Annotated in this window: 23 protein-coding genes and 1 pseudogene; 18 read left to right on the top strand and 6 right to left on the bottom strand. The window is 40.0% G+C overall.

Annotation, left to right across the window (positions count from 1 at the left end; genetic code table 11):
• Positions 1-423: LysR family transcriptional regulator (locus OKC24_RS16285; protein ID WP_265466003.1), on the bottom strand; the 423-nt coding region annotated here is incomplete at its 3' end.
• 102 nt (positions 424-525) lie between these two features.
• Between OKC24_RS16285 and trpB the strand changes: the two genes are divergently transcribed.
• Both trpB and trpA read left to right on the top strand, forming a co-directional pair.
• Positions 526-1737, top strand: a complete 1212-nt coding sequence (gene trpB / locus OKC24_RS16290; RefSeq protein ID WP_265466004.1) for a tryptophan synthase subunit beta — start codon at positions 526-528, stop codon at positions 1735-1737.
• Positions 1734-2519 carry a tryptophan synthase subunit alpha gene (gene trpA, locus OKC24_RS16295; RefSeq protein WP_265466005.1) on the top strand — a complete coding sequence of 262 codons (786 nt, stop codon included), beginning with the start codon at positions 1734-1736 and terminating at the stop codon, positions 2517-2519. Before trpB ends, trpA begins: the two co-directional genes overlap by 4 nt.
• A gap of 122 nt (positions 2520-2641) precedes the next feature.
• Here the strand turns inward: trpA and ribA are convergent, their stop codons facing one another.
• A complete protein-coding gene (gene ribA / locus OKC24_RS16300; RefSeq protein WP_265466006.1) occupies positions 2642-3244 on the bottom strand; it encodes a GTP cyclohydrolase II in 603 nt (200 codons plus the stop codon).
• A 550-nt stretch (positions 3245-3794) separates the two neighbouring features.
• Here ribA and OKC24_RS16305 point away from each other — a divergent pair.
• A complete protein-coding gene (locus tag OKC24_RS16305; protein ID WP_180052902.1) occupies positions 3795-4070 on the top strand; it encodes a hypothetical protein in 276 nt (91 codons plus the stop codon).
• A 38-nt stretch (positions 4071-4108) separates the two neighbouring features.
• Here OKC24_RS16305 and OKC24_RS16310 read toward each other — a convergent pair whose 3' ends face one another.
• The gene (locus OKC24_RS16310; RefSeq protein WP_265466007.1) at positions 4109-4291 is read right to left on the bottom strand and encodes a hypothetical protein; all 183 of its coding nucleotides are present in this window, start codon (positions 4289-4291) and stop codon (positions 4109-4111) included.
• 99 nt (positions 4292-4390) lie between these two features.
• Entirely contained in the window at positions 4391-5140 is a 750-nt protein-coding gene (locus OKC24_RS16315) for a metallophosphoesterase family protein (RefSeq protein WP_265466008.1), read from the bottom strand.
• Between the two features lie 592 nt (positions 5141-5732).
• Here OKC24_RS16315 and OKC24_RS16320 point away from each other — a divergent pair.
• The 15 genes and pseudogenes from OKC24_RS16320 to OKC24_RS16390 all read left to right on the top strand — a co-directional run bounded on the left by OKC24_RS16320 (position 5733) and on the right by OKC24_RS16390 (position 38090).
• Entirely contained in the window at positions 5733-7367 is a 1635-nt protein-coding gene (locus tag OKC24_RS16320) for an HNH endonuclease (protein WP_265466009.1), read from the top strand.
• A 78-nt stretch (positions 7368-7445) separates the two neighbouring features.
• Positions 7446-8030, top strand: a complete 585-nt coding sequence (locus tag OKC24_RS16325; protein ID WP_265466010.1) for a class I SAM-dependent DNA methyltransferase — start codon at positions 7446-7448, stop codon at positions 8028-8030.
• Positions 8023-8172 (top strand): annotated as a pseudogene (locus OKC24_RS16330) (HNH endonuclease); the annotation flags it as partial. The gene OKC24_RS16325 and the pseudogene OKC24_RS16330, both read left to right, overlap by 8 nt.
• 368 nt (positions 8173-8540) lie before the next feature.
• Entirely contained in the window at positions 8541-12116 is a 3576-nt protein-coding gene (locus OKC24_RS16335; protein WP_265466011.1) for a hypothetical protein, read from the top strand.
• Between the two features lie 5 nt (positions 12117-12121).
• On the top strand, positions 12122-16105 hold the full coding sequence (locus tag OKC24_RS16340) for a P-loop NTPase family protein (RefSeq protein WP_265466012.1): 3984 nt from the start codon (positions 12122-12124) through the stop codon (positions 16103-16105).
• Positions 16106-16140: 35 nt separating this feature from the next.
• Complete coding sequence (locus tag OKC24_RS16345) at positions 16141-17154, top strand: DUF8808 domain-containing protein (protein ID WP_438800945.1); 1014 nt, start codon at positions 16141-16143, stop codon at positions 17152-17154.
• A gap of 120 nt (positions 17155-17274) precedes the next feature.
• Positions 17275-18141, top strand: a complete 867-nt coding sequence (locus tag OKC24_RS16350) for a BrxR family helix-turn-helix transcriptional regulator (protein ID WP_265466013.1) — start codon at positions 17275-17277, stop codon at positions 18139-18141.
• A gap of 10 nt (positions 18142-18151) precedes the next feature.
• Entirely contained in the window at positions 18152-18763 is a 612-nt protein-coding gene (locus tag OKC24_RS16355; RefSeq protein WP_265466014.1) for a DUF1819 family protein, read from the top strand.
• Between the two features lie 16 nt (positions 18764-18779).
• Positions 18780-19355 carry a DUF1788 domain-containing protein gene (locus tag OKC24_RS16360; RefSeq protein WP_065184484.1) on the top strand — a complete coding sequence of 192 codons (576 nt, stop codon included), beginning with the start codon at positions 18780-18782 and terminating at the stop codon, positions 19353-19355.
• A gap of 41 nt (positions 19356-19396) precedes the next feature.
• Positions 19397-23077 (top strand): BREX system P-loop protein BrxC, encoded by a 3681-nt coding sequence (brxC, locus tag OKC24_RS16365; protein WP_265466015.1) that lies wholly within the window; start codon positions 19397-19399, stop codon positions 23075-23077.
• A gap of 46 nt (positions 23078-23123) precedes the next feature.
• Positions 23124-26663, top strand: coding sequence for a BREX-1 system adenine-specific DNA-methyltransferase PglX (gene pglX, locus OKC24_RS16370; protein ID WP_265466016.1), 3540 nt, complete (start codon positions 23124-23126; stop codon positions 26661-26663).
• On the top strand, positions 26663-28606 hold the full coding sequence (locus OKC24_RS16375) for a DUF262 domain-containing protein (RefSeq protein ID WP_265466017.1): 1944 nt from the start codon (positions 26663-26665) through the stop codon (positions 28604-28606). Before pglX ends, OKC24_RS16375 begins: the two co-directional genes overlap by 1 nt.
• Positions 28603-31227, top strand: coding sequence for a BREX-1 system phosphatase PglZ type A (gene pglZ, locus OKC24_RS16380; protein ID WP_265466018.1), 2625 nt, complete (start codon positions 28603-28605; stop codon positions 31225-31227). The genes OKC24_RS16375 and pglZ overlap by 4 nt, the downstream gene beginning before the upstream one ends.
• A gap of 29 nt (positions 31228-31256) precedes the next feature.
• Positions 31257-33296, top strand: coding sequence for a protease Lon-related BREX system protein BrxL (gene brxL / locus OKC24_RS16385; RefSeq protein ID WP_265466019.1), 2040 nt, complete (start codon positions 31257-31259; stop codon positions 33294-33296).
• 63 nt (positions 33297-33359) lie between these two features.
• Positions 33360-38090 carry a PDDEXK-like endonuclease domain-containing protein gene (locus OKC24_RS16390; protein WP_265466020.1) on the top strand — a complete coding sequence of 1577 codons (4731 nt, stop codon included), beginning with the start codon at positions 33360-33362 and terminating at the stop codon, positions 38088-38090.
• Positions 38091-38256: 166 nt separating this feature from the next.
• Here the strand turns inward: OKC24_RS16390 and OKC24_RS16395 are convergent, their stop codons facing one another.
• Both OKC24_RS16395 and OKC24_RS16400 read right to left on the bottom strand, forming a co-directional pair.
• Positions 38257-39156, bottom strand: a complete 900-nt coding sequence (locus tag OKC24_RS16395) for an EamA family transporter (RefSeq protein WP_265466021.1) — start codon at positions 39154-39156, stop codon at positions 38257-38259.
• A gap of 59 nt (positions 39157-39215) precedes the next feature.
• Entirely contained in the window at positions 39216-40655 is a 1440-nt protein-coding gene (locus OKC24_RS16400; RefSeq protein ID WP_265466022.1) for an amino acid permease, read from the bottom strand.
• Positions 40656-40727: the final 72 nt, after the last annotated feature.

Consider the following 40727-nt stretch of genomic DNA (forward strand, 5'->3'; position numbering starts at 1 on the left):
TTTCTCTTTTTCTAACAATTTTAAGTCATTACATGTCATTAATTTGATATGGATATTGGGGTAAATGACTTCGAGTTTTTCTAATCGGGAAATCAGCCAATTTGCCATAAAACTATGAGAAGCGCCTATTACCACTTCTACCTCTGATGTTTTATTGGTTAACTCAAAGATGCATTCTTCTAAACGATTAAAAAGATGCGTACAAACTCGAGATAATTCTTCTGCATCCGTTGTCTGAGAAATGGTAGAGGAATGCCGAATAAACAATTTTTTATCTAACCATTCTTCTAACTGCTTTATTTGGTGGCTAATCGCACTATGGGTGACACACAATTCTTCCGCAGCTAAGCTAAAACTTTTATTTCTGGCAACTGCTTCAAATGCTTTTAAAGCATTAAGGGGAGGTAATGTTCTACGTTTCATGTTGTAAAATTTTCTAACACCATAAACTCAAAATATATCAATTATCAGAAAAATGAAAATATTTTAAGATCAAACAAGTTTTGATAGTAAAAGAGATATGAGATGACAACCCCTTATACAGGTAATGGTCCTGATGACTTGGGATTTTTTGGTAAATTTGGCGGATGCTACATGCCAGAGAGCTTAATGCCAGCACTTCAAGAATTAGAGCAAGCCTTTAATACTGTTCGGCATAAACCTGAATTTTGGGCTGAATATCAACATATTTTAACGGACTTCGTTGGTCGTCCTAGTCCTCTTTTTTATGCAAAAAACCTAACAGCTTATACAGGAGGTGCTCGAATATATCTCAAGCGGGAAGATTTGAACCATACGGGTGCACATAAGATCAATAATTGTGTTGGGCAAATCTTATTAGCCAAATTTATGGGGAAAACCAGAATCATTGCTGAAACTGGTGCTGGACAACATGGTGTTGCAACAGCAACGGTTTGCGCACTGTTTAAGATGAAATGTACCATTTTTATGGGAGAAACAGATATTCAGCGCCAACAAATGAATGTCGAACGCATGAAATTACTCGGTGCTGAAGTCAGAAGTGTTCAAAAAGGCCGTGGGACTTTAAAAGATGCGATGAACGAAGCATTACGTGACTGGATTAGTCATGTTGATACAACCTATTATCTGTTGGGTACTGGTGCAGGTCCTCATCCTTATCCGAGTATGGTCAGAGAATTTCAAAAAATTATTGGTATAGAAGCCAGAAACCAAATACTCCTCAAAGAAAATAAATTGCCTGATGCCTTAGTTGCTTGTGTTGGTGGTGGATCAAATGCATTAGGGTTGATGCATCCCTTTCTAGAAGACCTGAATGTCAAAATGTTTGGCGTTGAGGCAGGTGGAAAAGGAACAAATAGCGGTGAACATGCCGCCTCTATTTGCAAAGGTCAAGTCGGGGTACTGCATGGCAATTTAACCTATTTATTACAAGATTTAGATGGGCAGATTTTAGAAGGGCATTCTATATCAGCTGGCTTAGATTATCCTGGTGTCGGTCCTGAGCATAGCCTTCTGTTTGAAACAGGACGTGTGACATACACGGCTATAACCGATCAAGAAGCTGTAAATGCATTTCAGCTTTTAAGCCAACAGGAGGGCATTATTCCTGCGCTTGAGAGTTCTCATGCAATTGCGTATGCGATTCAACTTGCTCAAGAAATGCTGCCAGAACAGATTATTATTGTCAATTTAAGCGGCAGAGGTGACAAAGACTTAAAAACGGTCAAAAAATATCTTGCAGGAGCTACAGCATGAACCGTCTAGATCAAAAATTAGAGCAATTAAAACTGGAAAATCGAAGCGGTCTGGTCTGTTATTTTACTGCTGGAGATCCTAATTTTGCAGAAAGTTGTCGTCTGTTGAGCCAATTAGGTCAAGCTGGGGCTGACATTATTGAAGTTGGCATTCCTTTTTCAGATCCAGTGGCAGATGGTGAGATCATTCAGGCAGCACATCTTAGGGCATTAAGTGCAGGTCAAACGGTAAAACAAACCATTGAGTTGGTAAAAGCAATCAGGCTACATGATGAAAAAACACCAATAATTTTCATGACTTATTTAAATCCGATTATGCAATATGGTTTCGACAAACTTGTCGCCGAAATGGAAAATCTTATAGACGGAATATTGATTTTAGATACTCCATATGGGTATCGAGAAAACTTTGAAGTGCAATTAAACGAAAAAAATATGCATTTAATTGCAATGACTGCCCCGACTACCCCAGTTGAAAGGTTAAAACAAATTTCAGTGCGCGCGACAGGTTTTTTATATCATGTTGCAGAAAATGGCTTAACAGGAGGAGACTTCAATCTGTCTAATCTTGAGAAAAAGATTGCTGAAATCCAGCCTATTTTTAAGATTCCTGTTGCAATTGGTTTTGGGATCAAAAATGAAAGTCATGTTAAAGCCTTAGCCAATAAAGTAGATCTGATTGTTATCGGTTCAGCGCTCGTCGATACTTTTTTTAATAAGGGGATGAATGCGACTTTAGAAAAGGTCAGAGTTTTTTCGCAAATACTTAAAGAAAATAAATAATATCCTGTTTCTTTAATCACAGTTTTTTAAGTTAATTTTACAAGAACCATATGTGATAAAACCGTCTCCCGTAAGGGAGATGGAACTTTGTATGTTGATTTTTTTCTGAAAGTGATCACTTTTTAAAAATCACTATTATCATATAGATGTGACATTCGTTTTTGCTTTGTTTCGAGATAATTTTTATTAAAGCTATTTAAACCAACTTTTAAAGGAATACGTTCAACAACATTAATTTCTAAATCAGATAAAGATTTAATTTTAAATGGATTATTCGTAATTAACTTGACGTCTTTTATTTGTAAATAATCAAGCATTATTGTACACATATCATACTTGCGAGCATCTGCTGGCAGGTTTAATAATAAATTGGCATCAAGGGTATCATGTCCTTGGTCTTGAAGTGCGTAGGCCCGAATTTTATTGGTTAGTCCTATGCCACGGCCTTCTTGGCGCAGGTATAAAATAACACCTTGACCTGCATCATGAATCATCTTCATAGTTGAGTGTAATTGTGGACCACAATCACATTTGAGTGAAGCAAAAGCGTCACCTGTTAAGCATTCCGAATGAATTCTGACAAGTACAGGTTGATTTGGAGCGGCATTCATCCCTTTAGCAAGAGCGATATGTTCTTCACCAGTACTTTGATCTTGAAATGCTATAATTTCAAAATCGCCAAATGCAGTAGGTAACTTTGATTTGGAAACAAATTCTATAGCCACGGAAGAATACACCTATATAAATTTATATTTGATACAATTTACTTAATCTATTTTAAAAGCATCGGCCGAATTTTTTGCAGTTATAAATTTCAGCGTTTTACTTCNCGGAAGAATACACCTATATAAATTTATATTTGATACAATTTACTTAATCTATTTTAAAAGCATCGGCCGAATTTTTTGCAGTTATAAATTTCAGCGTTTTACTTCCAATTAAAGAGTATGTATCTGATAGTGAATTTTATGTGAAATGTTATTTAGAGTATTTGATTGGTGTTCTACTTTGTTGTAAAAACACTCAAAAGCTGAAGCTTGCCTAAAACATCAATATTGAAGATAAGCTGGTTTTTTTCTAGTAAATTGAATTTATTTAATTTATTAAAGAAGTTGATAAAAGTAGGGTTGACTGATTTTAAATGCATTGATCAAATTTTATTTGATCGCTGTGATTTTAAGGGGGGGATTACCAGATAGCTAGATCATTACCCAATTTCAATTTATGTCGTAATTTGTTAATCTTAATTTCAGATAAAAATCAAGGGGACAATTGATGTCGAGAAAAATAATAATGACTACAAATGAAAGGCGTCTTCAAGCTCTAAATCAAATGCGTGCTAGTTACAGAGGTGAGCAACTTTTAAGGCAAGATAGAATTAAACTCATTCAACATGGTGCAGTTGTTCAATCGCACGAAATTTCTATCAATGACAGTGATCATACTCAGTGTGATGATTTAGCAATAGAAATTGATGAATGTGACATGTTAAAACAAACTGCTGAGACTATGTATGCGACTACAGGTGATACAATTTGGTTAAGTTTTTAATACCTTAAAGGTTATGATATTATTTTAATGAGAGAAGCTCAGAGTATCTTGAGGAAGTCCTCAGTTGATATTTCTTGTTCCACGTAAAAGACACCATTTTGATCTACTTTCATTTTTTTAATGGAAATACCTTGGAGTTTATTGATCTCGAGTAGATCTTTAAGTATTTGATCTGCAATTTTATTCCTTCTATCATCTTCTGAATCTAAATGAATTGACATGAATTTCTCCTGGTTCATGGCGTAGAATCTAAATCATCAGTCCTACAGGAAATTTGACATTAGAGTTGGATTGAATTGGTTTAATACGAGTATGACAATTTAAACTTCGATGATCAAATTTTCTCTAAACCCATTTTTTCCTTGCTCTTGTGGATAGCCTAAAGGATTGATCACTAATCTACATCCGTCGACTACAGCATCAACTGATGTATGCGTATGCCCTGAAATCCAAAGTTTAAAGCCTTTAACATCCAAGTCATTTATAAAATAAGGATTAAGGGCTGATGCAACAGGATGTTTACCCCAATACGGATCAAGACAGGCTAAATGAGGAGGGAAATGGGTAATGACGATTACATTGTCTAGCCCTTTAAACTGCATAATATTTTGATGATATCGTTGAAATAGTGCAATGTAGTCATCAGCTGTTATAGTTCGATTATCGCTACTTATCATGATTTGATCAAAATCATAAATAGATTGTTCAGCATCTTCTTTAAATTTTTGCAGTTCGTTAGTGGTTGTACGAGCTGAGTTGGAACGAAAGTTCGTAAACAATGTACCGCCAACAAATATTTTATCCTGTATCTTGATATGGTTGTCATCAAGCAGAGCATTTTGAGGATAATTTTCTCTTAAAAAGTCTACGACTAAATTGTAGTTTGAGCAGTAATAATCATGATTACCTAAAACAAAAATAAAGTTCTTATTCAGGTTTTTACATGTTTCTGCAAATTCAATAGCACCACTCAGGCGATTCGAAAAATCCCCAGCGTGAATAATCACATCAGCTTCATCTAGTATAGCATATTGAGAATTGTGGGTGTCTGATAAGATTTGCAGTTTCAATCTACTTCCTTTATTAAATCACGCTGCTCAAATATATAGAGTTTTATTCTAATCAGTTTACATCAACGAAATGTTGTATAAATTATAAGATACTCATCTGTATTTATAACCCTTAAAGAATATAGTTAATTTTTTGAATCAATTGATCAAATATTAATCATAAAATTTGACCAATTGAATTTATGCACATAAGATAAAGATGTTACAGCAAAATCTGTGACCAGGCGTGGAAACCTGAATTTACTACAGAAGCAGTAAACCGCTTTGGCGGTTTTTTGCGTTAACTATGTTTAGCCTATCGTAATGGTAGGCCAAGCAGGGCAGTCTATGACTGGCCGTCTTCTGTAGTACGGTATTTCCACCCCTGTTTGGCTTGCCTCCATCTCGTGGAAAAGATGGAAGATTGTTTGTAATTACTACAGGAACTAAACATGAACACTTTCTATAATATCCCTTATTTTCTCCAAGCCATTTCTTCTGTTCTGAAAGAATAAAATTTTCGAAATAAATTTTAGTCATATCTAATTAATTTTACTTTTATAAATTTCGTAATCTCACGAGATCTAGAGAAGTATTGCCTAGAGAAAATAAAATGGCCCGTACTAAGCTTTTAACCAATATTATTCAAAGAAAAATGATGTTGCTTGACGAAATGTCGCACTCAAATCAACACAACAACTTTGAGTTATCACTTTATGATTTCGCTCAACATGAAATTCTAGATAAATTATATAAGGCAGATAATCAACGTTCCACAGAATGTTGGAGTCCTACTGAAATTGAGGAGTTCATTCTAGATTGTTTGAATGATCGTAATGTCAATTTATGCATTCGCTATTGGGAAGATGCTGCTGGCAATATTTATATCATCGATGGTGGGCATAGGATTTCAATCATTTATGCTTGGATCAAAAGATACTTTATTGATGAGCAGGTAGTTGGAGCTCCAAAATTCACGCCGTCACAAAAACGAGATATTCGTCAGATTCGTCATCGATTAGGTGGATTAGCTGATTTTCAAGAGTTATGTAGTGATTCTGAGTTTCAACAAAAATTAAAATCAACCAAAATTAATTTTATTGAAGTAATTGGGACACCTGAGGAGGCTCGGAAAGCCTTTTGTTCAATCAATTCAGATACGAAACGATTAGATCCAGATGAAGAATATCATTTACAGAATAGGGGGAGTGATGCTTTTTATGTGATTTATGCGTGTTGTTACATAAACGATAATAAATCCAACTTAGCTGAACTGAATTACGAGCGGATAAATGAAGTAATCGCTTTAGGTGAGCAAATTCACGATCATCTTTTTAAGATGATACTTTTAGAGCCAGATTTAGCACACGGTAAAAAAATAGGCCTAGTCAATGAACTCCTAAATATGATGTTTGGTGATGCTTGTCAGAATACTATCAGTATAGACCAAGGTCAGCGTGTAGAAAATTTAATACTAAAGCTCAGAGTTGTGCTGTGTCGTATCGCTACACCAGAAATTAGCATTGGAATTCCAAGTTTAGGTTTACACCCGAAACTATATTTTTATAAAGATAATCGTTTTCAAGTTACATCCTTTTTGGCCTGGTTCTCTATAGTCTTTGAAATCGAAGAAGGCTGTTTTGAAATACAGAATAAGAAGTTAGATTTTATTGGTTTTACACGAGCACGCCGTAGTGTTGAAAGTTTAATTGAAAAAATTCCTGTGGCGATCAAAGAAACTGTAGGTAAGTTTGGTAGCGGAATCAGATCACATGAGCGATTGAAGAACGTGTATCAAGCCTTTATCTGTATTGGACTAAATATGGATTTAGATTTTGAAGATGAAGTTTGTTTGAACACCGTCATTCTTTCGATGAGTCAATCATTTGATTATATTAATTTTAACGATTTTTACCTTGAACGTTTTGGTGGCGATTATGATGAAAACATTGTTGATAATGTTGTGAGCTTTGTGAAATCAGTAAGACCATCAAAGAAGAAAAAACCTCTAAATTTTTCACTCGCTACCAAAAGAAATGTGTATCAACGTGAGGAAAAGAAAACATGGAGCTATTGCGAAGTATGTGATAGTGCTCTATACGTTAAATCGACTGAAGTAGATCATCGAGAATCAAAAGCAGCAGGTGGCTATGGCATTCTAGAAAATGGAGCAATTATTCATCCTATATGTAATCGTTTCAAGTCAGATCGTACTTTGGAAGAAGTAAGAGCAGATTTATTTGACTAAAAAGATAAGGGAGCAAATGCTCCCTTATCTTTTTGTTTTTTAGTAGACTGGGGTCAGTGTTTAGCCTAAGCAACCAATATGAAAACAATAGACTATTACAACCAATACGCAGATCAATTTTTACAAGCCACGTTGTATGTGGATATGGAAAGCCTATACCAACCATTTTTAGCTAAGTTGCCAGATTCTGCACGCATCCTGGATTTAGGCTGTGGCTCAGGGCGTGACACTTTGGCTTTTAAAAATAAAGGCTATCAAGTTGATGCGACGGACTATTCTGAAGTATTGGTCGAACGAGCGACCCAATTGACAGGAGTACCTGTTAAGCAGCAAAGTTTTTATGAGCTTGATATGCACGATGTTTATGATGGGGTATGGGCATGTGCATCTTTATTACATTGTGATCGTAACCGACTTCCTGATGTTTTAAAGCGCATTCATTCTGCATTACGCTGTGGCGGTATCTGCTATATGTCTTTTAAATACGGCACAACAGATCGAGAAAAAGATGGAAGGGCATTTACCGATTTAGATGAACATCAAGCCAAGTTATTGCTAGATCAGTTGGATGGGGTTGCGGTATTGAAACAGTGGATCACAGTAGATAAACGCCCTGATCGTAAGGAAGAGTGGCTGAACGTACTTTGGAAAAAACATGCCTGATTTTACTCCCACAGCACAACAGCAACTCAAATTCCTAAAAAATATTCAGCTGATTTTACAGTCAGGGAGTTTTAGTAGTACTTATAAATTTGCATTACTGATTAGTCTGAGCCGATCAGTTATTGAAAAAGGGCAGGACACAAGGTGATTGGTTGTGGCATTACAATCATGAAAGACCACACCAAGCTAACAAAGGAAGGCCGCCTTTAATGGCTGCTTAACCTCTACTTTTAACTTCGGTTATTTATGGGAGGGTTACTATGGTTTTTAATCTGTTTATGAAGTCATTTTACTGTACAAATTTCCAAGTGATATAGAAAATTATGGTTATCAATATGATTTAATTACCCCATACTATCAATATATGTGTGGTGATTTAAGAAATCTCTAAATAACTTATGTTTACATTCGTAATCAAAAAAAATATGATCAAAGTTCAGACAGAGGATTTTGATATTTAATAAATATAAAAATGCCTCTTAGTGCCAACTTTGTCATGGATAAAACTTAATGCAATTAAATAACAATGGTTCTAGTACTGAACTAAGTACACTCACACCTAAAATAATTCTTTCCCCTTTATTAAAAGCTATGGTGGGGACTCTTAAAATCCATCAACCAGATCATTTCTTCAATTATTATGGGCCTTCTCATAATTTGCATTTTGATGCCACCGCTTTTGTGTCTGCAGTATTTAAGCAGATCGGGACTAAAAACGATTCAAAGCCAATTTATAACATCATCAAAGATATTCAATTATTACCTGAAGATTCAAAACTCAGAATAAGCACTTTATTTGATAAGGAATCTGAAGCTAAAACTGCCCAGACCTATCGTGATTTAGACCAAGTGATGTCTGAAATTGTTCAGCAAGTACTTCAAAATGCTCCGACAGGTATGGCACTGAATTCTCTCAACCAATTCTTAGGCGATCTCAAATATTCTAATCCAGTGATTGCCAAAAAATCTCAATATCCTATGCAAGTCAAAGGGCAATCTAAAGTAGCTTCTTTGCAATATACAAACGACTTAAAAGCAAAAGATGGCGAATTGCGACTTTTCACTGTAACGGAAGAACTCAGCAAACCTAAATGGGTGAAAGAAGTTCGTGATGCTATTAAAGCCATCGTGAAACAGTCCTACTCAGCTGGCGAAAAGATGCCATTAGAGGTTGCTGAACGTATGGAGGAAATTCTTGATGCTGAATGTTCAGTTGAAAATAACGACATCCAAAATTTACTTCATTTTGTAGAAACTAAAGCACTACCACGAGCACGTATCCGAAATTGCTTCAAAATAATGGAGATCATAGCTGATCACATTGAGCAGAATGAACGAAATGAATTTAAACGTGAAGCTGCTGTTTCTTATATCCGTAAAGCAGTCGCTTTTTTTGAGATTTTCGGTGATCGAATTGCACCTTGGAATGATGAAACGACTGAAGCCATTAAAGACTATGGCATTGATTTTGGTGCTATCTACGGCGCTGTAGGTAAAGTTGATTTTAATGCATTACTAGCTTATGCGTCTGCAACAGACGCATTACCAATTTGGGTAAAACCAAAAATTGAAATAAATGATAGTCGTCATGAGGATAAGGAAGGGCTCTCTCTAAAACGTGAAGTCACTTATGCCTTTCGGGTGAATGGTGAGTTTGTTAAAGAGGAAAAGGTAAGTTCCTTTAACTCTAAGTTGCGGATCAATTATAAGACAGGCAAAGGGTATCGTTCGGACACGGATACCATGCTTACTGCTTATGAAGCTCGTCTGCATACTATCAATAAAGCATTGCTGCTGAAGGATATTGTGGATGATAAAGGTCAGCCGATTTCTGAAGATCGCTTAAGCAAAGAGTGCTCAGATCGTGTTGCTCAAGTAGAGATGTTCCAGCTCATTATGATGTACTTCGTCCTGTCAGGACCGAAGGTGGAAATCTCTAGTTTTGAAAGTGTATTTAACAAGCTGGTTGAAAAGTTTAAAAACCCTCAACAACTCAGATACAACCTTGCTCGTATTTTGGATGAAAAGCTCAATAGCGAAGAAACTCATGAGCGAATGAAAGCGATCACGGACACGATCACTAACGCCCTAAAAGCAAATTTGGATTCTATTATCAGTGATATGGAAAAGGATAGCAGCCTTAAAACAGTACTCTACATCCTACCAAGCATTGTGAATCTGGATGTTTTCAAGAGTTCAATTGGTGAAGATTCCGAACAGTTTTTCAGTATCTTTAAGGGTAAAGAAACGAATTTCTATAGCTATATCTCGATTGTTGATGCCAGTCGTAAGAAACTGGCAAAAATGAGCGCTGAAGAAAAAATTCGTAAAAGTGCATACGTTGGTAAAGCCTTAAGCCAGATTGAGTTTGATTCCACGCTGACAATTCGAACATTGGTACCGTTTGCGAATCCAAATACAGACCTGGACCAATTTGATGTCGCTCGTAATCTGAATATTCCATGTTTACCAGTATTGATGGTGCCGACCAACAAGAAGGTAAGCGACAATGGGCTGCCACATTTTTATCATCCTGATAGCTTGAGTTACGACAACTTGTTATCTAAATACAAGGTCATGATTCATTATTCATCTAAGCTATTTCGATTGAGTGACTTAAAAGGCGGCCATGCTCAATTATGTTTGGATGAAAAAGAAAATGCTTTGATCATCAGTACGTCGTGTTTTTCGATTGCGATTCATCTATTCCTTAAACATCTGGTTAAAGAAGTAAAAAATCAACTGGGTATTGCAGAGCGCTTATATGTACCAGTAATGCGAATTGACTCAGTTGATGAACATGAGAATGAAGAAAAAGCCCAATTCCAAAGGAAATCTAAAAAGCTCCAGAAAGGTGGGTTTAATCCTGAGTGTAAACGAGCGTATGCCACCACTTATACCCTTGAGAAGTTGCTGAACAATGACGATGCCATTGTGAAGGTGCAGGGCCTGAAGTATCAACCAGATCCTATGCCTTATGGTAATCAAAATGGTGAGCGAGTTTGTGCCCCGGTGAATCTCATTATGGATAAAACTGTGACTTACCGTATTCAGGCTGCAATTGAAGCACTGTCAGGATATTCAGAAATCATCATCCCATTTGAGGGCACTAAGGACAAAATTGCCTGTATTAGCTATAACTCTCGACCTGAGAATGATGTGGAATTTAAGTATCAGCATCAGAAGGATTTGCTACTGCTTAAACCAGATTATGGCTACATCTGCTACGTCTATACACTTGAGCGTATCAACGATAAACAGGGTCGCTTATCACTACAGAAGGTCAGTCATGCCCCAGTTGCTGAAGACAATCTGAGAACAAGTAAGGCGATGCACCGTATCATCGAAAAACTGCAGTCAGATGGTTTTGAGGATGTTGTATTGCTTTCACACCATTTTGCACAGCGTAAGATCGGTAAGACTGAAACCAGCAACTTGATTCATGAAAGTGAAAGCGCTTTGGATCAACTTGATCAGTTGTTCCCGGATATGAATTTCTATCCATTCCAGTCTGATACGATCCCAGCACTGAGCTTAAAAACCAGTGATAACAGTCGTGTCTATGAGGTACCGCACCATCAGTACCATACGGCGATCATCAATAAAAAAGAATATAAACAATCTTTGTCTGTATATAGCTTTGCTACTAAACGTACTGTGGGTGTTCGTACTCAGAATGGTATTTGTTCGTATTTCTATATGCTAACCAGTCAGGAGCATTCGATTCATAACGATAAGCGAATCAGATTGCACAGTAAAATTATTGATGTGAATGATTCCAATGAAATGAAATCAATTCGCTCAGTATTGCGTGGTCTGCATTACTTTGAGTCTGAACGTCCTACAGCTGGCAAAAACTTCACTCCGGTACTTGAGCCTTCCCATATTCGTGGCACCACTGGCATTCAAGAGCTTGGTGAAGTCATTGTGTCGAGTCGTCTAAATAAAGGCGAAGTCGTCATGAGTCTGCCAGCCTTAATCGGCAAGCTCGAAGAATACGTTATTCTGAAGAATGAAGACTTGATTGAGCCAACCGAGCCGACTCCGGAGGGAGCTGAAGAAATTTTAGCGACTGATGTGGAGTAAGCGCCGTGGTGAACAATGAAGCCAAAGTTTGGGGCGAGGTTTATGAGATCGCTGTTAAACGTGGTTCGATTATGGCTTTGCTTGATGCAAAGCTATTATCAGCCAGCCATCCTGTAGTAGCAGAATGGAATAGTAAACAGATTGCTGATGTCTTTCAGGAAATGAAGGAAGCGCTATATAGCGATGTCATTAATGCCGCTATCCATGAAAATATCGAAAGCTATTTTCAGCAACTGATAAAAACTGGATTCGGGCATGGTTATACCAATACTCGTGAGTTTCTAAGAAAGATCAAGCCAAAAGGTATCGCAAGGGCCAAAACGGCGAATGCAAGACCAAATTGGAGCTTATCTGGCATCTGGTGTCCATTGATAATGCCAAATGATATAACCCAGACCACTGTAGATGACTACACAACTGAGGAAGAACATATTGCTATTAAAGCCTTCAAGGATAAGGCGTTGGAAACATGGAATCAGCAATTCAGTCTTACTCACGCTAAAATGTTTGGTAAGGGTATGTTTGGTCGTGCTGATTTCTTGGCGGTAATCAAAGTCAAATCCAACTATCATGTGTTGGTTCAGGAATATTCATTATTTTACGTTTTAGGTGAACCAGAACAATTCAACGCCAAGGATTCTTGTACCTATTTGCAAGAGTACAAGCGTTACATCAAACATTCTGAATCCCAAAGTGTTTTCTCATACGTGAATGCAGAAGCTCAAGAGATCCCATTTAAGTTCTCAAAAAAACTACGTGAATACTTGCGAGCCTATGTCCGTAAGGAAAAAGTCCTATTTAAAATGGCGCAAGGCTGCTCGTATGCAACCACTTTTGTTGATTCTTTTAAATGGAAGTTTGAACAAGATGACATGCCAAATATTCGTCTGAGTGTGATGGCGATTACCAGCCGGGGAAGTGAATACATTTCTGCTGAATTTGCGGATAAAGATAAATCCCCAGAGCTGGAAATTATGTATCAGCTGGGCAAGGAGTATCAGGATAACGTTCTGAGTCTGGACGATATGGATGAACGTACGAAACTGCAAGTTGAGATTCTGAATTATCTGGTGAATGAACCTGTCAAAAAAATCTCGGAAATCGTGTCCAAAAATATTAGCGATATTTCCTACGGTCAGGATCTTACTTTCACTATTACCGAAAGGCTTAAGGATTTTGTGAATCCTAACCAGCCACTGGCTTTAGAGTGGGTTTTTGACTTGATAGATCGGCAAGTCGATGACGAAGACCATAACCAAAAACTTAAAGAAATGGTGCTGGCTGAGTTTAAAACAATTTGTAAGGGAAAAATTGAGAATAAAACTTCATTCACCTTACGTGATTTGCATAAATGCGCCGTAGTACTGGCACTGAAGGAAAGTAAACAAGGTCGGGTGAATTTCATCTGTTTGACTGGTACGCCGGGGATTGGGAAAACATCGAGCGTTAAGACTTTGCTGGCAGATTTGGAAGGCTTTTTTTTCTTTTATACCAGTCCACGAGTGTTGATTAACGATGATGTGGTGGGTGATCTATCTAAAATCTCAGCCACGATTACCAGTAACAGTGATGTGGTGACACAGGCACAGCAAATCTATTCGAAGATTCACAATAAGGATTGTAAGGTGAATGCTCGTGGTGCCGCTATTGTGGGTGGTGTTGAAAATCTGAAGATAGATCATGGCTCAAGTGTTCTATTGTTCAAACAAGATGAATACCGGAAGCTCAAAGACCTGGAACAGAATGCAAATGCCAATAGACGCTATGCCAATACCTCAGAATCTAAAATTACGGCAACCAATAAGAAGTTTGCCAGAGTGTTTGATTCATTAGGGGAAGCGACCCAGCAATTGCTTGGGTTCCATCCAGAGCTCAATAAGCTGACGATGACTGTAGCAAGTCAGGCATTCATGCCATATAACACCACCCCAGCTGGACCACGAAACCCAAGGGAAACCCAAAATAAAACTGTGGCAGCTTCCAGTTTGGATGGGTTGGAAAAAATGTTCCAATACAAAATCGATAAGAAGCCGACAGAGGCCAAAATCGAACGTAGAGAGTTTGCCAAAAAGTTCCCTAACATTGTGGTGATGTTTGATGAAATTACAGGGGATTCAGGCACACGTACTTTTATCAATGAGATGCTGAAATTCCTTTCCAAAAACTTCATTGAACCGTTTCAAGGTAATTCACCATTTACGGTGACTGTGATTCTTGCTGATGCATCCCTCAGTAATGTGAATGCAATCCAGAATTACATGAAGAAACAGGATCAGTTACCAGCAAAAATGTTCATCTCTCCATCTTTGGGTAATTTCCCATTCAAGATGCAGACTGCAGATCTGGATGATGGTAACTGTGTTCGTTCTAGTATCCATATCATGGCGAACTGTTACCCGGCAAGTGATCTTAAAATCCAATATATGCTCAATCAATACGCCGTAGTCCCTGAAACAGATGATTTCGGCTTGGATAAGAACCTGACTCATCTATTTCGCCAGAAAGCTGGGGAAAGGACTCAACAGACTGCTATCGAGCTTATTCAAAAGAATCTTGAAGATGGTAAAAAGCAAGTTATCTACTTTGCTCAGGATAAAAATGCACTGGCTGCACTCAGAGATGCATTAGTCGATGAAGGAGTGGTTGAACGTTCTAAGATTGGCATTTTTGATAGCCAATTAATAGGATACCACCGTTCAGAGTTGCTGGATCGTAAAGAGACATTGCAAGTCGTACTGATTACTTCGACTGCGGCTAGGGGTATTTCGTTCCCGAACTGTGATTCAATCATTGCTGCCATGCCTCGTTTCGCAATTGAAGCCTCTTTAATGGAAATCGCCCAGCTTGTTTACCGGGGACGTGGTGGATATTTGGATAAAGAGAAAAATGAGTGGGTCAACGGCGATGAACGTGATCGACTGCTGACGATTCTGGTAGAAGATTTCTACTTGGTATCTAATGATGAAACTCAGACAGAGCTTGAATATAAAGTTAAGAGCTCATTGGATATGCTCTCTATTTTCATGCTGATCCGTGGGACTTTATATACTCGTATCACTGGGGATGCTGGCTTTAAGAAAACTCAGATTGCCATGATTCCAATTGGTGAGGTAAAGGATAGAGCCAGTGATAAACCGGGTCTGGCATCTTTAATCAGGGATTTCATGAAGGACGTGAATAGTGTTCTGTATAAAATTGCTGCAACTGAAGGTGAGCTGGTTGGAAGGCTTAAGGCAGTGGTAGAGAAGGCCCAAACGGTTTACTCAGCAAATAAGCTCAGTTCCACCTATAGCACTAAGACCAACAAATACCGAAGTTTTTACACACCTACATTAACGCCTGAGTTAAAAGAACTTCAGTTCTACGAGAAATGGTGCCGGGACCATCATTCGCTTAAGTCCAGATTACTCACTATTAGCGATCAAGAAGATGCTTTGACCATTCCTGAAAATATCTATATCTGTGGGCCTATGATCATGGAAGATCGCTCAAACTTCGGTAACAAGGAGTCGTTTGATATTGCCAATGACAATCTCTCACAAGATTCTTTAAGGAAGTTCCTAAATGAGTTAATCGCCCTGCAGAGGGGATACCCTCAGTTGAATGCTTATAAGAACATTCAAAAGCATATCAGGGAGATCACCAATATGATTTCTTCTGTTCTTGAATCAGAAACGGATAGCTATACAAAGGAAGTTGAGCAACAGGGAATGATGCGTAAGCTCTGGGTGACGTACCCGGTAGCGGCAAACGAGCTGGTTAAACTTCAAGACAAAAGCTTTGATAAAGACTGGTTTGATGCATTGAGCTTTGAGCTGAGAGTGAGGAATGCAGAGTTTCCGGTAATGGCAGAATATCGGGATCATCCATTTCGTGGTACTCAGCAATTATCAGGACATCCAGTGTTTGAAAGGTTGTTCGAGCAGACAAATTTCATGCTTTGTCGTGAATTAAACTTGGTGAATACTTTGACTATGTTTAATGAATGATCCAAATTATATTATCTATTTAGTAGAGGATTAATGTGCATATACCTACGGCACAAGAACAACTTAAATTTCTAAAAAATATTCAGCTGATTTTACAGTCAGGTAGTTTTAGTAGCACTTATAAATTAGCATTGCTAATTAGCCTAAGCCGATTAGCAATTGAAAAAGGTGAAGATTCAGGTGAGAGTCTATTACTCGAATATACGGATATCGCTGAGAAGTTTATCGAGCTGTATTGGAAGCAAGCGGTACCCTATACCTTTAATGATGAAGGGCAGCTGATTTTAAATCAGAATAATGGTAAGCAAGCAGCGATTGTAAATCGAATCATTCAGCTTCGTCAGAGTTACTCATCCCTTGGACTGTTAAGACGAGATTCATTGGTGTGGTTGAAGCTTGCTAAAGATGTCGCTCGCACTGTAAAAGACATGCCAGTCCGCTACTTGCAAAACATCAATGGTCAAAATTTTGAGTTTTTATATCAGCTTGATCAGTGTGGAAAGCAACTCATTCTTTTACCCCAAGTGATGTACTGCCTACGTCAATTCAGTGAGATCATTGAAGAGCTTTGCCAGAAACGTTGGATTGACTATATCCGTAAGAACAGCAGCAATGCACCTATTTTGAATCAGTTGCCGAATCTTGAACAATTCATGTTTGAGCCGAGTAGAAACCAGTTGAATGCGGTGGCAAATGTATTGGTCGAGCTGCAAGACTGTAAATGCTTCTACTGTAGTAAACCGATGCGAAATGGCAATTACGCCGTTGATCATTTCATTCCATGGTCTATGTATCCATCAGATACAGGGCATAACTTCGTATTGGCAGATTCAAGCTGTAATTCTAAGAAAAGTAATCTACTCGCATCTGATGAGTTTTTGCAGAAATGGCAGGAGCGAAATGAAGAGCAGAATTTGATTATTGTGGATCGGATATCAGTGCTCGGTTTTTTAACAGATAAAGAGCGGTCACATAAAGTGGCGGAGTGGGCATATGCTCAAGGGAAAGAAAATAATTATTTGATGTGGATGGGTGCAAATAGCAAATAAATCATGGCTCCCCTGAGATTAGACTAAAAATCCAATTGCTTTAAAAATACCGTAAAAAATGTTTACTGTACATTTGCTATGGGGTAATCTTAAAACTGCTATTTATTGACTGATTGGTATATGACGACAGATAAGCATGAAGTCCTTCTCAGAATGAGAGCCATTGAACTCCTTGCATACTGGGAAGGTCGTTTGGTTACCAATCGTTTGATGAGCTGGTTTGGACTTAGTCGACAGCAGGCTTCTGCGGATATCAAGCGTTACAATACGCTGTACAACCCCGATGCCTTGATTCATGACCCCTCCGTCAAGGGTTATGTGCCTAAGGCCAGCTTCCAGCCTGTACTGACTACAGCGCATATCAATGAATATCTCAATATGCTGTCAGGTTTGGTTAGTGAATCGCATGCGCTGATTGCGACGCCAGAACCGAATCTTGCAGCAGTTCAATTACCTGATCGCAGTGTACGTCCTGAAGTGATTCGAGAAGTTTTGCGTGCCTGTCGCAACCAAAGTACTTTAAAAATCATCTATGCCTCCATGCAGAATCCGCAGTGGCATGAGCGCATGATTTCCCCACATACCCTGGTGTATACCGGTTTTCGCTGGCATGTCCGTGCCTATTGCCATCAGAGCAAGCAGTTTAAGGACTTTTTACTCTCCAGAATTGATCGCACACCTGTTGTGGTGGCGATTGAGTCAGTAGATCTAGCTCAAGATCAGCAATGGCATGAAGAAATTGTATTGACGCTGATCCCTAATCCAAAATTGAATGAAGCTCAAAAAGCGCTGGTCGAAAAAGACTTCGGCATGCCTGATGGCAGATTACAGATTCCGGTGAAAAAAGCCCTGGCTCACTATACCTTGCAGCGATATCAGGCCGCGATCACGCTGGCTGAGGCGGAAGATGCCTTGAAATATCCCTTGGTACTACAACGCTCAGATATCGAAAAGCTGTCGTCTTATCTGTTTGATCAGGCCTCATAGGAGATTGGCCATGTTAGAACAATTTCATTATGACAGTGACCTGATTGGCGGTTCCCTGATGGTGCGTGAAAGCCGGCTGATCGCGGATCTGTTATTACGAGAAGCGACTCCAGAAATATGGCATCAGGCAATTCAGATTGACAATATTCTGCAAAAAAGAACGCCTGCTTCAGCTCAACGCAATGCCACCGCTATTCGTAAGCGTCTGGAGCGCTTAGAGCCTGATTTCTGGAAAGCACTACGTGATGGGGACGATGAGCTGGCGACCCAGGTGGCTTTTTGTGGGGCTTTAGAACGCAATCTTTTATTGGTTGAGTTTATGGAGACAGTGCTTCGAGAAGCCTATATCTCCCAGGCGCAACACTTGGACAGTTATATCTGGTCAGATTTTCTGGATGAACGCTCACAACGCGATCCGGATATCTGCGAATGGAAAGAGTCCAGCAAGAAAAAAATGGGGCAAGTGGTATTCCGTATGCTGGCAGAAGTCGGTTACTTAAAAAGTACCCGTAAGCTGGAATTGCAGCGTGTGATCGTCAGAGCAGAGCTTCGTAGCCTGTTGGAAGAACATTATAAACAACGTATTAAAAGATCTATGGAAGTGTCGGTATGGACGCGGTAGTTGTAGAGGGGCAGCAATGAGTCAAGCAATACATGAGCGTCTGAATCAGATTCCAGAGCGAATACTTTCAACCGAGTTTCTCACCGGTCAAGGATTGGGCAATGAAATTGGCTTCTGGATTTTTGATTATGCACCTGAAGATGAGTTGAAAGTGCGCGAATATCTGCATTTTCTAGACGGGATGCTGGAGAAAAAACACAGTCAGCTGAAGGTGGTGAATATCAACCTGCTGCAAGCCGTGGTGGATTATCTGGCTGAGCGTAACTTCATCGATAAAGCCATTCAAATGCAAAAAGCCAAAGGCGATGAGGCGCTGCTCAAAGCGCTGAAAGGCCCACTGCATATGGATAAGTTCGCGCCCTATCTGGTGAGTAAATATGCTACCAATGCGCAAGATATTGTGTTGATGACTGGGGTTGGGTCGGTTTGGCCACTGTTACGTGCCCATCACTTATTGAACAGTTTGCATTCGTTACTGGGGCATAAGCCAGTGGTGCTGTTTTACCCAGGTTATTACGACGGTCAAGCGATGAGTTTATTTGGAAAAATTCCAAGCAATAATTACTACAGAGCATTCAGATTAGTGCCTTAAACACGGCAAATAGAAATAAGAATTCGGGGGAATTGATTGAGATGAACATTAAAGAACTTTTTTACAAGCCATTAGATCGTGCGATTAACGGGGTCGTAAAAGCAGACCAGAATGACAATACCACGGTTTATCAGGAACTCGATGAGTATGTGGTCACCAATGAACTGGAAAAGCATTTTCGGGACTTTTTCCAGTCTTATGGCACAGACCTGAGCGATCCTTCGATTGCCAACCGTGTCGGCGTATGGATTTCAGGCTTCTTTGGTTCAGGTAAATCACATTTCCTGAAAACCTTGTCGTATATTCTGGCCAATAAAGTGGCACGTGATGAGGAGGGTAACGAGCGTAGCGCCGCAGAATTCTTTGATGAAACTAAAATCCGCGATGCGTTTATCCGTGCGGATATTGGCAAGGCGGTCAGCCATCATGCAGATGTCATCCTATTTAACATCGACAGTAAAGCTAGCTCCAATGATGATGGCAATCCGATCCTGAATGTGTTTTTACGTGTGTTTAACGAGTATCAGGGTTTTAGCGCGGATCATCCACATATTGCCCATATGGAACGTCACCTGAGCCAGAAAGGTGTATATGAGCGCTTTAAACAGGCGTTTGAGGAATCCAGCGGCATGTCCTGGCTAGAGGAGCGTGACGGCTATCAGTTCTATCAGGATGATGTCGAAACCGCGATTTCCCAAGCCCTCAACTTATCTGCTGAAGCTGCGCATAAATGGTTTGAGGATTCTGAGCAGACCTTTAGTGTTTCGGTCGAAAACTTCTGTCAGTGGGTGAAAGAATACCTGGACAGCAAAGGACCCCAGCAACGCATGTTGTTCTTGGTCGATGAAGTGGGGCAGTTTATTGGCAGTGATACCCGCTTGATGCTGACTTTACAGACCATTACTGAAAACCTAGGTACGATCTGTAAAGGCCGCGCTTGGATTATCGTCACCTCACAGGCAGACATCGATGCTGTTTTAGGTGAGATGTCTTCTTCCAAAGCCAATGACTTCTCTAAGATTGCTGGACGTTTTAAAACCCGTTTATCACTGTCCAGTTCCAATACCGATGAAGTCATCCAGAAACGTTTACTGCGCAAGACGCCGGAAGCAGAAGCATTGCTCAGATCGGTGTTTGAGCAAAAGGGCGATATCTTAAAAAATCAGATTACCTTTGACCGTTCAGGCCCAACCCTCAAGAACTATGAGGGGCCAGACAGCTTTATTCATAACTATCCTTTTGCGCCGTACCATTTCCAGCTGGTGCAAAAAGTATTTGAAGAAATCCGTAAAGTCGGTGCGACCGGTGCACACCTGGCCTATGGTGAACGATCCATGCTAGATGCGTTCCAGATGGCGGCCAATGCGATTGCCACAGATGAAGTCGGGGCACTGGTTCCTTTCCACCGCTTCTATACTTCAGTTGAAGGCTTCCTAGATACAGCGGTTAAACGTACCATCGACCAGGCAGGGCAGAATCAAACCCTGGATGGTTTTGATGTGCAGATGCTACGCACGCTTTTCATGATCCGCTATGTCGATATCATCAAAGGTACCTTGGATAACTTGGTGACTTTGTCGATTGAGAAAATTGATGAAGATAAGCTGGCATTGCGCAAGCGGATTGAAGAGAGCCTGCAGCGTCTGGAAAAAGAGAGCCTGATTACGAGGAATGGCGATGAGTTCCTGTTCCTGACCAATGAAGAGCGGGACATTACCCGCAAAATTAAAGCCACTGACTTAGCAGCTTCAGAAGAAAATAAAGAGTTAGCCAATCTGATCTTTAAAGATTTACTGCGCGATCAGAACAAATACCGCCATCAAGCCAACAAGATGGACTATCAGATTGGTCGTTTTCTGGATGGTCATAGCCTGGATGGCAAGTATGAGAGCGATTTGAAAGTTGAAATCATTTCTCCGCTGGATACGGAATACAACCTCTACACTGAAGCTTACTGTATTGGTAAAAGTACTCAGGCCGAAGGACAAGTGCTGTTTAAACTGGCAGATGATAAACAGTTCTTTAATGAACTGCGCACCTGGCTGAAAACCAATAAATTCATTCGCTTAAATGATGATGGCACTCAGTCCGATATCAGCCGTATTCTGGCAGACCGCGGCCGTGAGAACCAGGAGCGTAAAAAACGCCTGCGTGCCCGGGTCGAAGAAATGCTGCTGGACGCGGAAAGTTATGCCTTGGGTCAACACCTACAACTTTCATCTTCAAGTACAACCACCAAGCTGGATGAGGCTTGTCGTTATTTGCTGGAAAATACCTATACCAAACTGAGCTATCTGCAAGTCTATCAGCAGGATGCCTGGCGTGAACTGAACGCCGTCTTGACTGTGGATGATATGGCGCAGCTCGGATTGTCTCTGGATGGCGGGCAGAGCAATCCCAAAGCCCTACAGGAAGTGGAGCAGTACATTGCACTACGCGCCACTGGTACAGAGCGTATTCTAGTCTCAGATGTGATAGATCGTTTTGCCAAACGTCCTTATGGCTGGCCGGATGCCGAGATTTTACTGCTGGTGGGGCAGTTGGCGGCAATGGGGCGGATTTCACTGCAGCTAAATGGCGGCAGCTTACAGTTAAAAGAGGCCTTTGAGCCTTTACAAAACAGCCGCCGTCGCCGTGATGTGTCGATCATTAAAAAACGCCAGACTGATGATCAGGTATTGAAACAGGCACGCCAACTCACCCAAGACCTATTCTCGGCGATGGGACCAGCGACAGAAAAAGAGCTGTTTGAATTCTATTTGCAGCATTTTAAGACTTGGTTAGCCAACTTTAAGTCGTATAAGAGTAAAACTGATGTCGGGCAGTTCCCGGGCAAGAAAGTGATTGAAAAGTTGATTCTGACTTTGGAGCGTCTGCTGGCCAATAGCGACAGCTTCGATTTCTTTAAGGTCGTGGTTGAGAACAAGGACGACTATCTGGATCTGGAAGAAGACTATCGTGATATTAATGAATTCTTTAGTAATCAGATGCCAAGCTGGCAACAACTGCAGCAGGCCTTACGTCATTTTGAGAAAAACAAACAGGCGCTAGGCAGTGATGAGGTGGCAAAAAAAGCCCTCTCCGAATTACATCGTATTTCGACTCTTGAATCGCCCTACAGCTTGTTAAATAAAGTGGCTGATTTGGTTCGTACGGTGGAAAGCGTGAATGAACGCTTGCTGACTGAAAAACGTAGTCAGGCGTTTGAGCAGCTGGATGACAAGATCAAACAGTTAGAAGCCGAGATTAAGAACAGTGGCATTGCCACCGCAGAGCTGAGTAACAAGCTGCTACGCCCACTACAACTGCTGAAAGCAGATATTGAAGTGGAAACTAGCCTGTCTACTATATATATGCTGCAAACCCAAACCGCCGTCGAGCGTTTTGATGAAGCCTTGTATGAGCTGGAGCGCGAAGTTCAGGCGGCAATCCAGCGTCAGGCCAAAGCGGCACAACTGGCTCAGAGCAAAGCAGAGAGTGTAACCAACACTGCAACCACCTCCAGCCCAGCTACATCAGCACCTGCTGCGAGTCCGGTACAGCCTGTGACAGCCGTAGTGCCACCGAAACCAGTGGTAGAAGTTGATGTTGCTAGCATTTACAGCAAAACCTCAAGTAGTGTCTATCTGGAAACAGAAGAATCAGTGGATCAGTTTGTAGACGCACTCAAAGCTGAATTGAAAAAAATTGTGAGTGATAAAAAGCGTGTGCGTATCCGCTAACTCGGGTTAGGGATATCGGCATCAGTCATTAATTAAAGGTTTAAAGATGAATACCAGTAATATTAAAAAATACGCACCGCAAGCACGTAACGATTTTATCGCAGCGATGCGCAAGCAGGCCGCCAAATACGGCATCACCGCAGACAGCATTTTACCGGCAGAACAGAAAGGGGACTTGCTGCTGATTGGCGATCAGGTCTTTCCGCTATCAGTCATGAAACCACGTGACAAGCTGATCAAACGCATTCAAACCAGCAGTTTTGAGCAGACGATTGATTATATCGCTTACAGTTGGTTTAACCGTCTCTGTGCGATTCGCTATATGGAATGCAAAGGCTTACTCGATCATGGTCGCCGTGTACTGAGTAGTGCAGATGGTAGTGCAGGCTTGCCGCAGATTTTGGAAGAATGTTTGGATATTGACCTACCAGGTTTAGATGCCAGCCGTGTGGCTGAACTCAAGCTGGATGGCAATAAAGATGAAGAACTCTATCGTGAATTGTTACTGGCGCAGTGTCATGCGTTGAATCAGGTCATGCCACTCCTGTTCGAACAGGTTTCTGATGAGTCAGAACTGTTATTACCTGACAATTTAACCAAAACTGATTCGTTGATTCGTGACCTAGTGAGCAGCATTCCTGAAGAAGACTGGTCGGATGTACAGATTATTGGCTGGCTGTATCAGTTCTATATTTCTGAAAAGAAAGATCAGGTGATTGGTAAAGTCGTCAAGAGTGAGGACATTCCTGCCGCGACACAGTTATTCACCCCAAACTGGATTGTAAAATACCTGGTACAGAACAGTGTCGGTCGTTTATGGATGATGGCACAGCCTGATAGTACGCTGGCCAGTGAATGGGAATACTATATTCAGCCAGCGGAACAGACCGATGAAGTCAATGCCCAGCTAAAACAGCTGATTGATGTGCGCATCAGTGAAGATGGCGATACCTTAAACCCTGAAAGCATTACGGTACTCGATCCTGCCTGTGGTTCGGGGCATATTCTGGTGGAAGCTTATGATTGCCTCAAAGCGATTTACTTAGAACGTGGTTACCGCAGTCGTGATATTCCACGGTTGATTCTAGAAAATAATCTATACGGGATTGATATTGATACTCGTGCTGCGCAGCTCTCTAGCTTTGCATTGTTAATGAAAGCGCGTGAGGATGACCGCCGTTTATTTAGCAATCCACCGAAGCTGAATATTATTGCGTTGCAAGACAGCCAACCTGAACGTTTAGACGCATTGAGCCAGGATTTGGCAAACACTGGTATTGCGCAGGCGGATTTAAAAGAATTGCTAGAATTATTTGAACATGCCTCGACCTTTGGTTCTTTAATTCAGGTACCACCAACATTCTCTCAAAAGCTACCTGAATTAGAAAGTAAGCTCAATACAGCTTTAGAATCAGGGGATATTTTTTCGCAGCAGTCAGCACAAGAACTGTTACCTTTAGTCCAGCAAGCTAAATTACTCGCTAAACAATATGATGCTGTAATTGCTAACCCGCCATATATGGGTGGTAAGGGGATGAATCCAGCACTTAAAGATTTTGCGAAGAAAAAATTCCCTGACAGTAAGTCAGATCTGTTTGCCATGTTTATTGAGCGTGGCTTTGTATGGTGTAAGAACAGCGGCTTTAACAGTATGGTCACGATGCAAAGCTGGATGTTCTTATCGTCTTATGAAGCGATGCGTGAAAAATTACTTTCTGATAACTCTCTGATTAGTTTAATTCAATTGCCTTATGATGGAAAAGGCCCAACGGCTATGGGAATTAATTTTGGTGTCTCTTTAGCTATTCTTCAAAAACATAAAATTAATGGATTAGTAGGTAGTTTTGATTGCTTTAGATATTTCGAACTGACTGAAGATGGAGTTCCAAAGAAATTTCCTAGTTTAAATGAACGTAATGTAAAAACAAAACCTGATGACTTTAGGAAAATTCCGGGTAGCCCTGTAGCTTATTGGATAAGTGAATCTGTTCGAAATTGCTTTACAAAGTTTCCTAAACTTTCTGAATATATTGAAACAAGAATTGGATTAATAACTGGTGATAATAATGCATATATTAGAGATTGGTATGAGCTTGAAATTGATGGAATCGGATTTAGTTTAACAAGGAGTGAAGCGAAAAATAGTGGTTTCAAGTGGTTTCCACAATCTAAAGGAGGAGAATTCAGACGCTGGTATGGAAATAATCAAACTGTTTTAAATTGGTATAATGATGGGGAAGAGTTACAAACTCGAAAGCACTCATCTGGTAGTAGAATTCTCGCTCATAATTTTAATTTAGACAAAATATTTAAACCAGCTATTTCTTGGACAAAAATTTCTTCAGGAGAGTTTTCTGCACGCTATCAGCCTGAAGGTTTCTTATTTAATGATGCTTCTGCAAATGCATTTGTTGAGAACGAGACTCATAGATTAAATACTTTGGGATTTTTAGGAACGAAGTTACCCTCTTTGTTTTTAAAATCACTTAATCCGACTTTAAATTTTTTACCTGGTAATATTTCATCGTTACCTATTTCTCCAGAAGCTATCAACTCTCATATTATTTATGAAAAAATTTCACGTTTAAGAGAAATTAGTGAAAAAGATTGGGATTCTTATGAAATATCATGGGATTTCACTCAAAATCCAATCATTCGTACTCAACAACTCACTCTAGAACAAGCCTTCAATATATGGCAACAGCAAAATGCTGATGCTGTGGCTGAAATGAAACGACTTGAGGAAGAAAACAATAAGCTGTTTATTGAGGCTTATGGTTTACAGGATGAACTCACGCCAGAGGTTCCTGATGCGCAAATTACTTTAACCCGTGCCGACCGTGAAAAAGACAGCCAGCGTTTAGTGTCTTATGCACTGGGTTGCATGATGGGACGTTATAGTCTGGATGAACCAGGTCTGATCTATGCCCATGCAGGCAATCAAGACTTTGATGCCAGCCGTTATCAAAAATTCCCAGCCGATGCGGATGGCATTATTCCACTGACTGAAATGCACTGGTTTGAAGACGATGCTACCCATCGTATTGGTGAGTTCTTAACTGCTGTTTGGGGTAAAGAAACTCTAGATGTCAATATGCAGTGGTTGGCAGAAAGCTTGGACAAAAAAGCCAGTGAAACCGCGGAAGATACCATTCGCCGTTACTTAGCCAGCAGGTTCTATAAAGACCACATGCAGACCTATAAAAAGCGTCCAATCTACTGGTTATTCAGTAGTGGTAAACAAGGCGCTTTCCAGGCGTTGGTGTACTTGCACCGCTATAACGAAAGTACTTTGGCACGTATGCGTACTGAATACGTCATGCCGCTGATTTCTAAAATGGCTGCGTATGCCAACTCTCTGGAAACAGCCAAAGAAAACAGCGACTCCGCGGCTGAAATCAAACGCATCGAAAAAAAGCTGCAGGAATTGCATAAGCAACAAGCTGAACTCAGTACCTTTGAAGAAAAACTGCGTCACTATGCCGATCAGCGTATTAGCTTAGATCTGGATGATGGGGTGAAAGTGAACTACGGCAAGTTTGGGGAATTGTTGGCTGAAGTCAAAGCGATTACGGGGGAAAAATAATGAATGCTTTAAAAACATTAAGCAGTATTTTTGAGCATAGAATTATTCGAATTCCTGATTATCAACGCGGATATGCTTGGCAAGAACATCAACTGAATGACTTTTGGGAGGACTTAATTCATTTAAGTCCTGAACGCGTTCATTATACAGGTGTACTTACCTTAGAGCCCGTTGCAGATGAGTATTGGAAACGTTGGGAAAGTGATCTTTGGATTATTGATGGTAAAGGGTATAAGCCATTTTATATTGTAGATGGGCAACAACGCCTAACGACTTCAGTTATCTTAATTCAAGCCATACTAGAGTCAGTTCCAGAAGGCTCTGAATTAAACTTCCAGACTGTAGCTGAAATTCGACAGCAATATATCCTGCATATCGCACCAACTGGATTGCGTAAATCTTATCTTTTTGGATATGAAAAAGATAATCCAAGTGATGAATTTCTAAGAACAGGAGTGTTCTTAGAGAAATCCGCAACGAATAATGATGAGCAGACCTTCTATACCCGAAATCTTGCAAAAGCAAAGCAATTTTTTAAGGATAAATTAGAAACTTTACAGTTAGATGAGATTGCTGAAATTTATAAAAAATTGACGCAAAAGTTTAAGTTTAATCTTTATGAGATTGATGCAGAAATAGATGTATTTGTTACATTTGAAACGATGAACAACCGTGGTAAACCACTATCTAATCTAGAATTGTTAAAAAATAGGTTAATTTATCTATCCACACTTTTCCCAGAGCATAGTGGTAGGTCAGAATTACGAAATAATATTAATGCGACTTGGAAAACAATTTATAAGTATTTAGGTCGTAATCCAGATAAATTGCTGAGTGATGAGGAGTTTTTAAGAAATCACTGGGTAATGTACTTTAAATTTAGTCGACAAACTGGTGATGATTATCGAGACTATTTGTTGGATGAAAAATTTACTGTTCAAAATGTAACACATCCTAAAAATGACAATGATCAGTTAAGCGTAGGGGAAATCAATGATTATGTCATGAGCTTACAACAAGCTGTTAGGCCTTGGTTCTACATGCATAACCCATCTTATCCTTTAAAAGACTATAACGATGACAGTAATAAAAAGTTAGTCGATAGATTGGTTCGTCTTGGTTATAAATCATTTAAACCACTTATTCTGGCTGCATTTTGTCGTGGTAATAATTTCGATGAAACCAATACGCTACTTAAAGCGATAGAGCGATATATTTTCACAATTTTCACCTTAAGTCGCCGTAGAGGACATACCGGTGATTCGAACTTCCTGAGTAAATCGAAAGATTATCTTAATCATAAAATTTCAACGGAAGGCATTGTCAACGACTTAAACAATTGGGTAGAACGTCATTTTTCAGCAAACAAATTTTTGGAATATATTGCTGAAAACTATGAGTTAGAAAAAGCAGGTTTCTATCGTTGGGATGGGGTTCGATACTTTTTATTCGAGTATGAACAAGCGCTGAAAGCTAAAGGAAAGCAATCGACAAGTAAATTAGATTGGAAAGAATTTACTTCGCGTATGAAGGATCATGTCACATTAGAGCATATCTACCCACAAACAGATACTGATCCATATTGGATGAATAAATTTGGCTATTTAGATAGCCAACAAAAAACATTATTGGTCCATTCACTAGGCAATTTGTTGCCTTTATCCCGTTCAAAAAACTCATCGTTGCAAAATGATGCATTTGAATTGAAAAAAAATAATGGACGTGGTGTGGGATATTACAATGGTTCTATCTCTGAAAATGAAGTCAATACTCAAGATGATTGGACACCAAAAGAAATTCATGATCGCGGTATTAGTCTTTTAGCATTTATGGAAAAGCGTTGGAATATTATTTTAGGTGACGATGCATTTAAATCAAAATTGCTACATATTAACCAAATTTCACTTGCTCCAGCAGTAGAGGATGTAGAGGTGGTTGAATGAATTTAAGCCAAATAACACAAGGCTTAGAACAGGCTTTCTATACTGAAAATCACCGAATTGTTTTTTGGTACGATGCTGAACAGTCATTTACTGAAGAAATCAAAGCCCTAGAGCTAAATGATGTCCAGATTCTGAATATGGCAGAAGAGTCGAGTCTGGAGATCAAGCTTAAACTGGAACTTGAGGATCAGCAAGGTAAATACTTGCTGTATTTCCCAAGTGCTGAGCCTGAAACCGAAAAAGACTGGTTACTGGACATCAAGCTCTATTCACGCAGCTTCTATGCCGATCGTTTCTCGATTATTTTCAATGAGCTGGGTTTACAGCAGCAAAGTTTAAGAGAGCATCTGGCTAAACGTGAAGAATTCCTCAAAGCCAAAGCCCGTCTGAGTACATTGAAACGCTATATCCAGCCTGATGCAGATGAACAGGATCTGGATATGGCCATGATTGCAGCTGTGGTCAAGGCCGACAGTGCCGAGCTGATGCATATCGTTCTGGCGCTAGCAGATGAAATGGTACAGCAGAATCTGGCTCTGGAAGTGAATCCCGACTCCTTTGCTGAACTGGAAAAGTTCCAACTGGTGCCAGCTTTGGTCACCGTATTACAGGCGGAAATTGGTTATCCAGCATCGGTTGAAGAATTGAATGGGGAAGCACCATTCAAGCTCGGTACGTTCTTTATCCGTTTGATGACTACAGGTTTCTGTGAAAGCCTGGGCGATATACCGCTATGGGCTCAAGAACTGGTGATGTCATCAGTCAGCTCCCGTGCAACAGCCAGAGCCTTTTTGTCACGCTGGAGAGACAGCTCCAAATACTACCCAACCTTCGATACACTTTCCCAGACCGTGGCCAATGCACTGCGGATCCAAGAAAAGGTCGGGGCTTTTGATCTGGAGCAGCTGCTCGATGTCATGACCTTTGAAGTGATTGAACAAAAGATCATTGTTGATTTGGCCAGTCATATTCCTGCAGCAGCCAAAGCTGAACTGGAACATTTCAGAACGATTATTTCTACCCGTCTGGATGGCTATTGGGCGTCCAAACATAAGGACGATGCAACCCGCCGTAAATACCGTACCGTCTATACAGCGTTGCAGGCAGCGATTGAGCTGTTCAGTCTGCGACTGCAGTTTGATTCTGGGTTCTATTTCGACTCCAGCGAAGCCTTGTATAAAGCCTACGAGCAGGAGTTGTATCGCTTTGATATGGCCTATCGCCACTACAGTGCTGCTTCTCAACGCGCTCATGTCGATATCCTGAAAAAACTCGATGAAGAAGTCGAAAATTGCTATTCCTACTGGTTTATTGACCACTTGGCACGAAACTGGGGCGAGCGTGTAGAAGCTGAGCAACGCTTGAATGTCTGGAAAGTGGCAGATATCCCAAATCAGCAGAACTTCTACGATACCCACGTCAGACCCTTACTCAATTCTGCAACGAAACGCCGTATTGTGGTAATTATCAGTGATGCTTTCCGTTATGAAGCTGCGGTAGAGTTGCGTGATCGTATCAATGAAAAGCGTTATTCTGAAGCGACCTTGTCTTCACAGCTGGGTGTTGTCCCAAGTTACACCACACTTGGCATGGCCTCGTTGTTGCCGCATCAGACTTTGGAATACAAAGAGGCCGCAGGGGATGATGTTTTAGTAGATGGGCAATCTAGCAAAGGGACTGCAGCACGATCCAAAATTCTGGCGGCCTATAATGGTCTGGCAGTCACCGCTGAAATGGTAAAAGGCTGGTCACGTGATGAAGGTCGTGAAGCACTCAAAGACCATGAGCTGATTTACGTTTATCACAACGTGATTGATGCACGCGGTGACAGCGCCTCGACAGAATCAGAAACCTTTATGGCGGTGGAACATGCTATTGAAGAGCTGACTGAACTCAGCCGTAAAATTTTAATGCACTTCAATATTTCCACCCTGTTGATTACAGCCGACCATGGCTTCTTGTTCCAGCAAAGTAAACTGGAATCTGCGGATCGTTCAAGCTTGATTGAAAAACCGACCAATACATTGAAGAGCAAAAAACGCTATGTGATTGGGCATGGTTTACCAGAGAGCAAGGAAGCATGGAAAGGCTCAACCCAAGCTACGGCAGGCACATTATCTGCGACTGATTTCTGGATTCCAAAAGGGGCGAACCGTTTCCATTTTGTAGGAGGCTCACGTTTTGTGCATGGCGGCATCATGCCTCAGGAAATTGTGGTGCCGGTACTGACTGTAAAACAGCTACGTGGTGAAAAGGCTGGACAGCGGACCAAGCGTAAAGTTGAGGTCATTTCTACCAAATCCACGCTGAAGATGGTCAATAACATCCAGAAGTTTGATTTGATGCAAACTGAAGCTGTCAGTGAGCTGATCATGCCAGTGACTTTATCCATTGCCATTTATGATGGGGATCTCAAAGTTTCCAGTGAAGAAACTTTGACTTTTGATAGCACTACCGATTCTGTTGCCGATCGGGTCAAACAGGTCAGACTGTCATTGTCTGGCACTGATTTTGACCGTAAGAAAGATTACTTCCTGGTACTGAAGGACAAAGACCTGAATATCGAGATGCAACGCTATAAGGTCACCATTGATCTAGCATTTACCGATGACTTCTTCTGATAACGAATTAACGATAGAGCGTAGCCTACATGGAATCTGCTAACGATAAAGAACTGGATCAGCTGCTGAATGAACACTTTGCTGGGCGGGTGGTACGTAAGGATCTGACTAAACTGATCAAAGAAGGGGCCAATGTCCCGGTCTATGTACTCGAATACCTGCTAGGGATGTACTGTGCCTCGGATGATCCAGAGATCATTGAACAGGGACTACGTAACGTAAAGACGGTTCTGGCAGAGAACTATGTACGACCTGATGAAGCTGAGAAGGTGAAATCCCTGGTTCGTGAACGAGGCAGTTATAAGGTCATTGATCGGGTGACCGTAAAGCTGAATGAGCGTAAGGACAAATACGAAGCATCATTTAGTAATCTGGGCATCAAAGATGCCGAAATCTCGGCAGGCATCGTCAAAGAGTATGAAAAACTACTTGTTGGTGGTATCTGGGTCATTGCTACGCTCAGTTATTATTTTGAAGAAGGACAGACTAGTTCTCCATTTGGGGTGAGCTTACTCAAGCCGATTCAAATGCCGAATATGAATATGGATGAACTCTTCAGTGGCAGAGCAGCATTAAGCACTGATCAGTGGCGGGAGAGTTTAGTCCGTTCGATCGGCATGGAACCGGCTTCGCTAAAAGAGGACGTGCAATGGCACCTATTAGGGCGTATGGTTCCGTTCGTTGAAAATAACTATAACGTCTGTGAACTGGGACCACGCGGTACCGGGAAAAGCCATATTTACAAAGAGTGTTCACCGAATAGTATTTTAGTCTCTGGTGGGCAAACGACTGTGGCGAACCTGTTCTATAACATGAGCAGCCGCCGTATTGGTCTGGTTGGACTGTGGGATGTGGTGGCCTTTGATGAAGTTGCCGGTATTTCCTTTAAGGACAAAGATGGCGTACAGATCATGAAAGACTACATGGCCTCAGGATCTTTTGCCCGTGGTCGTGAACAGATGGAAGCCTCAGCTTCGATGGTTTTTGTGGGTAATATCAACCAAAGCGTGGAATCTCTGGTTAAAACCAGCCATCTCTTGGCGCCGTTCCCTGAAGCCATGATTGATTCGGCATTCTTCGATCGTTTTCATGCTTACATCCCTGGCTGGGAAATTCCCAAGATGCGCCCGGAGTTCTTCACCAACCGTTATGGCCTGATTGTTGATTATCTGGCTGAATTCTTCCGGGAAATGCGCAAGCGTAGCTTTGCGGATGCCATTGAGAAGTACTTCAAACTCGGAAATAACCTGAATCAGCGCGATGTGATTGCCGTTCGCAAGACGGTTTCTGGATTGATGAAGTTGCTCTACCCACACGGTCAGTTTAATAAAGAAGATGTACGCCAGTGTCTGGAATATGCGCTACAGGTACGCCGTCGTGTCAAAGAGCAGCTGAAGAAAATTGGTGGCATGGAATTCTATGATGTGCATTTCAGCTATATCGATAATGATAGCTTAGAAGAACATTTTGTATCTGTAAAAGAGCAGGGTGGTGGCGGACTGATTCCCGAAGGTCCAGCCAAGCCAGGTTTCTTATATACCATCGGGCTAAGTAATAAAGGCATGCCAGGGTTATACCGCTTAGAACTTCAAGTGACCAAAGGTTCAGGAAAATTGGCGACATCAGGCTTATGGAATTCAAGTAGTGCCAAGGAGCAGGTCAAGATCGCATTTGACTACTTCAAGGCCAATGCATCCAGAATATCGGGTGGCAGTAAGGTGCTGGAACATGACTTCCACTTACATGTGGTTGAATTACAGAATACCGGGCAGCTCAGCCATCTTGCCTTACCAAGTTTAGTGGCTTTCGCTTCTGGCCTGTTAGGACGATCGGTACAAAGTCAGATGGTGGTACTGGGTGATATGAGCTTGGGTGGCTCTGTGACTCCGGTGGAAAGTATTGCCGAATGTCTGCAAGTTGCTTTTGATGCTGGTGCCAAGAAGGTTGCTTTGCCAATGAGTAGTGCGGCAGATATCCCTACGATTCCTGTGGAACTGTTTACCAAGTTCCAGACCAGTTTCTATGCAGATCCGGTGGATGCTGTGTTTAAGGGGCTAGGGGTGGATTGAGTTGATTCTGTATAAATCAGTTAAAGAGAAAAGCTTTTGAAATGATTAGGAAATATGAATCACATGAAGGATTTAATAACAGCTATTTTGGTTAAACAGCCCAAACTTACTGCTAGAGAAATTGCCAAAACTCTTGGTATTGAAAAGAAAGAAGTGAATGCTTTTTTATATCAAAATCAAGATATATTTTCACAAGATGAAGCATTTTGCTGGTCTTTAGCTATAATCCCGTCAGTTAAAAAATTAGAAAGACCAATGATGAACTCTGAACTTGAATTAAATGATATTGTTAAAAATAAACTGATTCAATTGTTGGATTATGTATCTCATCAAGCTGAGGATACTCAAAAAATTCAATATGAAATGAGTGGTAATAGATTTTATTCTCATGATCTAGAAAAACTTCGTGGCTTAAAAATTCTGAATGATGACGATTGGTGGTTTCAAATTGAACGATTACAGCTTCAATCGATGCCGAAACCATCTGAAATACTCTCTTCCTATATTCATGTTGATGCCGAAAAAGAACCCACTGTTAATTTTTCTAGTTTAAATAAGATTGTATTTTTCAAAGAAGTTCATCAATTCCGCTTGCCCTACAGTAGCGTGGCATGTGATTTGATTACTAAAATTGACATACTTCAGAACCTATTCAAAGAATTCGAAAGTTATCAAAATATTTGGAAAGATTGGAAACAAAATAACGATGAGATTAAAAAATCTATTGTTGTTTACGATAAGTTATTCTCATGGAATACAGCGATTAATTTAGGTGGAACAGGTGATGGTGAAGAAATTGTTGCAGGCTTTGGCTTAGTTGACTGGGTACTTCCAACGACTCAAAAATCTTACTCATATCCTCTTATTACTATCCCGTTAGAAATGGAGATAGAAAAAAATGGATTAATACGTGTAGGTGCCAAAGATACACGTGCCAATATAGAAATGGATGCCATCTTATTAGAGGATGATCTGCCTACTTCAGGACAAGTAAAATTAACCTTAAAAGAAAACTTAAATAATGGTCGCTCATTACGCCTATTTGAAGGGGAAACTTACTCTGATCTAGTTGATGCCTTCGTCGCGAATATTTTTTCAAAAGGAGCAATTATTGAGGCAGAAAATAGGGCTATACCATCTAAAAGTCTAACGGTGACATTAACATCAGTATTGTTTAGTCGTCCTAAAAGGAATTCTATTTTAAGTGATGACATTGAGTTATTAAAAACTAAACTTAATGACCCTTCAGTGGCTATACCTGAACAACCTTTATCGTTAGTGACAGAATTAAAAAGCGATATTAATCAAAAAGAGACTTATAGTTTTAGGGGGCGTTCTGGTACTGAAGGATTCGGATCAAAAGTTGAAGAGCTTTATTTCCCGCTGCCTTATAACAAAGAACAAATTACTATTGTCCAGAATCTGCTAACCAGCAGTGGTGTAGTGGTGCAGGGTCCACCAGGTACAGGTAAAACACATAGTATTGCCAATATTATTTGCCACTATTTGGCGAATGGTAAAAAAGTACTGGTAACTGCACAGCAGTCACATGTCCTTAAAACAGTACATGAAAAGATTCCTGATGAATTAAAGCCTTTAGTAGTCAGTCGCATTGGTTCAAGCAAAGAAAGTAAAAATCAGCTTGAATCTTCAATCGATTTGATTGTGCAAAAAATTACCCAGATGAATGTTGCAGAAGTTCGAAAAACGATCGAATTTCTAAAACAACAAATAGATCATAACCATCATGAAATGGCTTTGATTGATCGAGAAATATATAACTTTGCAGAAAAGCATTATCAGAATATTGAGGTAGATGGTAATAAAAAATTACCTATGGATATCGTGAAAACGGTATTAGAAAGTAGGGTATCTTACGAATGGTTTACCGACCAATTAACTTTGGAGGAAAAAGACCAGTTTCCTTTTTCCCAGATTGAGTTGATTCAATTGAGAGACTCAAGAAAGAAAATCGGTACAGATTTACCATACATAAATTATGGTCCTCTGCCAGCTCCTGAAAAGCTGTTAGATTCGGCGAGTCTGAAGAAATTAAGTGAGTTCTTAAAAGAAAAAGATGAGATTGAGGAATTCTTAAAGCAAAATGACCAACATAATTTCAAGGAAACTATTTCTGAATCAGAAATTAATGAGCTAAGAGATTGGTTAAAGATTTATCTAGAAGATCTAAACCTTGTTCTTGATCATGCAGAACCATGGTTATTGAGCTATTTCAAAAAAATAGATTCAGAAGATAAGGCTATGGAGCTCGATATCTATACCAACCTTATTCAAGAAGTTCAGCCTTTATTGGAATACAGAAAAACGCTATTAATTGATCCCATAGAACTGCATTTTGAGATACAACCAAATTCAAAAGAGTATCAAGCTGTTCAACGTGCTGTTGATACAGGTAAACCATTTAATTGGTATCATTTTGGTACTGCTGAATTACAAGACTTATTTAAGTCAATTAAAGTTTCTGGAAAATATCCTGATACATCAGATGAATGGAAAAGAGTTAAAGAATATATTGATAGAAGGCAGACTCTTAATGTTTTTATGAGTAAATGGAATAGTATTGCAACACAATTAGATATTCCTTTAATTCAGTTAAATAATCGTAGTATTGATGAAATATTAAAAGAGTTCACGCAGCTCATCATTAGAACCCAAAAATGCCTAGATTTGAAAAATAAGTATTTGGATGTATTTAGTGCCAATTATCTAAAAGTTTTTAAGAGAGCTAAATCTTTTGATTTCTACGGATTACCTAAAAATATTGATGACTTGATTCAATTGTTAGGGCAGAAGTTAAAAATATTTAATTTAGAAGTCTATCAACAACAACTGGCTGATCAAATCCTTTATTTATCAGAGTTTGGTAATAAGATATCAAATCAGTTACAAAAAATTGTATCTCAGATTGATTCCAATTCATTACATGAAAGTGAACTTGGAGAGTATGCTGATCTATTAAAAAAATTATCACATTTAAAAGATCTAACTGAGGATTTTGAAAGAGTTAAATCCGCCAGTATTAGATTGAGTAAAACAAATGCTTTGATTGTTAGTAAAGACATTCTTGAAATTCCGTACGCTGAAGAAATTGAGGATCCTGTATTACGTAATACATTGCTAGAGGCTTGGGAATGGAAACGTCTTGAGATTTTTGTAATGGCCATTAGTAATACAGGTCAAATTGAAAATTTGTATGAGCGCCGTCGTATTCACGAGAAGAATCTATCACAAAATTATGCTCAATTGGCAGCAAACAAGACATGGCTGGCATTAAAGGAAAATGCCTCAGATAAAATTTTAGTTGCATTACAGCGTTATAAAATTGCTGTACAACACTATGGAAAAGGGACAGGTAAGAATGCTCCACGTTATAGAAAAGATGCTCAAGTAGCCCTTAAAGAGGCAACAGCAGCTATTCCTTGCTGGGTCATGTCACATCTTCAGGTATCTGAATCTATGCCTGCTGAATTAGGCCTCTTTGACTTAGTGATTGTGGATGAGGCATCACAATCATCAATTGACGTATTACCTGTTTTAATGCGTGCTAAAAAATTATTAGTAGTGGGGGATAATAAACAAGTTTCTCCGAGTAATGTCGGTCTAGCAAGTGCTCAAATTGATGTATTAAGAAATCGTTATCTACATGGCCAGCCACATGCTGCATATTTAACACCAGATATGTCTTTATACGACATGGCTTCTTCTATCTATGAGTCAAGTGTGATGCTTCTAGAGCATTTCCGCTGTCATCCTGCGATCATTAGTTACAGTAATAAAAACTTTTATGGTAACCGTATTAAGCCAATGCGATTATCGAAGAAATCTGAGCAGTTAAGTCCAGCTTTAGTCGCAATTTATACACCGCAGGGGTATAGAGAATCTAAAAATAGCAAACATATTAATCGAATAGAAGCGAAAGCAATTATTGAGGAAGTGAAACTTCTTCTTAAAGATGAACGATACACGAATAGATCAATCGGTGTGATCTCATTGTTGGGACCGGCGCAGGCTGAGTTCATTCAATCAGAAGCTTTGAATGAATTTGGTGCAGGTACTCTTACCCAAGTTCAATTTGCTTGTGGGGATGCTTCAGCATTTCAGGGTGCAGAAAGAGATATTATTTTCTTATCTATGGTAGCAGATCCTCAGAATTGTCATGCTTTGAGTCGATCCGATCACGAACAGAGATTCAACGTGGCTGCAAGCCGTGCTCGTGAACGGATGTATCTCGTCCATTCCGTGAGTCGTGATCATATATCTCCAAAAGATCTAAGGCTGAATTTACTCAATCATTTTTATGATTTGCAAGAAGATCAAAAAGCATCATTTGAAGCAAAATTAGACTTGTGTGAATCGGAGTTTGAAAAATCTGTATTTACGACACTTCATGAAATGGGTTACACAGTTACTCCACAGATTAAGGTTGGAAGCTATCGAATCGATTTAGTCGTTGAGTCAGATGGTGATCAGCGTTTGGCTGTTGAATGTGATGGTGATAGCTATCATGGGCCAGAACAATGGCATGATGACATGACTCGTCAACGTGCTTTAGAACGCGCAGGATGGACATTCTGGAGATGCTTTGCATCGAGTTGGTCCATTGAACGTGAAAATATGATTATGTCATTAAAGGAAAAACTTGATGCAATGGGTATAAAACCTACACATGGAATGAGTAGCTTAATTCAAGATGTAGAACACAAAGTGTGGGTAGATGACGAATCTGAAATGAGTGCGGAAAGTGACATCGACAAAGATTTGTTAATTGTTTAATTGTACTAGCTTGTATTTAAATGGATTCGCTAGCGGACACTTACGTAACTAAAGATTACAGTAGTAATCTTTAGTTCATATATTTTTATACATTCATTTTTAAAGCCTAAGGAAGTTACCATACTTTTTTATATGCTTAACTTCCTAAGCCCCTTATTTAATTATTTTATGTCGTTCGGACAAGTTTACGTGAAGTGATGTATGATTGAATTTTTTGCCCTAATAAATGCACCATCAAACCCAGCATAACAATACAAGAACCCAGCCACTGCAAAGTATTTAATTGTTCATCTAAAAATAAAAAGGCAAAAATCATACTTATAACAGGTACCCAAAGTGACAATGGACTAATTTTAGCAACAGGATAACGTGTCAGTAGGTAGATCCATAAGCCATATCCGATAATTGTGGCGAAATAGGCGAGAAATGCGGCGGCGCCGAATCCTTTCCAAGTCAGTACATGCCAATCCGCAACCACACCTTGCCAGCCAATATTCTGTACCGCTAAAAGTAAAAACCATAAAGGGGTAAGAATATTGCCCCATACGACTAAACCAATTGGGTGAACAGGCCCCATTTTTTTGACTACGATATTACCGCAGGCCCATGAAATTGCTGAGCATAATACCAATGCCAAACCCATTAATGGAACATGACTATGTTGTTGACCAAAGGCAATTAGCATTAAGCCCATAAAGGCAATCGCGATAGCCAGCCACTGGTTCCAAAAGGCTTGTTCACGTAAAAAAAATGCTGCAATCATGACAGTAAAAAAGGCTTGGGATTGCACAACTAAAGCGACTAAACCTGTAGGCATTCCTGTCGCAATTGCACTGAACATAAAAGCAAATTGAGAAAAGTTACTAATAAAGCCATAGAGTAATAACCATTTCCACCCGACACTTGGAATACGGATGATAAATAGGGCAGGTAATAAAACCAGTAGATAGCGTAAACATCCGAGGAGCATAGGGTGTATCTCACTGACCCCAACTTTCATAAAATAAAAGTTAATACCCCAGATGAACACGACTGCGAAGGCAGCAAGTTTATCTTTTAAAAGCATATGTAATTTCCTAAAGACGTAGATGACCTGTACTTGGTACAGGTCATTGTGTTTGAGGATTAAATTTTGGTTTGTTTGGCAGGGATGAGCGTATTCAGTTGTGTACTTTGATGACGTAATTTAATCAGCTCTATGTAATCACGAATAATGAAGATACAGAACAGGATGCCTGCACTTGCGATACCGAACCAGAACGCTTTTTGAAGACTAGGAATAAAAGCCATGGCAGCAAAGATGGAAAGCATGCCGATGATTGCAAAATAACTGAGGTATGGGAAACACCACATACGAACTTTTAAACGTTCAGGTGCTACACGCTCTAAGTGGCGACGCAAACGGATTTGCGAGAATGCAATCACGATATAGACAAATAAGGCTACAGTTCCATAAGATTCGACCAAGAAAGGGAAAACATCATCTGGTGAGAAGTATGAAGCTAGAATTGATAGATAACCAAACAATGTGCTGAATAGGATGGCACGAATTGGAACACCATTTTTTGAAAGTTTAGTTAAGCTACGAGGTGCATCACCATTTTGGGTTAACGCAAACAACATACGGCTCGCAGCATAAACACCAGAATTTAAACAACTAAGTACTGCTACGAGAATTACGACATTCATAATGTCTGCAACAAACGGAATATTAAGAACTTTTAATGCACTTACATAAGGCGTCGCAATTTCTGGACTATTCCAAGGGACGATACAGACCACCAATAAAATAGAGCAAACATAGAAAATCAGGACACGAGAAATCACGGATTGAGTGGCTTTAGCAACCGATTTTTCAGGATCTTTAGTTTCAGCAGCGGCAATCGTAACGATCTCAGCACCAAAGTAAAATCCAGTTGCGGCAACAGCACCCGATAAGACTGGTCCCCAACCATTTGGCATAAAACCACCATGATTTAACAATTCACCAAATCCAGCAGCTTGATGGTTTGGCCAAAGTCCGAACAGATATAAAGTGCAAAGGAAAATGAAAAGACCAATCGCAGCAACTTTAATAGATGAGAACCAAAACTCGAATTCACCAAAGGATTTGACTGAGAATAAGTTCGTTGCTGTTAATAGGGCGAGTAAAACCAGACTGACGATCCATTGTGGTGTATCAGGTAACCAATAAGCAAAGAGTTTAGCACCGACAATCGCTTCTAATGCAATCACGATGACCCAGAAATACCAATACATCCATCCCGTCATGAAGCCTGCGAGTCGAGATAAATAAGGCGAATCTTGGAAAGCATGGCGTGCATATGCATAGAAGGAGCCTGATACAGGAGAGGCGGTTGCAAGTTCACCAAGCATTCGCATCACTAAAATAATCAACACACCCGTAATCAGAAAGGATAAAATTGCGGCTGGACCTGCAGCTTGAATCACTACAGAACTACCTACAAATAGTCCCATTCCAATAACACCGCCGAGTGCCATCATTTGGACATGACGAGGTTTTAAAGCACTTTTTAAACTTTGATTTGAATCTGAATCATACATGATGGATTCCCTCTTATATTTTTATAACAGAGATGGATCCGGAAATTTGAACAACTCCTATAAGTGATACTC

The organism is Acinetobacter entericus, from assembly GCF_026168575.1.
In the GTDB taxonomy this organism is placed as follows: Bacteria; Pseudomonadota; Gammaproteobacteria; order Pseudomonadales; family Moraxellaceae; genus Acinetobacter; species Acinetobacter bouvetii.

Excerpts from the sequence above, each read along its gene's own strand:
- OKC24_RS16305 (WP_180052902.1), top strand. The coding sequence starts at position 3,795 with ATGTCGAGAAAAATAATAATGACTACAAATGAAAGGCGTCTTCAAGCT.
- OKC24_RS16360 (WP_065184484.1), top strand. The coding sequence starts at position 18,780 with ATGAGTCAAGCAATACATGAGCGTCTGAATCAGATTCCAGAGCGAATA.
- trpA (WP_265466005.1), top strand. The coding sequence starts at position 1,734 with ATGAACCGTCTAGATCAAAAATTAGAGCAATTAAAACTGGAAAATCGA.
- brxC (WP_265466015.1), top strand. The coding sequence starts at position 19,397 with ATGAACATTAAAGAACTTTTTTACAAGCCATTAGATCGTGCGATTAAC.
- pglZ (WP_265466018.1), top strand. The coding sequence starts at position 28,603 with ATGAATTTAAGCCAAATAACACAAGGCTTAGAACAGGCTTTCTATACT.
- OKC24_RS16350 (WP_265466013.1), top strand. The coding sequence starts at position 17,275 with ATGACGACAGATAAGCATGAAGTCCTTCTCAGAATGAGAGCCATTGAA.
- OKC24_RS16400 (WP_265466022.1), bottom strand. The coding sequence starts at position 40,655 with ATGTATGATTCAGATTCAAATCAAAGTTTAAAAAGTGCTTTAAAACCT.
- OKC24_RS16390 (WP_265466020.1), top strand. The coding sequence starts at position 33,360 with ATGAAGGATTTAATAACAGCTATTTTGGTTAAACAGCCCAAACTTACT.
- OKC24_RS16320 (WP_265466009.1), top strand. The coding sequence starts at position 5,733 with ATGGCCCGTACTAAGCTTTTAACCAATATTATTCAAAGAAAAATGATG.
- OKC24_RS16335 (WP_265466011.1), top strand. The coding sequence starts at position 8,541 with ATGCAATTAAATAACAATGGTTCTAGTACTGAACTAAGTACACTCACA.
- brxL (WP_265466019.1), top strand. The coding sequence starts at position 31,257 with ATGGAATCTGCTAACGATAAAGAACTGGATCAGCTGCTGAATGAACAC.
- OKC24_RS16375 (WP_265466017.1), top strand. The coding sequence starts at position 26,663 with ATGAATGCTTTAAAAACATTAAGCAGTATTTTTGAGCATAGAATTATT.
- pglX (WP_265466016.1), top strand. The coding sequence starts at position 23,124 with ATGAATACCAGTAATATTAAAAAATACGCACCGCAAGCACGTAACGAT.
- OKC24_RS16310 (WP_265466007.1), bottom strand. The coding sequence starts at position 4,291 with ATGTCAATTCATTTAGATTCAGAAGATGATAGAAGGAATAAAATTGCA.
- OKC24_RS16395 (WP_265466021.1), bottom strand. The coding sequence starts at position 39,156 with ATGCTTTTAAAAGATAAACTTGCTGCCTTCGCAGTCGTGTTCATCTGG.
- OKC24_RS16325 (WP_265466010.1), top strand. The coding sequence starts at position 7,446 with ATGAAAACAATAGACTATTACAACCAATACGCAGATCAATTTTTACAA.
- trpB (WP_265466004.1), top strand. The coding sequence starts at position 526 with ATGACAACCCCTTATACAGGTAATGGTCCTGATGACTTGGGATTTTTT.
- OKC24_RS16355 (WP_265466014.1), top strand. The coding sequence starts at position 18,152 with ATGTTAGAACAATTTCATTATGACAGTGACCTGATTGGCGGTTCCCTG.